54 protein-coding genes are annotated in these 54,560 nt (G+C 65.7%); 24 read left to right on the top strand and 30 right to left on the bottom strand.

Going from position 1 to position 54,560, the window contains the following annotated elements; translation table 11 throughout:
- Positions 1–224 (bottom strand): 30S ribosomal protein S21 (gene rpsU, locus ABJO18_RS15275; RefSeq protein ID WP_348515995.1); only part of this gene is annotated, 224 nt, incomplete at its 3' end.
- A 124-nt stretch (positions 225–348) separates the two neighbouring features.
- Here rpsU and ABJO18_RS15270 point away from each other — a divergent pair.
- On the top strand, positions 349–1,026 hold the full coding sequence (locus ABJO18_RS15270) for a COQ9 family protein (RefSeq protein WP_348515994.1): 678 nt from the start codon (positions 349–351) through the stop codon (positions 1,024–1,026).
- 224 nt (positions 1,027–1,250) lie between these two features.
- Here ABJO18_RS15270 and ABJO18_RS15265 read toward each other — a convergent pair whose 3' ends face one another.
- The 3 genes from ABJO18_RS15265 to purE are packed head-to-tail and all read right to left on the bottom strand — an operon-like array spanning position 1,251 to position 3,701.
- Entirely contained in the window at positions 1,251–2,042 is a 792-nt protein-coding gene (locus tag ABJO18_RS15265) for a metallophosphoesterase (RefSeq protein WP_348515993.1), read from the bottom strand.
- A gap of 45 nt (positions 2,043–2,087) precedes the next feature.
- Positions 2,088–3,167 (bottom strand): 5-(carboxyamino)imidazole ribonucleotide synthase, encoded by a 1,080-nt coding sequence (locus tag ABJO18_RS15260; RefSeq protein ID WP_348508833.1) that lies wholly within the window; start codon positions 3,165–3,167, stop codon positions 2,088–2,090.
- Positions 3,168–3,173: 6 nt separating this feature from the next.
- Positions 3,174–3,701, bottom strand: coding sequence for a 5-(carboxyamino)imidazole ribonucleotide mutase (gene purE, locus ABJO18_RS15255; protein ID WP_348515992.1), 528 nt, complete (start codon positions 3,699–3,701; stop codon positions 3,174–3,176).
- 276 nt (positions 3,702–3,977) lie between these two features.
- Between purE and ABJO18_RS15250 the strand changes: the two genes are divergently transcribed.
- On the top strand, positions 3,978–4,598 hold the full coding sequence (locus ABJO18_RS15250) for a GGDEF domain-containing protein (RefSeq protein WP_348508831.1): 621 nt from the start codon (positions 3,978–3,980) through the stop codon (positions 4,596–4,598).
- A 20-nt stretch (positions 4,599–4,618) separates the two neighbouring features.
- Here the strand turns inward: ABJO18_RS15250 and ABJO18_RS15245 are convergent, their stop codons facing one another.
- Together ABJO18_RS15245 and ABJO18_RS15240 are read right to left on the bottom strand one after the other, a co-directional pair.
- Positions 4,619–4,831, bottom strand: a complete 213-nt coding sequence (locus tag ABJO18_RS15245; protein ID WP_348508830.1) for a YdcH family protein — start codon at positions 4,829–4,831, stop codon at positions 4,619–4,621.
- A gap of 157 nt (positions 4,832–4,988) precedes the next feature.
- Positions 4,989–5,576: a UbiX family flavin prenyltransferase gene (locus ABJO18_RS15240; RefSeq protein ID WP_348508829.1), complete on the bottom strand. Its 588-nt coding sequence runs from the start codon at positions 5,574–5,576 to the stop codon at positions 4,989–4,991.
- A gap of 88 nt (positions 5,577–5,664) precedes the next feature.
- Between ABJO18_RS15240 and ABJO18_RS15235 the strand changes: the two genes are divergently transcribed.
- The 3 genes from ABJO18_RS15235 to ABJO18_RS15225 all read left to right on the top strand — a co-directional run bounded on the left by ABJO18_RS15235 (position 5,665) and on the right by ABJO18_RS15225 (position 7,717).
- Positions 5,665–5,853 (top strand): DUF465 domain-containing protein, encoded by a 189-nt coding sequence (locus tag ABJO18_RS15235; RefSeq protein WP_348508828.1) that lies wholly within the window; start codon positions 5,665–5,667, stop codon positions 5,851–5,853.
- A 103-nt stretch (positions 5,854–5,956) separates the two neighbouring features.
- Positions 5,957–6,808 (top strand): tetratricopeptide repeat protein, encoded by an 852-nt coding sequence (locus tag ABJO18_RS15230; protein WP_348508827.1) that lies wholly within the window; start codon positions 5,957–5,959, stop codon positions 6,806–6,808.
- 114 nt (positions 6,809–6,922) lie between these two features.
- A complete protein-coding gene (locus ABJO18_RS15225) occupies positions 6,923–7,717 on the top strand; it encodes an SDR family NAD(P)-dependent oxidoreductase (protein WP_348508826.1) in 795 nt (264 codons plus the stop codon).
- Between the two features lie 58 nt (positions 7,718–7,775).
- On the opposite strand, the gene ABJO18_RS15220 is transcribed toward ABJO18_RS15225, so the two are convergent.
- Together ABJO18_RS15220 and ABJO18_RS15215 are read right to left on the bottom strand one after the other, a co-directional pair.
- A complete protein-coding gene (locus tag ABJO18_RS15220) occupies positions 7,776–8,441 on the bottom strand; it encodes a cell cycle transcriptional regulator TrcR (RefSeq protein WP_348508825.1) in 666 nt (221 codons plus the stop codon).
- A gap of 154 nt (positions 8,442–8,595) precedes the next feature.
- Positions 8,596–9,594: an NAD(P)H-quinone oxidoreductase gene (locus ABJO18_RS15215; protein WP_348508824.1), complete on the bottom strand. Its 999-nt coding sequence runs from the start codon at positions 9,592–9,594 to the stop codon at positions 8,596–8,598.
- Positions 9,595–9,647: 53 nt separating this feature from the next.
- On the opposite strand from ABJO18_RS15215, the gene ABJO18_RS15210 reads away from it, so the two are divergent.
- Positions 9,648–9,845 (top strand): DUF1192 domain-containing protein, encoded by a 198-nt coding sequence (locus ABJO18_RS15210; protein WP_348508823.1) that lies wholly within the window; start codon positions 9,648–9,650, stop codon positions 9,843–9,845.
- A 77-nt stretch (positions 9,846–9,922) separates the two neighbouring features.
- Entirely contained in the window at positions 9,923–10,447 is a 525-nt protein-coding gene (locus ABJO18_RS15205; RefSeq protein WP_348508822.1) for a DUF1465 family protein, read from the top strand.
- 87 nt (positions 10,448–10,534) lie between these two features.
- On the opposite strand, the gene rpmE is transcribed toward ABJO18_RS15205, so the two are convergent.
- A complete protein-coding gene (gene rpmE, locus ABJO18_RS15200; protein WP_348508821.1) occupies positions 10,535–10,753 on the bottom strand; it encodes a 50S ribosomal protein L31 in 219 nt (72 codons plus the stop codon).
- Between the two features lie 204 nt (positions 10,754–10,957).
- On the opposite strand from rpmE, the gene ABJO18_RS15195 reads away from it, so the two are divergent.
- The 3 genes from ABJO18_RS15195 to ABJO18_RS15185 all read left to right on the top strand — a co-directional run bounded on the left by ABJO18_RS15195 (position 10,958) and on the right by ABJO18_RS15185 (position 12,501).
- The gene (locus ABJO18_RS15195) at positions 10,958–11,863 is read left to right on the top strand and encodes an alpha/beta hydrolase-fold protein (protein WP_348508820.1); all 906 of its coding nucleotides are present in this window, start codon (positions 10,958–10,960) and stop codon (positions 11,861–11,863) included.
- Positions 11,864–11,937: 74 nt separating this feature from the next.
- Positions 11,938–12,192 (top strand): type II toxin-antitoxin system CcdA family antitoxin, encoded by a 255-nt coding sequence (locus tag ABJO18_RS15190; protein ID WP_348508819.1) that lies wholly within the window; start codon positions 11,938–11,940, stop codon positions 12,190–12,192.
- Positions 12,193–12,501, top strand: a complete 309-nt coding sequence (locus tag ABJO18_RS15185; protein ID WP_348508818.1) for a CcdB family protein — start codon at positions 12,193–12,195, stop codon at positions 12,499–12,501.
- Between the two features lie 9 nt (positions 12,502–12,510).
- Here ABJO18_RS15185 and ABJO18_RS15180 read toward each other — a convergent pair whose 3' ends face one another.
- Genes ABJO18_RS15180 through ABJO18_RS15170 form a run of 3 tightly spaced genes read right to left on the bottom strand, consistent with a single transcriptional unit; the run spans position 12,511 to position 14,912 of the window.
- Positions 12,511–12,918, bottom strand: coding sequence for a hypothetical protein (locus tag ABJO18_RS15180; protein WP_348508817.1), 408 nt, complete (start codon positions 12,916–12,918; stop codon positions 12,511–12,513).
- 8 nt (positions 12,919–12,926) lie between these two features.
- Positions 12,927–13,916 (bottom strand): peptidoglycan-binding protein, encoded by a 990-nt coding sequence (locus tag ABJO18_RS15175; protein WP_348508816.1) that lies wholly within the window; start codon positions 13,914–13,916, stop codon positions 12,927–12,929.
- Between the two features lie 3 nt (positions 13,917–13,919).
- Complete coding sequence (locus ABJO18_RS15170; protein WP_348508815.1) at positions 13,920–14,912, bottom strand: hypothetical protein; 993 nt, start codon at positions 14,910–14,912, stop codon at positions 13,920–13,922.
- A 231-nt stretch (positions 14,913–15,143) separates the two neighbouring features.
- Here ABJO18_RS15170 and ABJO18_RS15165 point away from each other — a divergent pair, with 231 nt between their 5' ends.
- Positions 15,144–15,752, top strand: coding sequence for an NAD(P)H-dependent oxidoreductase (locus tag ABJO18_RS15165; RefSeq protein WP_348508814.1), 609 nt, complete (start codon positions 15,144–15,146; stop codon positions 15,750–15,752).
- A 51-nt stretch (positions 15,753–15,803) separates the two neighbouring features.
- Here ABJO18_RS15165 and ABJO18_RS15160 read toward each other — a convergent pair whose 3' ends face one another.
- The 4 genes from ABJO18_RS15160 to thiE form a co-directional block, all read right to left on the bottom strand.
- Entirely contained in the window at positions 15,804–16,601 is a 798-nt protein-coding gene (locus tag ABJO18_RS15160; RefSeq protein WP_348508813.1) for an inositol monophosphatase family protein, read from the bottom strand.
- A 6-nt stretch (positions 16,602–16,607) separates the two neighbouring features.
- Positions 16,608–17,174: an elongation factor P gene (efp, locus tag ABJO18_RS15155; RefSeq protein ID WP_271186942.1), complete on the bottom strand. Its 567-nt coding sequence runs from the start codon at positions 17,172–17,174 to the stop codon at positions 16,608–16,610.
- 104 nt (positions 17,175–17,278) lie between these two features.
- A complete protein-coding gene (locus tag ABJO18_RS15150; protein ID WP_348508812.1) occupies positions 17,279–18,412 on the bottom strand; it encodes a hypothetical protein in 1,134 nt (377 codons plus the stop codon).
- 76 nt (positions 18,413–18,488) lie between these two features.
- Positions 18,489–19,103, bottom strand: coding sequence for a thiamine phosphate synthase (thiE, locus tag ABJO18_RS15145; RefSeq protein WP_348508811.1), 615 nt, complete (start codon positions 19,101–19,103; stop codon positions 18,489–18,491).
- 175 nt (positions 19,104–19,278) lie between these two features.
- Between thiE and ABJO18_RS15140 the strand changes: the two genes are divergently transcribed.
- Positions 19,279–19,746, top strand: a complete 468-nt coding sequence (locus ABJO18_RS15140) for a peptidase S1 (RefSeq protein WP_271186939.1) — start codon at positions 19,279–19,281, stop codon at positions 19,744–19,746.
- Between the two features lie 254 nt (positions 19,747–20,000).
- Here ABJO18_RS15140 and ABJO18_RS15135 read toward each other — a convergent pair whose 3' ends face one another.
- The 3 genes from ABJO18_RS15135 to gap form a co-directional block, all read right to left on the bottom strand.
- Positions 20,001–21,038, bottom strand: coding sequence for a class I fructose-bisphosphate aldolase (locus ABJO18_RS15135; RefSeq protein ID WP_348508810.1), 1,038 nt, complete (start codon positions 21,036–21,038; stop codon positions 20,001–20,003).
- A 107-nt stretch (positions 21,039–21,145) separates the two neighbouring features.
- Positions 21,146–22,357 carry a phosphoglycerate kinase gene (locus tag ABJO18_RS15130; protein WP_348515991.1) on the bottom strand — a complete coding sequence of 404 codons (1,212 nt, stop codon included), beginning with the start codon at positions 22,355–22,357 and terminating at the stop codon, positions 21,146–21,148.
- A 22-nt stretch (positions 22,358–22,379) separates the two neighbouring features.
- Positions 22,380–23,393: a type I glyceraldehyde-3-phosphate dehydrogenase gene (gap, locus tag ABJO18_RS15125; RefSeq protein ID WP_348508808.1), complete on the bottom strand. Its 1,014-nt coding sequence runs from the start codon at positions 23,391–23,393 to the stop codon at positions 22,380–22,382.
- A gap of 382 nt (positions 23,394–23,775) precedes the next feature.
- On the opposite strand from gap, the gene ABJO18_RS15120 reads away from it, so the two are divergent.
- Positions 23,776–24,990: an NAD-dependent epimerase/dehydratase family protein gene (locus ABJO18_RS15120; protein ID WP_348508807.1), complete on the top strand. Its 1,215-nt coding sequence runs from the start codon at positions 23,776–23,778 to the stop codon at positions 24,988–24,990.
- Between the two features lie 575 nt (positions 24,991–25,565).
- Here ABJO18_RS15120 and argE read toward each other — a convergent pair.
- A complete protein-coding gene (argE, locus tag ABJO18_RS15115) occupies positions 25,566–26,735 on the bottom strand; it encodes an acetylornithine deacetylase (RefSeq protein ID WP_348508806.1) in 1,170 nt (389 codons plus the stop codon).
- Positions 26,736–26,820: 85 nt separating this feature from the next.
- Here argE and ABJO18_RS15110 point away from each other — a divergent pair, with 85 nt between their 5' ends.
- A complete protein-coding gene (locus ABJO18_RS15110) occupies positions 26,821–28,347 on the top strand; it encodes a TadE/TadG family type IV pilus assembly protein (RefSeq protein WP_348508805.1) in 1,527 nt (508 codons plus the stop codon).
- Positions 28,348–28,434: 87 nt separating this feature from the next.
- Positions 28,435–29,994: a pilus assembly protein gene (locus tag ABJO18_RS15105; RefSeq protein WP_348508804.1), complete on the top strand. Its 1,560-nt coding sequence runs from the start codon at positions 28,435–28,437 to the stop codon at positions 29,992–29,994.
- A 107-nt stretch (positions 29,995–30,101) separates the two neighbouring features.
- On the opposite strand, the gene ABJO18_RS15100 is transcribed toward ABJO18_RS15105, so the two are convergent.
- The 3 genes from ABJO18_RS15100 to ABJO18_RS15090 form a co-directional block, all read right to left on the bottom strand.
- A complete protein-coding gene (locus ABJO18_RS15100; protein WP_348508803.1) occupies positions 30,102–30,713 on the bottom strand; it encodes an FKBP-type peptidyl-prolyl cis-trans isomerase in 612 nt (203 codons plus the stop codon).
- A gap of 20 nt (positions 30,714–30,733) precedes the next feature.
- A complete protein-coding gene (locus ABJO18_RS15095; protein WP_348515990.1) occupies positions 30,734–33,589 on the bottom strand; it encodes an insulinase family protein in 2,856 nt (951 codons plus the stop codon).
- A 92-nt stretch (positions 33,590–33,681) separates the two neighbouring features.
- The gene (locus tag ABJO18_RS15090; protein ID WP_348508801.1) at positions 33,682–35,532 is read right to left on the bottom strand and encodes a dipeptide ABC transporter ATP-binding protein; all 1,851 of its coding nucleotides are present in this window, start codon (positions 35,530–35,532) and stop codon (positions 33,682–33,684) included.
- A 223-nt stretch (positions 35,533–35,755) separates the two neighbouring features.
- Here ABJO18_RS15090 and ABJO18_RS15085 point away from each other — a divergent pair, with 223 nt between their 5' ends.
- Positions 35,756–39,226: a PAS domain S-box protein gene (locus ABJO18_RS15085; RefSeq protein ID WP_348508800.1), complete on the top strand. Its 3,471-nt coding sequence runs from the start codon at positions 35,756–35,758 to the stop codon at positions 39,224–39,226.
- 6 nt (positions 39,227–39,232) lie between these two features.
- On the opposite strand, the gene ABJO18_RS15080 is transcribed toward ABJO18_RS15085, so the two are convergent.
- The 3 genes from ABJO18_RS15080 to ABJO18_RS15070 are packed head-to-tail and all read right to left on the bottom strand — an operon-like array spanning position 39,233 to position 42,626.
- Positions 39,233–40,468 carry an ABC transporter permease gene (locus ABJO18_RS15080; protein ID WP_271186927.1) on the bottom strand — a complete coding sequence of 412 codons (1,236 nt, stop codon included), beginning with the start codon at positions 40,466–40,468 and terminating at the stop codon, positions 39,233–39,235.
- Entirely contained in the window at positions 40,465–41,145 is a 681-nt protein-coding gene (locus tag ABJO18_RS15075) for an ABC transporter ATP-binding protein (protein WP_348508799.1), read from the bottom strand. The genes ABJO18_RS15080 and ABJO18_RS15075 overlap by 4 nt, the downstream gene beginning before the upstream one ends.
- Complete coding sequence (locus ABJO18_RS15070) at positions 41,142–42,626, bottom strand: efflux RND transporter periplasmic adaptor subunit (RefSeq protein WP_348508798.1); 1,485 nt, start codon at positions 42,624–42,626, stop codon at positions 41,142–41,144. The genes ABJO18_RS15075 and ABJO18_RS15070 overlap by 4 nt, the downstream gene beginning before the upstream one ends.
- 167 nt (positions 42,627–42,793) lie before the next feature.
- Here ABJO18_RS15070 and ABJO18_RS15065 point away from each other — a divergent pair, with 167 nt between their 5' ends.
- On the top strand, positions 42,794–43,105 hold the full coding sequence (locus ABJO18_RS15065) for a hypothetical protein (RefSeq protein ID WP_348508797.1): 312 nt from the start codon (positions 42,794–42,796) through the stop codon (positions 43,103–43,105).
- Here ABJO18_RS15065 and ABJO18_RS15060 read toward each other — a convergent pair.
- Positions 43,080–44,003 (bottom strand): LysR substrate-binding domain-containing protein, encoded by a 924-nt coding sequence (locus tag ABJO18_RS15060; protein ID WP_348515989.1) that lies wholly within the window; start codon positions 44,001–44,003, stop codon positions 43,080–43,082. The genes ABJO18_RS15065 and ABJO18_RS15060 overlap by 26 nt on opposite strands.
- Before the next feature lie 165 nt (positions 44,004–44,168).
- On the opposite strand from ABJO18_RS15060, the gene ABJO18_RS15055 reads away from it, so the two are divergent.
- Together ABJO18_RS15055 and ABJO18_RS15050 are read left to right on the top strand one after the other, a co-directional pair.
- Complete coding sequence (locus ABJO18_RS15055) at positions 44,169–45,398, top strand: MFS transporter (RefSeq protein ID WP_348508947.1); 1,230 nt, start codon at positions 44,169–44,171, stop codon at positions 45,396–45,398.
- A 66-nt stretch (positions 45,399–45,464) separates the two neighbouring features.
- Positions 45,465–45,797 carry a zinc ribbon domain-containing protein YjdM gene (locus ABJO18_RS15050; protein ID WP_348508948.1) on the top strand — a complete coding sequence of 111 codons (333 nt, stop codon included), beginning with the start codon at positions 45,465–45,467 and terminating at the stop codon, positions 45,795–45,797.
- Here ABJO18_RS15050 and ABJO18_RS15045 read toward each other — a convergent pair.
- Positions 45,794–47,200 (bottom strand): alginate export family protein, encoded by a 1,407-nt coding sequence (locus ABJO18_RS15045; RefSeq protein WP_348508949.1) that lies wholly within the window; start codon positions 47,198–47,200, stop codon positions 45,794–45,796. The genes ABJO18_RS15050 and ABJO18_RS15045 overlap by 4 nt on opposite strands.
- Positions 47,201–47,267: 67 nt before the next feature.
- On the opposite strand from ABJO18_RS15045, the gene ABJO18_RS15040 reads away from it, so the two are divergent.
- Both ABJO18_RS15040 and ABJO18_RS15035 read left to right on the top strand, forming a co-directional pair.
- Positions 47,268–47,612, top strand: coding sequence for a helix-turn-helix transcriptional regulator (locus ABJO18_RS15040; RefSeq protein WP_348508950.1), 345 nt, complete (start codon positions 47,268–47,270; stop codon positions 47,610–47,612).
- Positions 47,613–47,687: 75 nt separating this feature from the next.
- A complete protein-coding gene (locus tag ABJO18_RS15035) occupies positions 47,688–48,062 on the top strand; it encodes a hypothetical protein (RefSeq protein WP_348515988.1) in 375 nt (124 codons plus the stop codon).
- On the opposite strand, the gene ABJO18_RS15030 is transcribed toward ABJO18_RS15035, so the two are convergent.
- Positions 48,063–48,716 carry a glutathione S-transferase family protein gene (locus ABJO18_RS15030; RefSeq protein WP_348506763.1) on the bottom strand — a complete coding sequence of 218 codons (654 nt, stop codon included), beginning with the start codon at positions 48,714–48,716 and terminating at the stop codon, positions 48,063–48,065.
- Positions 48,717–48,850: 134 nt separating this feature from the next.
- Here ABJO18_RS15030 and ABJO18_RS15025 point away from each other — a divergent pair, with 134 nt between their 5' ends.
- The 3 genes from ABJO18_RS15025 (at position 48,851) to ABJO18_RS15015 (ending at position 53,189) form a co-directional block, all read left to right on the top strand.
- A complete protein-coding gene (locus tag ABJO18_RS15025; protein WP_348506765.1) occupies positions 48,851–49,459 on the top strand; it encodes a CGNR zinc finger domain-containing protein in 609 nt (202 codons plus the stop codon).
- Positions 49,460–49,578: 119 nt separating this feature from the next.
- A complete protein-coding gene (locus tag ABJO18_RS15020; protein WP_348506766.1) occupies positions 49,579–52,311 on the top strand; it encodes a pitrilysin family protein in 2,733 nt (910 codons plus the stop codon).
- 191 nt (positions 52,312–52,502) lie between these two features.
- Positions 52,503–53,189 carry a DUF4336 domain-containing protein gene (locus tag ABJO18_RS15015; protein WP_348506768.1) on the top strand — a complete coding sequence of 229 codons (687 nt, stop codon included), beginning with the start codon at positions 52,503–52,505 and terminating at the stop codon, positions 53,187–53,189.
- 14 nt (positions 53,190–53,203) lie between these two features.
- On the opposite strand, the gene ABJO18_RS15010 is transcribed toward ABJO18_RS15015, so the two are convergent.
- Positions 53,204–53,983 (bottom strand): SDR family oxidoreductase, encoded by a 780-nt coding sequence (locus ABJO18_RS15010; RefSeq protein WP_348506770.1) that lies wholly within the window; start codon positions 53,981–53,983, stop codon positions 53,204–53,206.
- Between the last annotated feature and the right edge of the window lie 577 nt (positions 53,984–54,560).

Here is a 54,560-nt window from a genome sequence, read left to right as displayed (position 1 = left end):
TCGCGCTGCGCCCGCTTGCGGGCCAGCTTGCGCGCACGGCGAATGGCTTCAGCCTTTTGGCGAGCCTTCTTCTCCGACGGCTTTTCATAATGATTGCGGCGCTTCATCTCGCGGAAAGTACCTTCCCGCTGCATCTTCTTTTTCAGCGCGCGGAGCGCTTGCTCCACATTATTGTCGCGCACAACGATCTGTACGATGGCTCTCTCTCCATTATCTGGACGCAAGGACCATCCTCACGCCGCTAGTTCGCCAGAGGCGGGGCTACTACCAGAGCTGCGACGCCGTGTCCACTGTGTCAGCGCACACGGGCGTAGTGACGCGCAGGCGCGTCTGGTCTAGGAATGACGCATGACCGATGCCGCTTCTGACACCCGATTCCGCAAGTCTACCACACGCGAGGCCCTGCTGCAGCCCATGCTCGCGCATGCGGCCTTCGACGGCTGGACGGCTGACAGTTTCCGCGCCGCCTGTGCCGATGCCGGGATCGATGAGGGCCAGGCCCGCCTGGCCTGCCCGCGCGGCGAGCTGGACATGCTGGCGCACTGGTCAAGGCGCCTGGACGAGGCCGTGCTGGACGCGGTGAAGGCGGCAAACCTGGCCGAAATGAAGATCCGCGAGCGTGTGCGCTTTGGCGTCACGGCGCGCCTGGAAGCGCTCTCGGGACATGAGGAAGCCGCCCGCCGCGCCCGCGCCCGCCTGATGCTGCCGGACGCCGCTGCAGACGGCCCGCAATTGCTGTGGGCGACGGCAGACACGATCTGGCGCGCTATCGGCGACACCTCGACCGACGTCAATTTCTACTCCAAGCGGACGATTCTCTCCGGCGTGTTCGGCACGACCCTGGTCGCCTGGCTCAATGAGAGCGATGCCGCAAAGCCCGAGGCCCGCGCCTTTCTCGACCGCCGCATCCAGAATGTGATGGATTTCGAAAAGACCAAGGCCCAGCTGACCAAGATGACCGCCGACCTGCCCGACCTCGCCGGCCTGCTCGGCAAGCTGCGCTACGGCCCGGGACCGCGGGTGTAGGGCACCTTCATCGCGATTGCCGTCAATGAGAATACTGTGACTTCTTGAGTGGTCGCATTTTCGAACCGCAAAACCGGTCCCCACTTTTGCTGAAAACGCTGGTCTTTGGTGGTCGCATTTTCGAACCGCAAAACCGGTTCCCACTTTTGCTGAAAACGCTGGTCTTTGGTGGTCGCATTTTCGAACCGCAAAACCGGTTCCCACTTTTGCTGAAAATGCTCCGGCTAGCCCTCCCACCGCGGAGAAGCGTACCAGGCCTGCTCGGCGGGCACCTGGACCAGGTCGCGTTCCGGCCAGCGCAGGGCGGTGAGATGGCCGCCGAAGACGCAGCCAGTGTCCACACAGACGACATTATTGTGCTCGCGCACCTCTGGCTCCGCGACATGGCCGTGCACGACAGTCGCCGTGCCGGAATACTTGCGCGCCCAGTTCCGGCGGATCGGCAGACCGTGCAGGTCCCGCTCGCCCGTCACCTCGCCGAACATGGCAAAGGCCCGCACGCGGGTCGTGTCCTCGCCATGCATGTCGGCATGAACGCCGGCATGGGCGACCACCAGCTCACCGCCATCCAGCAGAAGGTGGTGCGGCAGGCTGTCGATGAAGGCCGCGACCTGACGGCGGAAATCGTCGCTCTCGCGGCGGAATTGGGCGATCGTGGCGTCGAGCCCGTGGCTCACCTTCACATCGCGCCCGGCCAGCCAGCGGCGGAACTTGTCGTCATGATTGCCGACCACGCAATAGCCCGCCCCGGTCTCCACCAGATGCATGGCCAGGCGCATCACGTCCGGCGTGCGCGGTCCGCGGTCGACCAGATCGCCCAGCAGGACCGCCTTGCGGCCTTCGGGATGCCGGATGCGATAGTCGCGTGAGCCGGCCACGCCCTCATAGCGCACCTCATAGCCCAGACGGTGCAGCAGCCGTTCCAGCTCGCCGGCGCAGCCATGCACATCCCCGATCAGGTCGAACGGACCGCCGTCATCGATAAAGCGGTCGGGTGCGGTGGGATTTGTCATCATGTCCATGCCCCCAATATGAGGCGCGGGACAGCCGTGTGCGAACCCCTAAAGCGGGGAGAGGCGGTTCACATGGCCCATCTTGCGGCCGGCGCGCACGGCGCGCTTGCCGTAAAGGTGCAGGCGGGCCTGGGGATCGGCCGCCAGCGCCGCCCAGTCATTGGCATCCTCGCCGATCAGATTCGTCATCACACAGGCTGAGTGCGGCGACGGATCCCCTAGCGGCCAGCCGGCCACGGCGCGCATATGCTGTTCGAACTGGCCGCAGCCGCAGGCATCCATCGTCCAGTGACCGGTATTGTGGACACGCGGCGCAATCTCGTTGACCACCAGCCCGTCGGGGCCGAGGTCGAACAGCTCGACCGCGAAGACCCCGACATGCTGCAGCCCGCCGCCGATGGCGCGGGCAATCTCCAGCGCGCGGGCCTGGGTCGCGGCATCGACGCCGGTCGCGGGCGCCAGGGTCTGTTTGAGAATGCCGTCGCCGTGGATGTTCTCGCCGAGCGGCCAGGCTTTCACCGTGCCGTCGACCGAGCGGGCGGCCACAACGGACAGCTCGCGCGTGAAGGCGGCGGCGCCTTCCAGGATGGCCGGCTTTTCGCCGATCGCCTGCCAGGCTTTTGCGGCATCGCCGGGCTCGCGGATCCAGGCCTGGCCTTTGCCGTCATAACCGAAACGCCGGGTCTTCAGAACGGCCGGCAGGCCGATCTGCGCAATGGCCGCCTCGAGGCTCTCAAGATCGTCAACGGCGGCGAAGGGCACGGTGGCCACGCCGGCCTCGTTGATGAAGGTTTTCTCGACCAGCCGGTCCTGCGTCAGCTCCAGCGAACGGGCACCCGGGCGCAGATGCGAGACGCGCGCGGCGATCTCGACCGTCGCGACGGGCACGTTCTCGAATTCATAGGTCACCGCATCGCAGCGTTCGGCAAAAGCCTGGACGGCGCCCTCGTCATCCCAGGGTGCGCAGAAGGACCGGGCGGCGACCCGCGAGGCCGGGCAGTCCGGCTCGGGCTCGTAGACATGGACGTCAAAACCCAGCGCAGCGCCGGCCGTGGCCAGCATGCGGCCGAGCTGTCCGCCGCCAAGAATGCCGATCACCGAGCCGGGCGAGAGCGGAGCTGTCGTCATGGAAGATCAGTCCTCGACCGTCACCGGGACGCTGTCGGTCTGGGCCTGGCGCCAATGCGCCAGCCGGCCGGCGACCCCGTCATCCGACAGGGAGAGAATGGACGCGGCAAGAAGTCCGGCATTAGTGGCCCCGGCCTCGCCGATCGCCAGCGTGCCCACCGGCACGCCGGCCGGCATCTGGACGATGGACAGGAGGCTGTCCTGGCCGTTCAGCGCCTTGGATTTCACCGGAACGCCCAGCACCGGAAGGGTTGTCATCGAGGCAATCATGCCCGGCAGGTGGGCCGCGCCGCCGGCACCGGCGATGATCACCTTGATACCGCGATCGCGCGCAGTCTTGGCGAACTCGACCAGCCGCTCCGGCGTGCGGTGCGCCGAGACGACCTGCGCCTCGTAATTCACGCCGAGATCGCGCAAAAGGCCGGCCGCCTTCTTCATGGTCGGCCAGTCGGAACGCGAGCCCATGACGATGGCAACATCGGCAAGGCTGGCGGTGGCAGCCATATCGGGTGAGGACGGCGAAAGATCGCTCATGACGCTTCCTGAACGAAGAAAAGGAAGCGCGGGACCTTAACCTCAGCGCGAGGAAGGTCAAGGCGCCTTTCGGTACAGGGCAATTCTTTCGGCGCTTGAGGGTTTCTTAACCACACTTGTTCACGTTTTGGGGTGATTGGAATCGGAGTGGATCGGCGCATGCGCATCGGCCCCTTGAACACGACCGGCAATGTCTCCCGCAGCGGGCGGACGGACCCGGCCCGGAAAAGTGACGCGGCAGGCTCTGCTGCGGCGCCGCGGGATTCCGCCTCTATCATGGGCGTGCCCGAGAGCGAACTGACACCGAACGTCCAGCGCGCCCTGCTGTCGCTGATGGGCGAGGTCGATCAGCTGCGCAAGGAAACCGAGCGCCTTCGCGGCCGGGTGCGCGAACTGGAATCGCTGGCCGATCACGACGTCCTGCTGCCGGTGCTGAACCGCCGCGCCTTCCTGCGCGAGGTCTCGAAAGCCCTGGCCCTGGCCGAACGTCACGAAGCGCCGTCCTCGCTGGTCTATATGGATCTGAACGGCTTCAAGGAAATCAACGACACACACGGCCACGCTGCCGGCGACGCCGCGCTGCATCACGTCGCGGGCCTGCTGGCCGCCCATGTGCGCGAGACCGATGCGGTCGGTCGTCTGGGTGGGGATGAATTCGGCCTCGTGCTGACCCTGACCGGTCACGAAGGCGCCCAGGCGAAAGCCCAGGAACTCGTCGACATCATCGAAACGACGCCCTTCGTGCACAAGGGCCACGCGCTGAGTGTGGGTGCCGCCTGGGGCTGCCATCCGCTGCAGGCCGGTCACAAGGCCGAAGAGGCGATGGCCCAGGCCGACGCTGCCATGTATGCGCGCAAGCAGGCTCAGAAGTCCCAGGCGGACCGCCGTCAGGCCTGACGCAAGCAGCCCGGTCCGGCTCAGGCGATGATATCGGGTGTGATCTGATCCTCAAGCCGGGCGATCTCGTCCTTCAGCCTGAGTTTTTCCTTCTTCAGACGGGCGACCTTGAGCTGGTCGACGACACCATTGTCGGACAGCATGTCGACCTCCCTGTTCAGCGCATCATGCTGCTCGCGCAGCGCGGTGAGCTGCTCAAGAAGGGCCTGTTGCTCCTGGGAATCTCCGTCCATTCCTGAGCCGTCTCTTTCCGGTTGTCGAACAGGATCCGTCGGCTTGCCGGCGCCACCCTGCGGGTGTCGGGCCAGCGTGACGCGACGAAGCGGGGATACTAGCGGCTTTCGACCGGCAGATAAATCCGCAAAGGGCGCTGCGGACGCGAAGACGCACTCAGCGCCGCCCGCCCTCCAGATCCTCGCCCCAGCGGCGGGTTGAGTCCCAGTCCAGCCCGAACAGGTCGAGGGCCCGGCCGACCGACTGGTCGACCAGGTCGTCTATGGTTTCCGGCTTGGCATAGAAGGCCGGCAGCGGCGGACAGATCACCGCACCCATCTCGGTGAGGGTCTCCATCGTGCGGATATGGCCCAGGTGGAAGGGCGTCTCACGCACCATCAGCACCAGCCGCCGCCGCTCTTTGAGAACGACATCGGCAGCCCGTGTGAGCAGGCTGGATGTCACACCGGTGGCAATCTCGGACATGGTGCGCACCGAGCATGGCGCGATCAGCATGCCGCGCGTGTGGAAGGAGCCGGACGCGATCGGCGCCCCGACATCGGGCATCTTGTAGACATGGTCCGCCCGGGCCCGGAAGTCGCGGATCGACAGATCCGTCTCGTAGCCGAGGGTCATCTCGGCGGCCTTCGAGGCCACCAGATGGCTCTCGATTCCCAGCGTGCGGAGCGCATCCAACGCCCTGATTCCATAGATAATTCCGGACGCGCCCGACACGCCCACGATCATCCGGTCCGGCTTCACCATCCCCTAACCTCGAAACGTTTCGTGAATAGACATAATGCGTGAACGTGTTTCAATCGAGTGTTCCACTTCACAAAGAGGAGACGTCTCCATGCCCATCGAAGCCCGCATTCGTGAGCTCGACGCCCGTCACACGCGTCTGGATTCTCAAATCGACGAATTGAAAAAGCATTCGTCGGCGGACTCGCTGGAAGTCGCCCGGCTGAAGAAGGAGAAACTTCTGCTCAAGGAGCAGATCCAGTCCCTCCGAACGACCACGCATCAGTCTCTGGCCGGATGATCCGGACGAACTGATGCGAACCCGACTGACACGTAAAGCAGGGGGCGGCTTTCGAGCCGCCCTTTTTGCAGGTTAGACTGCGTGTCCCGAAACGGAGACTATCATGCGTGCCCTTGCAGCCATCCTGCCCCTCGCCCTGATTGCGGCCCCGCCCGTACTGGCACAAAAGGACGTTTCGCCCTGCCAGGCCGGACGGCTGGCGCTGGATGCCGGCGAAAGCGCGCAGGCGATCGAGGATCTGGAGGCCTGCCTGTCCAGCGAGGACCTGGATCCGGATCGCGAGGTCAGTGTCTATGCCGGCCTGGGCGCCGCGTTTCTTGCGGAGCAACGTTACGAGGACGCGCTGAACGCCTATAATTTTGCCTTCGCGATTGCCGAAACCCAGCGCGCCGAAGTGATCGAACCCACGCTGTGGCGCAATCGCGGCATCGCCCGGACCGAACTCGGCCAGCTCGAGGAAGCGCTGTCCGATCTGCGGCGTGCCGCCGCCGAGATGCCAAACGATGTGATGACCCAGCTGACGCTGGGCATCATCTATCAGGACATGGACCGCGCCGCAGACGCCGTGGTCGCCTATGACCACGTCGTCCGGCTGGAACCCTCCTGGACCGGCGCATGGATCAACCGGTCGAGCGCCCTGCTGGATGCCGGCATGACCGGCGCTGCCGTCGACGATGCGCGCCGGGCCGTCGAGCTGGAGCCGGACAGCGGCACCACGCTGAACATGCTGTGCTGGACCCTGATCCAGGACGGCCGCGCCCGCACGGCGCTGCCGCTGTGCGAACAGGCCGTGGCGCTGGAACCCGAATCCGGCGCGATCGTGCATTCCCACGCCTCGGCGCTGGAGGCCCTCGGGCGGATGGACGAGGCCCTGCCGCTCTACCGCCGGGCCTGGCAGCTGGCGCCGGACGATCCGGAAATCGCCCAGGACTATCAGCGCACGCACAATCCCTGACCGTCCCGCCACCCCGGTATCCGGCCAGGCGCCATTGCAACGCGCCGCCGCTCGTGCAAGGTCAGCGATCCCGTCTGGGCAGAACACGCCCGTTTGGAACAAGAGGATCACATCATGGGTGACCGCGTCGCCATCGTAACCGGTGGAGCCAACGGCATCGGCAAGGCCTGTGCGCGCCGGCTGAGCGAGGATGGCTGCCAGGTCGTCATCGCCGACATCGACCAGCAGGCCGGCGAAGCCCTGGCCGACGAGCTGGGTGCCGAGAAGGGCAAGGCCCTGTTCGTCTCCTGCGATGTGTCGGACCGGCTCTCGGTCAACAATCTCCTGTCCGAGACGCGGGCGACCTTCGACCGGCTCGACGTGCTGGTGAACAATGCCGGCATCGTCGCCAAGGGTGATATTCTCGACCTGTCGGATGGCGATTTCGACCGGGTTCTGGGCGTCAACCTGAGAGGCGCCTTCCTGGTCGCGCGCGAAGCGGCCCGCCAGATGGTCGACCAGATCGAGGAGGGCGGCGAACGCGTCGAGGATGCCCGCCGCCGCTATGCCATCATCAACATGTCATCGGTCAACGGCGTCGTGGCCATTCCCGACCAGCTGGCCTATTGCGTCACCAAGGGCGCGATCGATCAGCTGACCAAATCCATGGCGCTGGCGCTCGCGAAACACGGTATCCGCGTCAACGCGATCGGCCCGGGCAGCATCAATACCGATGTGCTCAAATCCGTGAACGACAATCCCGAAGCCATGGCGAAGATCATGTCGCGCACGCCGCTGCAGCGGATCGGCGATCCCGACGAAGTCGCCTCGGTCGCGTCCTTCCTGGCCTCGCGCGATGCCAGCTATGTCACCGGCACCACGCTCTATGTCGATGGCGGCCGCCTGGCCCTGAACTACACGGTGAGCTGATACAGCAAGGCCGGCCCCGACGGGACCGGCCTTTTTCCTGTCGTCCTGACGATAATGATCAGTCCTGCTTGGAACCGCCGAACAGGGTTTCCAGATCGACATCGTCCGGATTGAACTCGTCGCTCGGCTTTTCCAGCTCTTCCTGAGCCTTGAGCGTATCGCTGAGCATTTCCGGATTTTCTTCTTCCAGCTTGCGGCGGCGGGCCGAGGCCTTCTTCACCTGATCGTCGAGATCGATCTGGGTGCACAGGCCCAGCGAGACCGGATCGGTCGGCTTGATATTGGCCGAATTCCAGTGCGTGCGCTCGCGCACCGCCTGGATCGTCGTCTTGGTCGTACCGATCAGCTTGGAAATCTGGGCGTCGGACAGTTCCGGGTGGTTGCGTACCAGCCAGGCGATCGCGTCCGGACGGTTCTGGCGGCGCGACAGCGGCGTATAGCGCGGACCGCGGCGCTTGGCCGGCGTGTGCAGGTCGGCGTATTTCGGCTTCACCACCGTCATGCGGTAATCGCTGTTGTTTTCGGCCTTCTCGATTTCTTCCCGGGTCAGCTGCCCGTTGGAGATCGGGTCGGCGCCGCGCACGCCCACGGCCACGTCGCCATCGGCAATGCCTTTGACTTCCAGCGGGTGCAGGCCGCAGAAGCCGGCAATCTGCTCGAAGGTGAGCGAGGTATTGTCGACGAGCCAGACCGCCGTGGCTTTCGGCATCAGGATCTCGGTCATGGATTCAATCTCCCTGGGAGAAACAAAAAAAGCCCGACACGGCGGCCGGGCTTGGGCTCCGACGCTCCGGTTCAGGATAGCCCGTACACGAAGCGATTTAGGGGATTTATACCGCAATCGGACGCCGCTGCAAAGCGGTGGCCCCGGCCATTTATCAGCAGATCAGCAGGATCTTCCCCGAATGTTCGCCGCCATCCAGACGCGCATGGGCCGACCGCACATCGTCCAGCGCGAAGCGGCTGTCGATCACCGGCGCCAGGCGGCCGGCCGCAATCCACGGCCACACAGTCTCGCGCACCGCACGCGCCAGCCGCGCCTTCTCGGCGTCGGGCCGGGCCCGCAGGGTCGAGCCCGTCAGCACGATCCGCTTCAGCATGACCCGCATCAGATCGACCTCGACCCGGCTGCCTTTCAGGAAGGCGATCGAGACAATGCGGGCACCGGCATTGGCGCAATTGATGTTCTTCTGGACATAATCGCCGCCCACCATGTCGAGAATGACGTCGGCCCCGCCGGCATCCTTCACAACGGTCTCGAAGTCGGCCTCGCGATAGTTGATCGCGGTATCGGCGCCCAGGCGCTCACACAGCGCCACCTTCTCTGCCGTGCCGGCTGTTGCGATCACGCGCGCGCCATGGGCCTTGGCCATCTGGATGGCCGTCGTGCCGATCCCGCTCGTCCCGCCATGAACCAACAGTGTCTCGTCCGGCGACAATGCCCCGATCTCGAACACATTCGTCCACACGGTCAGCACGGTCTCGGGCAGTCCCGCAGCGTCGGCGAGATCGATCCCCGCCGGTGCCGGCAGGACCGAGCCGGCCGGCGCGGTGACATAGTCGGAATAGCCGCCCCCCGCGACCAGCGCACAGACCGGATCGCCCACGGCAAGCCCGTCAACGCCGGGACCGAGCGCTGCGACATGACCGGAGACTTCCAGGCCCAGCCCTTCAGGCGCGCCGGCCGGTGCGGGATAGAAGCCGAGGCGCTCGATCTGGTCCGGCCGGTTGACGCCACAGGCGGTATTCCGGATCAGCACCTGACCGGGTCCTGGCGGCGTCACAGGGCGCGTCACCACGTCCAGCACATCCGGCCCGCCGGGCTCGCGGGCGATCACGATACGGGTGGTTTCAGCGGACGGCGTGGGCTGGGTCATGGGACTTTTTCCGGCTTCGCGCTATGTTGTGTCATCGCAGTGTGGAGGCCCCCATGTTTCACGATGACGATATGCCTGCAAGCGCCCGGGCGAAGAATGCCATCATCCCCGGCGAGGATCTCAGCGCTCTCTCGCTGGAAGATCTTGCCGAGCGCCGCGACCTGCTCGAGGCCGAATTGCGCCGCATCGACACCATGACCGACAAGAAACAGGCCGGTCGCAGCGCTGCGGACGCCGTGTTTAAGTTTTGATCAAGAGTTTCGGGCAGATTGGCCCGAGCCTTGCTACGAATCGGACCAGATGTTTGCGGACCGAAACTGGACACGTGATGACTGACAATACGCCGAACCTCTTTCCCGCCGGCGGCGCGCCGGCAGCCCGGGCCCAGGACTTCGCCAATTCGGAGATGTTCCAGAAACTCTTCCGGGAGGGCATGGACCTGGTCGAGGAGACGGCAGCCTATCTGGACGGGCCGGGGCGCGACGACTCCAAGTCGCTCGACCGCGCCGGCGCCCTGTCCTACGCCACCGAGAGCATGAAGCTGACCACGCGCCTGATGCAGGCCGCCTCCTGGCTGCTGGCCCAGCGCGCCGTGTCCGAGGGCGAGATGTCGGCCCACGACGCCACGGACGGCAAATACCGCCTGTCCCGCGACCGTCCGACCGACGGGCTCTGGCCGGAGGGCGAAACGCCTCCGACGGTGCTGATGGATCTCGTGCGCCGCTCGCGCTCGCTCTATGACCGCCTCAAGCGCATCGACGACAATCTCTATGTCGACGGGCCGCTGGAAATGGACACCAATCCGGTTGCCGACCAGATCGCCATGCTGCGCGGGGCCTTCGGCGAGCGCTGACGCCCGTCCACCCACGCCATCAGGCAAAGAAAAAGGCGCGCTCCTTTGCGGAGCGCGCCTTTTCTCTTGGCGTCTTGGAAGGACGGCTTACACGAAGCCCTTGAACTTGTCCTTGAAGCGCGAAACACGGCCGCCACGGTCCATCAGCTGCTGATTGCCGCCGGTCCAGGCCGGGTGGGACGTCGGATCGATGTCCAGGGTGAGCACGTCGCCTTCCTTGCCCCAGGTCGACTTCGTCTGGAACTCGGTACCGTCCGTCATCTTCACGGTGATGACGTGGTACTCGGGATGGATATCCTTTTTCATCGGTCCGGCTTTCTCTTGATCCGCCGCGCCACCCGATTACGTTGCCGGGCACGCAGCTCATATAAACTCAGGAGCGCGGGTCTATACAGGAAGGCCAGCGCCAGAGCAACCACCGCCATGTGTTGCAGGGACAAGGTCTCCGGGCTTGCCTGACCAGCCGATAGACGTGATCCTCCCGCCACATCGTCAAGAGGGGAGAAGAGCTTGAAAAATCTGATCTGCGGCCTCGCCCTGCTGGTTGCCGCAACGGCACCCAGCCTGGCTCAGGACACCACCGCCGGCAGCGACAGCAACAGCGCAACGCCCATCCATTTCGGCACATCCCACGAGATACGCTCTTCCGTCCTCGGCGAGACACGGACGGTGAATGTCTGGCTGCCGCCGCAGCACGACACCGCGGAAACGCCCTACACCGTGCTCTATCTGATCGATGGCGGGGTGGAGCAGGACTTCCCCCATATCGCCGGCCTCGCCCAGCTCGGCGTGATCTCCTGGCAGTATGAGCCGCTGATCGTGGTCGGCATCGAGACCACCGAGCGCATCCACGAGCTGACACCCGCGCCCGCGGACGCGCGCTACCGCGACCAGTTCGACACGTCCGGCGGAGCCGAAGCCTTCCGGGCCTATATCGCGCAGGACGTCATCCCCTTCATCGAGGCGACCTATCGCGTCGGCGAGCGCCGGGCCGTGATCGGGGAAAGCCTGGCAGGGCTGTTCATCGTCGACACCCTGCTCGAACAGCCGGATCTGTTCGACGACTATATCTCGGTCTCTCCCAGCCTGTGGTGGGACGATCAGGCCGTCGCCGGACGGGCCGCCGAACGTCTGGCCGCCGCCGACCATTCGGATACGCGCGTCTACCTGACGATGGGCGATGAGGGCGGCACGATGCAGGCCGGACTCGATACGCTGCTTGCGGCCCTCGACGCTGTCGAAGGCGCGCCGGAATACCGCTATGTCGACCGCCGCGAAACCGAGACCCACTCGACCATCTATCACGGCGCCGCGCTCGATGCCCTGCGCTGGCTCTATCCTTACCCGCCCTACGATTATGGCGCTACGCCCTGGTATCTGATCGAGGGCGGCCAGCCCGATGACGGGAACGAGTAGCGACCGGGCCGCATCCGCATTGATATACACATTCATCGTGCGTATGTTCTTCGGATCAACGAGAGCAATGCGCGATGAAGTATGAGCAGCCTGCCCCCCGCAAACGCGTCAATCTGACCGTGCGCGAAGACATCATGGCGGAAGCACGCGCGCTGGGTCTGAACACCTCTCGCGCGGCGGAGGCCGGCATCGAGGCGGCGGTTCGCGAGGAGAAGGGCCGCCGCTGGCGCGAGGAAAACCGCGAGGCGATCGAGGCGCACAATCGCCGTATCGAGCGGGAAGGCCCCTTGCTGGGCACACCATGGTGGGCCGAGCCCAGGGACGACTAGGTGGCGCGCTTCGATGTCTACCGCCCGACCGGTCTGCCGGCCCGGCTGGCCGTGGATGTGCAATCGGATGTCCTGAGCGATCTCGACAGTCGTGTCGTCATCCCGCTTCGCGCGTTCGACCCGTCAACGGGAGAAGCCGTGTACAAGCTGATGCCCGTGCTCGGTATCGAAGGTCAGGACTACCTGCTCGTGACGACCGATATCGCCATGGTGCCGAACCGTCTTCTGGGACGCCCGATCACGAATATCGAAACCGAACACCGCGACACGATCACCGCTGCGATGGACTTCCTGTTTCAGGGCTATTGAGCGGAGAGTTCATTCCATCGGCTCGACGGCAAGCAAGTCGCCCCATTCAGCGATACGCTGACACAGAAAGGGCTGGGAGGCCGGAGCCGTTCTTTCAGCCTGATCGAAAAATTCGTCGGTCAGACTCACAGAGTGGAAAATGTAGGCAACCGACGCCCCAGAATACCGGGTTTCGACAACGTAGTTCTCTATCCAAACTCGCTCGAAGCGTTCCGAGAAGATCTCAATGCAACGTTGGGGGTCGTTCGCAAAGGCACCATGAGCAATCGAACCCGTATGATTCTCATTCGCCGCTATCAGCGCACGTGCTCGAAACGCCTCGCGAACGTCCTCAACACGTTCCTCGCTGATCGCCGCAGGTTCAGCCGGTTCGACGAGTTGACCGAACGCCAGCGCCAAAACCATCCCAGAGATCATATCTGCTCCTAACGCGAGGTCAGCTTCAGCTCGATGCGGCGGTTGCGGGCATTGGCCTCGGCCGACCGGCCTTCCGCGATCGGATGGTTCTCGCCGAAGCCGGCGGCGACCAGGCGCTCGGACGGCACGCCGAGATCCTCGAACCATTGTACGACCGAGATCGCACGCGCGGCCGAGAGATGCCAGTTCGACGGATAAGTCGTGCGGATCGGCACCGGATCGGTATGCCCGTCAATGCGGATCACCCAGTCGATATCGCCCGGGATCTCGTCGGTCAGCTGGATAATGGCATCGGCGATGGGCCGCAGGCTTTCGCGCCCCTCACTCGACAGCGCCGCCGAGCCGGACGGGAAGAGGACATCGGTCTCGAAGACGAAACGGTCGCCGACGATGCGAACGCCGGTGCGGTTGCCGAGAATCTCGCGCAGCCGGCCGAAGAAGTCGGAGCGGTAGACCGCCAGTTCGGCCGCGCGTTCGGCAAGGGCGGCGTTGAGACGCTCACCCAGATTGATCACCTGGGCCTCGGCCTCCTCGGCACGTTGTTCCGAGGCCTCCAGGGCAGCATTGAGCGAGGCGATCTGGTCGCGCAGAACCTGCATCTGCTGGTTCAGCAAGGCGAGCGCACGGCGGCTCTCCTCCGACATTTCCTCTTCCGCCGCGAGATCGGACTGCAGGCTTTCCACCCGGCCCGTCGCAAGGGTCAGCGCGTCTTCCAGCGCATCGCGCTCTTCGCGCAGCCCGCTGATGCGCACTTCCAGCGCCGCATTCTCGTCGCGGGCCAGATTGAGCTCGTCGGCGAGTTGGGACAGGCGGGCATTGAGATCGGCCAGCTGGTCGTCACGGCTGGTCAGCGCGCGCGACAGCGCGAACTGGCCGGCGACGAAGATCGACAACAGGAAGACGATGACCAGCAGCAATGTCGCCAGCGCATCGACGAAGCCGGGCCAGTGGTCGCCGTTGTCGGCTTCCTGGAAACGCGCAAACCGGGGCGAAGCCATGGCTTATTCCCCTCCCCGCTCCCGCGATTGCAGGGCACGGATGAACACCCGCAGCTCGTCGCGCAGGGCCCGCACGCCCTCCTCGTTCGACGCCCGGCTGTCTTCGGCAAAGCGCTGCAGCGTGGTGTCGAGCTGGCGGGTATGGCGCTCCAGCGTGTGCGCGAGCCGGTCGAGGGTTTCCGCCGTCTGCTCCAGAAGGGCGCCAACATAGGCCGAGGAAACCTCGCCATCGCCCGCCGATGCCGGACCGGCAGCCGCCAGGCGCGAGATCGAGGACAGCCATTCCTCGATCTCGTTGTAGAAACGGTTCTGGGCGCGGCTGGCCTGAAGATCGAGAAAACCGATGACCAGCGAGCCGGCCAGGCCGAACAGGGATGAGGCGAACGCCGTGCCCATGCCCTGGATCGGGTCCTCGATGGCCGACATCAGGCGCAGCACGTCGGCTTCCGCACCTGTCGCGCTTTCCGTCACCGCCCGCACGGCCTCGCCGACATCGGAAACGACCTGCAACAGGCCCCAGAATGTGCCCAACAAGCCGAGAAAGATCAGCAGGCGGCCGAAATAGCGGGTGAAGGCGCCGGCTTCCGACATGCGGGCCCCGACCGAGTCGAGCACGGTCCGCACCGAGCCGGCAGACAGCGAGACCCGGCCGTCGGCCTGACCGATCATCGAGGCCATCGGCGCGATGAGTGCGGGCGGGCGCGGCAGGCTGGACGGGTCTTCCGAGGAGCGGAAACGCACGAGCCAGCGAGCCGCCGGTCCGATCCCCAGTGCCTGGGCATAGGTGTAGAGAACGCCGATGACGAGGACGGCCAGGATCAGCCCATTGATCGCCGGATTGGCCCGGAACGCCGCTCCCAGCGGCTCGATCAGGAACAGCGCGATGGCCGCCACCGCCGCCGTGAACAGCGCCATCCAGACGATATACCGCCAAGGTCCGGTAAAGCGCACCGCCGGTGCGGAATGCGTGCGATCGTTCCGGTCGAGAACAGGCATGCCTTCCCCTCGTGTCAGCTCCAGCCCTTCCTTACCCCGGATTGGGACATTTTGGAGGCGAGGTCAAAGCCTGCCTGCCGCCGGGTGCGCGGGCGTCCTGCAGCACCTTATTCCAGATCGGAATTAATGGAATTCCAAAAGGCGAATTAAATCCGCAAGGGAGAGAACATAACTGTCTGCCATCGCGCGGCAGACCCGCCGCCGGACCTGACAAGCCGATGGAGTCTTCCGATGACCGATACCTCGCCCCGCCACATCCTCCGCGTCGATGCCAGCATGCGCCGGGAGGGCTCGCACAGCCGCGTCCTCGCCGATCGTGTGATCGATCGCCTCACCACACGGCGCCCGGACACCCGTGTCACGGTGCGCGATCTTGCAGACGGGTCGATGCGCCTCGTCGATGAGGCCTGGATCGGCGCGAACTTCACCGATCCCGCCCAGCGCAGCGACGACCAGAAGGCCGCCCTGGCCTTCTCCGACCGGCTGGTCTCGGAATTGCGCGCCGCCGACACGATCGTGATCACGGTGCCGATCTATAATTTCACCATTCCGGCCTCACTGAAGGCCTGGATCGATCTGGTCGCCCGGGCCCGGGAAACCTTCCGCTATACCGAAGCCGGCCCGGAAGGCTTGCTGACCGGCAAGCGCGCCATCCTGGTCTATGTCTCCGGCGGCGTTGCAGCCGGCAGCGAGACCGACTTCGCCACGGACTACATGAAGCATGTGCTGAATTTCATCGGCATCACCGATGTCGAGATCATCGATGCCGGACAGCTGATGTTTGCGGAAGCCGAAAAGCTCGAAGCCGCGCACGCCCGGATCGAGACGCTGGCGGCCTGAAGCGTGATCAGGTGAAGGAGCAGAACCGGTTCCGCAGGAAGCGATCCTGCCCTAGACCGACGCTTTCTTCAGGCGTGCGGTGAGTTCGGCGAGCATGTCCTCGTTTCCGGCCGCGATATTGCCGGTGCGCAGGATGTCCTCGCCGCCATCGGCTTCGGCCACGAAGCCGCCGGCCTCTTTCACCAGTACGATACCGGCCGCGATATCCCAGGATTTCAGATTGCGCTCCCAGAAACCGTCATAGCGGCCGGCCGCGACCCAGGCGAGGTCGAGAGCCGCAGATCCCATGCGGCGGATACCCGCCGTGTGGGGCATGATCTGGTGCAGTTCCTTGAGGAAGCGGGCATGGCCGGTCTTGCCCATGAAGGGCATGCCGGTGGCGATCACGGCCTCGTCGAAATGCTTGCGACTGGCCACGCGCAGACGGCGGTCCGACAGCCAGGCGCCGCGGCCCTTCTCGGCGTGGAACATCTCGTCCGTGGCCGGATTGTAGATCACGCCGGCGACCAGCTCGCCCTCGCGCTCCAGCGCGATGGAGACGGCAAAGTGCGGCATGCCGTGCAGGAAGTTCAGCGTCCCGTCCAGCGGATCGACGATCCAGCGGTGGGAGCGGTCGGTGCCCTCGACCACGCCGCGCTCTTCCATCAGGAAGCCGTAACCCGGGCGGGCCTGGGTCAGGCGGTCATAGATGATGTCCTCGGCCTTCTTGTCCGCGATCGAGACGAAGTCGGCCGGACCCTTGCGGGACACCTGCAGGTGCTCGACATCACGGAAATCGCGATTCAGCGAACGCCCGGCGCGGGCGGCAACTTCGGTCATCACGGTCAGGAGAGGAGAGAGGGCACCCATGCCGGATCAGTCCGCGCGGCGGACGTAGGAACCGTCCTCGGTGGCCACGATGATCTTCTCGCCGATACCGACGAAGGGCGGCACGGAAGACCGCACACCGTTGGACAGGATGGCGGGCTTGTAGGAGTTGGCGGCCGTCTGGCCCTTCACGACCGGCTCGGTTTCGGCCACTTCCAGCGTCACGTGCTGGGGCAGGGAAATGCCGATCGGACGATCTTCGTGGAATTCCACAACGACGGTCATGCCTTCCTGCAGGTAGGCCGCGCGGTCCTCGCCGACGAAATCCTTCTGCAGCTCGATCTGCTCATAGCTCTCGGAGTCCATGAAGGTCAGCATGTCGCCGGTATCGAACAGGAAGGTGTGATCCTTCTGCTCCAGACGCACGCGCTCGACCTTGTCGGCGGCGCGGAAGCGTTCGTTCAGCTTGCGGCCATCGAGCAGGTTCTTCAGCTCGACCTGGGCGAAAGCGCCGCCCTTGCCCGGTTTCACGTGGTCGGTCTTCACCGCAACCCACAGCGTGTCCTGGTGCATCAGGACGTTGCCGGGCCGGATTTCATTGCCGTTGATCTTCATGCCGTCACCTTGGGGCAATAAGCGGAACAGCGGCCGGATGGCCGCGAGGTGGCGCTCTCCTATCAGCGAGGACAGGGAACGGCAAGCGCGGTGCCGCAATCGGCTCAGTCGCCCGCGCCAGCCTCGCGGACACGCGCCTGGACTTCCAGCGGCAGCGCACGTTCGAGTGCAGCCTGCAAACGGTCACGGTCGCGATTGTGGACCGGTGCGCCCAGCGCATCGGCGCCGGCCGCGACGACCCAGCGATAGGCCGCCTCGAGATCCTGCTCGACACCATCGCCCTGGGCCAGCACGAAGGCGTAGAGGAACTGGCTTTCCGCATCGCCGCCGCGCGCGCCCTGGCCGAACCAGTGCGCCGCGAGCTCGGCATCGGCCTCGCCGCCGCGGCCCTGATAGAGCATGAGGCCGTACTGGCCCTGGGCCGGCGGATAATTGCTTTCCGCGGCAATGCGCAACCAGCGCCTGGCTTCGGCATCGTCCTGCTCGCCGCCCTCGCCATCGGCCCACATCATGCCGGCCTGGAAAGCGCCTTCGGCGAGATTGGCGTCGGCTGCCCGCTCGTACCAGATACGCGCGCCTTCGGCGTCACGCTCGCCGCCCTCGCCGGCATCGAGCATCTGGGCGAGCTGGTACATGCCCTCGGCCGATCCCTGCTGCGCCGCCCGTTCCGCCCAGCGCCGGGCCGACTGGCCGTCCTGCGGGACCGACGAGGCTTTCAGCGCCAGCGCATAGGCAACCATGGCGTCGATATGACCGGCCCGGGCAGCACGCTCGAACCAGCGGCGCGGTTCGCCCAGGTCGAGACTGTCATCGCCCAGCCGGGCCAGCAGGCCGAGCTGGTAGAGCGCAACGGGGTGATCCTGCTCGGCCGCCCGGCGGAACCAGCCCACGGCCGCTGTGATGTCGGCCTCACCGCCGCGTCCGTCGCGGGCCATCAGGCCTGCCAGCGCTGCAGCGTCGGTAATACCGAAAACGGCGGCCGTCTCGGCATAGCGGCGGGCGAGGTACCAGTCCTCGCCGACAAAGGCCATCTGGGCGCGATACCAGGCTTCCTGGGCGGGGGTCATGCCGGTGGGGACCTCGGCGGTCTCGGCATCGAAATCGCCGGCCTGCGCTTCGCGCTGCACGTCTTCGGGCAGCAGGATCAGCTCGTCGGGAAATGCCGCAGCCGGGTCCTCCTGCGCGTGAGCGGCGGAGAGGACGGCAAGGCAGGCGGCGGTCAGGACGGATCGGATCATGGCGTCTCTTTCAGCGCGACGCAGGGGTGCCGGTCAAGTGACATAGCGGTCACATGGCGCACTCACAGGTGCCCGCTCAGCGGCACACTTCGTTGAACGCCTGCACTGCAGCGGCGGGTCCGTCGGGATGGTTCCAGACACCGCCGGAAACGGCGAGGAAGTCGGCCCCCGCCTCGACCAGCGGCGCGGCATTGCCGACTGTGATCCCGCCGATCGCGACACATGGCAGTTCGAACAATTCGGTCCACCAGGTCAGGAGGCCCGGCTCGGCCTGCGTCGGGGCATCCTTGGTCGAGGTCGGGTAGAAGGCGCCGAAGGCGACATAGTCCGCCCCCGCCTCGCCGGCGACCATCGCCAGATGCCGGCTGTCATGACAGGTCACGCCGACCGTGCGGTCCTTGCCCATGATCGCGCGGGCAGCCTTCACGGTCCCGTCCTGCTGGCCGATATGGACACCGTCGCAGCCCAGTTCGGCGGCCAGTTCCGGATCGTCATTGAGGATTACGGCAACGTCGCGGGCATGGGCGGCCTCGATCAGGGCCGGCGCCAGGGCGCGGACCTCGTCGCGGGAATGATCCTTCAGGCGGATCTGCAGTGCCGCCACCTCGCCGCCATCCAGCGCTTCGGCCAGGCGGGCAGCGAATGTCTCGTCGATACGGGACGGGGTGATCAGGTAGAGCGCGGTCGTCATGCCGGCTCTTCTGGCAGCTCGCCCTGCAGCCGACAACCGTTTTCAGCGCCCGCCATTGCGCGCGGGCCAAATCGTCGCCGCGCCTACGTTCAGCTTCCCTTCATCTGCATTATGTGAGAAGCACGCGTACGGGATGGTCGTGGACCGCCCGATTGTTTTCTCGCAGGGGGATTTCATGTCCATCAAAACCATTTTCGCTGCCACGATTGCCGCTGCCGCGGTCGCCGGCGTTGCCGCCGCCCAGGACTGGTCGCAAAGCCCGACTTTCGGCCAGACCACGCTGACGGCCGGCTTCGCGCCGGACCCGTACACGGTCTCCATCACCGCGGGCGGCAATATCGACGCCAGCTCCTCGCTCGGCGGCTCTTGCCGCGGCATGATCGCCAACGCACCGGACTACCGCCTGCACTACAATGCCGGCAGCCTGCCGCTGTATATCGGTGCCCGTTCGAACGCCGACACGACCATCGTCGTCAACGCGCCGGACGGCTCCTGGTACTGCAATGACGACAGCAACGGCCTGAACCCGATGGTGTCCTGGTCGAACCCGCCGTCCGGCCAGTACGACATCTGGATCGGCACCTATGGTTCCGGCAGCGGCATGGCCTCGGCCACGCTGACCATCTCCGAGCTGGGCAACTAGTCCACCGGCGATATCCGAAACGAGAACGGGGCCCCGCGGGGCCCCGTTTTTTTGTCTGAAGAGGGACGTGTACCTCAGGTACGCGTCCCTGGAAGAACCTCTTTCTTCCGCCTCGGCAGGCCCTGTTTCGGGCAAGAGCGGGCGGGTGCCGCCGGCGAACGGCTTGCCAAGAACATAGACCCGCCGTGACCCTCAATGCACGCCGCCAGCCAGGTCCTTGCGGGGCACGTACCGCAGGTACATGTCCCTCGAGCTTACGCCGTTTCCTTCTCCATCGCCGCGTCCCATTCGCCGAGCGAGGCGAGGCCGTTCATGCGGGCGCGGTGGTTGAAGGCGGCCTGGCCTGCAGCGACATTCTCGGCCTTGCCGGCCCAGGCCTTCAGCGGTGCGGCCTGCAGGGCGCGGCCATAGGAGAAGGTGAGCGGCCAGGGCAGGTCATAGCTGGCATTCATGGCGTTGAGATGGGCCGTAGCCTCCTCGTCGCTTTGCCCGCCCGAGAGGAAAGCAATGCCCGGCACGGCGGCCGGCACGCAATTGGCCAGGCACTGGACGGTCATGTCGGCGACTTCCTCGATGCCCGCACGGTCGTCGGCAGTGGTGCCGGAGATCACCATGTTCGGCTTCAGGATCGTGCCTTCCAGCACGACGCCCTGGTCGAACAGTTCGCGATAGAGGGTTTTCAGCGCGAATTCGGTGACTTCATAGCAGCGCTCGATCGAGTGGTTGCCATCCATGATGACTTCCGGCTCGACGATCGGAACGATATTGGCTTCCTGGCACAGCGCCGCATAACGGGCCAGGGCGTGCATGTTCACATTGATGCAGTACTGGCTGGGCACGCTGTCATCGCCGTTCTGGCCGATATTGATCACGGCGCGCCATTTCGCGAAGCGGGCGCCGAGCTCGTAATAGTCGGCCAGGCGGTCGCGCAGGCCGTCCAGGCCCTCGGTCACGGTTTCGCCCTCGGCGCCGGCCAGCGCCTTGGCGCCGGTATCGACCTTGATGCCCGGGATCGCGCCGGCATTGCGGATCAGCTGGACCAGCGTGGTGCCGTCCTTGGCGCTCTGACGGATGGTCTCGTCGTACAGGATGACGCCGGAGACATGCTCCTTCATCGCCATTTCGGTGCGGAACAGCATTTCGCGCCAGTCGCGGCGATTGTCAGGCGTGTTGTCCAGGCCGATCGAGACAAAGCGCTTGCCGATCGTGCCCGTCGACTCGTCCGCCGCGAGAATGCCCTTGCCCGGCGCCACCATGGCACAGGCTGTTTCGTTGAGTTGATCGAGATCCATCGCGTCTACCCCAGCTTCAAATACCGATTGGCGGACCGCCGCGGTCCGCCCGTTTACCCTCGGGCCCTTTTAGTACGCCGGGCCCGGCTTGCCCACCATCGACCGGCTCAGGCCGCGACGCCAGTCTCATCCTTGAGGACACCCACGCCCGGCAGGGCCTTGCCTTCCATCCACTCCAGGAAGGCGCCGCCTGCCGTGGAGATGAAGGAGAAATCATTCGACACACCGGCCTGGTTCAGCGCCGCCACCGTGTCCCCGCCACCGGCAACCGCCACGAGGCCGCGTTCCTTGACGGCCGTTGCTGCCTGCTGCGCAGCCGCCACGGTCGCGGTCTCGAAGGGCGGCGTCTCGAACGCGCCCAGCGGACCGTTCCAGATCAGCGTCTTTGCCTCTTCCATCGCCATGGCGAGCGCCACGACAGTGGCCGGACCGCAATCGAGGATCATCTCGTCATCGGCGACATCATTGACCGCGGCCAGACGGGTTTCCGGGTTCGGCTTGAATTCCTTCGCCACCACCACGTCGGAGGGCAGCATGATGCGGCAGCCGGATTCCTCCGCCGTTGCGAGAATGGCGCGGGCCGTATCGACCAGATCCTTCTCGCACAGGCTGGCGCCGACACGGATACCCTGGGCGTGCAGCAGCGTGTTGGCCATGCCGCCGCCGACAAACAGGATGTCGACCTTCTTCACCAGGTTCTTCAGGAGATCCAGCTTGGTCGAGACCTTGGCCCCGCCCACCAGGGCGATGACCGGGCGTTCCGGCGCTTCCAGCGCGGCGACCAGATGGTCGATCTCGCGCTGCATGGCGAGACCCGCATAGGCCGGCAGCAGGCGCGCGACACCTTCGGTCGAGGCGTGCGCACGGTGGGCGGCGGAAAAGGCGTCGTTGACATAGATGTCGCCGAGATCGGCGAGATCCTTGGCAAACGCCGGATCATTGGCTTCCTCGCCGGCATGGAAGCGCGTGTTCTCCAAGAGGAGGACATCGCCCGGCTGCATGTCGGCCACGGCCGACAGGGCCTCGTCGCCGGTGGTCTCGGTGCAGAAATCCACCGCCACGCCCAGAAGATCGGCCAGCGGCTGGGCCACCGGCTCCAGCGACATCTCGGCCACGCGCTGCCCCTTGGGACGGCCGAAATGCGCCAGCAGGATCACTTTCGCGCCGGCACCGGTGAGATGCTCGATGGTCGGGATGGCCGAGACCAGACGCGTGGCGTCGGTCACCTGCCCGTCCTTCATCGGCACGTTGAAGTCGACACGCACGAGGACGCGCTTGCCGGCGACCTCCGCGTCCTGGATCCGGCGGATCTGCGTCATGATCAAAGGCCCCGAGCGCGATCTAGAGGTATTTGCCCATGGCGACAGCAGTGTCGATCATGCGGCAGGCGAAACCCCACTCATTGTCGTACCAGGTCATGACGCGCGCGAGGCGTTCGTCGACCACATTGATCTTGTCGATCGCGACGATGGAGGAGCGGCTGTCGTGATTATAGTCGATGGAGACGAGCGGGATGCTGTCATAGCCCAGCACGCCCTTCATCGGGCCATCGGCTGCGGCCTTGACGGCCTCGGCCAGCTCTTCCGCGGTCGTGGCGCGGCCCGGCGTGAAGACCAGGTCGATCAGCGACACATTCGGGGTCGGCACGCGGACCGAGGCGCCGTCGAGCTTGCCGGCGAGTTCCGGCAGCACCAGACCGACGGCCTTGGCGGCACCGGTCGTGGTCGGGATCATCGACATGGCCGCCGCACGGGCGCGGTGCAGGTCCTTGTGATTGCGGTCCAGCGTCGGCTGGTCGCCGGTATAGGCGTGGATCGTCGTCATGTGGCCGCGCTCGATGCCGACGGCATCGTTGAGCACCTTGGCGACCGGTGCGAGACCGTTCGTGGTGCAGGACGCGTTGGAGACGACGAGATCGTCGGCCGACAGCTGGTCGTGGTTCACGCCGTAGACGATCGTCTTGTCGGCATTCTTGGCCGGCGCCGAGCACAGCACTTTCTTGGCGCCGGAGCTCTCGATGTGCGCCATCGAGGCTTCCTTGGAATTGAACTTGCCGGTGCATTCCAGGACGATATCGATGCCCAGATCCTTCCAGGGCAGTTGCCCCGGATCGCGGTTCGAGACTTTCTGGATCTTGCCGAAACCGGCATCGATCCAGTCGTCGCCGACCTTGATCTCGCCGGGATAGCGGCCATGCACGCTGTCATACTTCAGGAGGTGCGCATTGGTTTCCGGCGTCGAGCTGTCATTGATCGCCACAACCTCGATCTCGCCCCAGCGCTTCTCTTCCAGGACGGCACGCAGTGCCAGGCGGCCGATACGGCCAAAGCCGGTAATCGCAACGCGAAGAGCCATGCTCACAATTCTCCATGCAGCACGCCGGAAGGGAGATTCCCGGCCAGATTTTGGCGCGGATTTAGCGGCCTTTCGGTCCTGCGTCCACCGATGCGGTGCGGCAAATGGGTCCGGAAGGGATATTTTTCATTCCGCCCGCGGAGCAATCACAATTGCCGGATGCAGCGTGAGCAACAAAAGCCCCTTCGGCAAACCCCCGGAAAGCCGGAATAATTTTTCGTGGTAACGTTACCGTTTGCAGGGTTGGGTCCCGGCCGGGCGCTCGCATCGCCGGTCCGCGGTGCGCAGCAGCTCCCGCAGGCGAGGACTTGAAATGCTGCCGCCCCCCTGCGAGAACCCTTTTCAACAGTTGATCAACACGTCAAGGGCAGGCGCGCAACACATGAAAGTAATCGTTCTGGGCGGAGACGGCTTCTGCGGATGGCCGACGGCGCTTCACCTCTCCAATCTCGGTCACGATGTCGTCATCGTCGACAATCTGTCCCGGCGCATGATCGACGTCGAGCTGGAGGTCGACAGCCTGACGCCGATCCGTCCGATGTCGGAACGTCTGGCGGCCTGGAAGGAAGTCTCCGGCCGCGACATCAAGTTCGTGAACATGAATGTCGGCAAGGACTACCAGGAGCTGGTGGACCTGATCGAGGCGGAAGCGCCGGATACGATCATCCATTTCGCCGAACAGCGCGCCGCGCCGTATTCCATGAAGTCGGCGCGCCACAAGCGCTACACCGTCGACAATAATCTCAACGCCACCAATGACGTGCTGGCTGCGATCGTCGATAGCGGCCGCGACATCCACCTCGTCCACCTCGGCACGATGGGCGTCTATGGCTATGGCACGGCCGGGATGAAGATCCCCGAAGGCTATCTCAAGGTGAAGGTGGAAACGGAGCACGGCCTGCAGGACCAGGAAATCCTGTATCCGGCCAATCCGGGTTCGATCTATCACATGACGAAGACCCAGGATCAGCTCTTCTTCCATTTCTACAACAAGAACGACAAGGTGAAGATCACCGATCTTCACCAGGGCATCGTCTGGGGCACCCAGACCGAAGAGACCAAGCGCGACGAACGCCTGATCAACCGGTTCGATTATGACGGCGATTACGGCACCGTGCTGAACCGCTTCCTGATGCAGGCCGCCGTGGGCTATCCGATGACCGTGCACGGCACGGGCGGCCAGACCCGCGCCTTCATCCACATCCAGGACACGGTGCGCTGTGTGCAGCTGGCGGTCGAAAACCCGCCGCAGCACGGCGAAAAAGTGCGCATCATGAACCAGATGACCGAGACGCACCGCGTGCGCGATCTGGCGAAGATGATCGCCGATCTCGCCGGCGCCGAGATGCAGCTGGTGCCGAACCCGCGCAATGAGGCCGACGAGAACGAGCTGCACGTCGAGAACGACACCTTCCTGCAGATGGGCCTGAAGCCCACCACGCTGGCCGACGGCCTGATGGAAGAAGTCACCGACATCGCCCGCAAATATGCCGAGCGCTGCGACAAGACGAAAATCCCCTGCATCTCCTACTGGGGCAAGGGCCGCGAGGAAGCCGCCGAAAGCGTCAAGACGGCCGCGGAGACGGCGGCGGAGTAGCGCTTCCGCTTACCGGAATGCAAAAGGGCGCCCGATGCGGCGCCCTTTTTTCGTGTGCCGGCCATCACACTCTCAACCCTCCCCATCCCCTAACGTCATTCCGGCGAAAGCCGGAACCCAGTCGACCTTTTTTGTCGTGTCGGTCGTCACACTCTTAACTCCCCCCGTCCTCTATCGTCATTCCGGCGAACGCCGGAACCCAGTCGAACGGTCGTTCTGGGTCCTGACTGAAGCCCGCGCCCGCGAAAGCGGGTGTCAGGATGACGGTATGCGAGTGGGAAACTGCTTGAAAGCAGGCCTTGACCAGAAGTTGGACAGACCAAATTTGAGCGTCATTCCGGCGAAAGCCGGAACCCAGTCGAGCAGCCGGTCTAGGTCCTGACTTTCGTCAGGATGACGGTGTCGGGAGGTATGAAACCGTTTGAGACAAGTGATCGCTCACTTGTCAAACCGAACTTCACCGTCATTCCGGCGAAAGCCGGAACCCAGTCGGTCGGAAGGTCTGGGTCCTGACTTTCGTCAGGATGACGGTCTGTGAGTTTGAAGCCGTTTGAGGCCAGAAATCAACCAGCCCCTTACCCCTCCAGCACCCGCACCAGCTTCTCCATGAACACGCAGCACTGATCGAGCTGGTCAATCGCCACAAACTCATCCGGCTGGTGGGCCTGGGAGATCGAGCCGGGGCCGCAGACGACGACGGAGAGGCCCGCGGCCTGGAACTGGCCGGCCTCGGTGCCGTAGGAGACGACGCGGGTGGAATTGTCGCCGGTGAGCTGGCGGGCCAGGCGTTCCGCGGCGCCGTCGACTTCCGGGGCGAAGGCCGGCACGTCCGAGCGCACCTTGATCTCGATCCTCGCCTCCGGCGCGCCCTCGCGCATCTTCGCCTCGATCGCGGCGGCGCGCTCGCGCAGGCCTTTCTCGATGGCCTTCACATCATCCCAGGGCGCCGGGCGCATCAGCGAGGCGAATTCGGCTTCCAGCGCCAGGATGTTCAGCGCGGTCCCGCCCTGCATCTGGCCGATGGTCAGCGTGCCATAGGGCGGGTTGAACGGGCTATCGGCCGGCGCCGCAGCCTCCATCTTCTCAGCCGCGTCGACCAGATACTGCATCAACGGCACGGCGTGGGTGACAGCGCAGGCGCCATCCTTGACCAGCGAGGAATGCGCTTCGCGGCCGCGCAGTTTCACGGTCAGCGAGAACAGGCCCTTGTGCGCCGTGACGACCTTCATGTCGGTCGGCTCGCCGACCACCACGATGGCGGGTTTTACCGGGCCCTCCATGATCCGGTCGATCAGGGCCGGCGCACCCAGACAGCCCACCTCCTCGTCATAGGAGAGCGCGATATGCACCGGCTTTTTCAGCTCCGCCGCGGCAAAGGCCGGGGCCAGGGCGAGGATGCAGGCCGAGAACCCCTTCATGTCGCAGGTGCCGCGGCCATAGAGCAGCCCGTCCTTCTCGGTCAGCGACCAGGGATCGGTCGACCAGGGCTGGCCGTCCACCGGCACGACATCGGTATGGCCGGACAGGATCACGCCGCCATCCACCGCCGGACCGAAGCGCGCATGCAGATTGGCCTTCGTGCCGTCGGCATTGGGAATGCGCTCGCACACCGCCCCCAGCGCGGCCAGCTTGGCCTCGACATGGTCGATCAGCGGCAGGTTGGAATTGCGCGAAGTGGTGTCGAAGGCGACCAGATCGCGCAATTCGGCGATGGCAGTGTCGAGACGGGAGGAGGCAGCGGCCATGAGAGCAATCCGATTTATATTGTCGCCAACGTGTTAGCCGGGTTTTTACGGCAAAGACAAATGCGAGTCCGCCCCGGACGCGATCTTGGGCACAGTCGCCCGGTTCGACTGGGACATGTGGGCGATGATCGCGAAGCTGGCAAACCGGATGATGATGTTCGCGCGGGCAACGCGCGGCAATGTCGCGATGATCTTCGCGCTGGTGCTGACGCCCCTGACCGTGCTGTCGGGCGGTGCCGTCGATCTCAACCAGGCGCTCAATGCACGCACCCGCCTGTCCCAGGCGCTGGATGCGGCCGCGCTGGCCGTCGGCGTGCAGACCTCGATCAGCGAGACCGACGCCGCCGCGCTCGCCCACGACTTCCTGCAGGCGAACTATCAAAACCGCGAGATCGGCAGCGTGCAGAACCTCGTGGTGACGCTGGACACGGTGAATGACCGGGTGCGGGTCAGCGCGGAGTCGAAGGTCGAGACCATCGTACTCGGCCTGATCGGCATCCCCTATCTCACGGTCGGCTGGGAGACCGAGGTCCAGCGGGCGCGCAGCGAGCTGGAACTGGTCATGGTGCTCGACAATACCGGCTCCATGGGCGGCTCGAAGATTTCCAGCCTGCGCTCGGCCGGCCTGCTGCTGACCGATATCCTGTTCGACGGCGCCGATGCCGGCATGCTGCGGATCGGCCTGGTGCCCTTCTCCTCGACGGTGAATGTCGGCACCCGGTTCGAGCGCGCCTGGTGGATGGATCCGGACGGGCTGTCGCCGGTGCATTCGGAGAATTTCAGCCCGGCCGCCAATCGCTGGGACATCTATGACACGATCCGCAATCGCGACTGGACGGGCTGTGTGGAAGCGCGGCCGATCCCGCACGATATCGAGGACACCCCGCCCTCGGCCGGCGATCCGGAAACCCTGTTCGTGCCCTATTTCGCACCGGATGAATCCGACCGCGGCTCCTATTCCAACGATTATCTCGACGACGATATGGGCGGGTATGACGAGCGGGCGCGCATGCGCAACACGTCGAAATACACCAATGCCTGGATCTCCGGCGCCGGTCCGGGCTGGGGCTGCACTGCCCGCCCGATCACGCCGCTCACGAGCCATCGCGGCACGATCGACGATGCGATCGGCGACATGATCGCCAATGGTACGACCAACATCCCCAACGGGATCGGCTGGGGTGTGCGCGTGCTCTCGCCCGGCGAGCCCTTCACCGGTGGCTCGGCCTTCGACGAAGAGGACACGATCAAGGCCATGGTCGTGCTGACCGATGGCGAGAACGTCATCAATGGCCGGTACAACCAGAATTATTCCGACTATTCCGGCTATGGCTATGCGCGCGACGGCCGGGTCGGGGTCGTGTCGTCGAGCTCGGGCACGCTGTCCAACGCGCTCGACGCGCGCACGCTGGCCGCCTGCGAATACGCCAAGTCGCTGGGCATCCGGGTCTACACGATCACCTTCCAGGTCAACTCGACCTCGACCCGGAACATGATGCGCGACTGTGCCAGCACCCCCTATCTCTACTTTGACTCGCCCTCGGAAGCGGCCTTGCGCAGCGCCTTCGAGATGATTGCCGGCGACCTGACCAATCTGCGCCTCTCCCGGTAGGCGCTTAACCCTCCGGAAACCCTGCGGGATAACGTGCCCTTAATTCAGAACCGCTAGCATTTTAGCGAGTTCGAACGGGATTCCGTCATGCTGCTTGCCAGGCTGTTGAAAAATCTGGGCGCATTCCTCGCCGACCGGCGCGGCAATGTGGCCATGATCTTCGCGCTGTCGCTGATGCCGATCACGCTGCTGGCGGGCGGTGCCGTCGACCTGAACCAGGCCATGACTGCTCGGACCCGCCTGTCGCAGGCGCTCGACGCCGCCGCGCTCGCCGTGGGCGTGAATACCAGCCTGTCCAACGCCGATGCCCTGCGCATCGCGAACGATTTCATCGCCGCCAACTATCCCAACAATCGCGTCGGCACGGTGACCAGCGTCACGGTGGTGATCGACGACGACACAGACACGGTGACCGTGACCGGCGAGGCCACGGTGAACACGATCATGCTCGGCCTGGCCGGGATCGACCATCTCACGGTCGGCTGGGAGAGCGAGGTCCAGCGGGCCCGTCAGCGGCTGGAACTGGTCATGGTGCTCGACAATACCGGCTCGATGGGCGGCTCGAAGATCCGCTCGCTGCGCGACAGTGCCGAGCTGCTTACCGAAATCCTGTTCGAGGCCGCCGACGAACCCTCCGACGTGAAGATCGGCCTCGTGCCCTTCGCGGCGACGGTGAATGTCGGCACCCAGTATGAGCGCGCCTGGTGGCTCGATCCGGACGCCCTGTCCCCGCAGCACGCCGAATGGGCCGGCCCCAATGGCGAGATCGAGACCGAGACCTGTTCGGGCTGGGGTTGGCGGCGGCGCTGCGAGACCGAGACGATCGAGGTCAATCACTGGGACCTCTTCGACGAGCTGCGCAATGCCGACTGGGCCGGATGTGTCGAGGCGCGGGCGCTGCCGTACGACATCGACGACACAGCGCCGAGCAATGGCAATCCGGCTACACTTTTCGTCCCCTATTTCGCACCGGACGAGCCGGACAGTGGCTGGTATTCGAACAGCTATCTGAATGATGGCGTCGGCGGCAGTGCCGAAGACCGGATGACGAATATCGACAAGTATGACAACGCGTCGGTCTGGTCGAGCTATCCCAACCGGTCCTGCACGACGACGCCGATCACGCCGCTGACCTCGAACCAGCGCACGGTCGAGAACGCCATCGGCGACATGGAAGCCAGCGGCAACACCAATATTCCCAACGGTATCGGCTGGGGCATCCGCGTCATCTCGCCGGGCGAACCCTTCACCGAGGGCACGGGCTACGACAATGACGAGGTCATCAAGGCCATGGTGATCCTGACCGATGGCGACAATGTCATGTCGGGCCGCAACACAAATCTGATGTCGGACTACGAGGCGTATGGCTATGCCCGCGACGGCCGTCTGGGCATCCGCACATCCAGCGGCGGCGTGCTGTCGAACGAGCTCGACGAGCGAACCGAAGCCGCCTGCGATTATGCCAAGGCCCAGGGCATCCGCGTCTACACGATCACCTTCCAGGTCAATTCAAGCTCGACCCGCAACATGATGCGCGACTGCGCCTCGCATCCCAGCCTGTATTTCGACTCGCCGTCGAACCAGGCCCTGCGTGACACGTTCGAGATGATCGCCGGCGACCTGACGAATCTGCGCCTGTCGCGCTAAAGCGCGATCAGGTGACGTGGGAACCGGTTCACCGGTTCGACCACGCGATCGCACGGGGGGTCAGGAGCAGAACCGGTTCCACAGGAAACGATCCTGCTCCAGTCGGTCTAGCCGGCGTCGTCGGCGGGACCGGCCTCGCTGTTTTCCGCTTCAGGTAGACCCACCAGCTCGAGCTGGAAGACCAGCGCCTGGTTGGGGCCGATCGGGCCGCCCGGCGTACCGCGCACGCCATAGCCCAGATCCGGCGGGATATAGAGTTCCCAGGTCTCGCCGACCCGCATCAGCGGCAGCGCCTCGACCCAGCCGCGGATCAGGCGGTCGGACGGGAAGGTCGCCGGCTGGCCACGCGAATAGGAGGAGTCGAACTCCTCGCCATGCGGGAACAGGCCGCGATAATGGACCGTCACCAGATCGCCGCGTTCGGGCGAGAGGGCATCCTCACCGGCCGACTGACGGATGCGGAAGACAAGGCCATTGTCGAGCTCGAACACGCAGCGTTCCTCGCGGACACTGTCGAGATAGGCCGTCGCTGCGTCGATATTCTCCTGTGCGCTCGGACGGCTTTCCGGCGCGTCTATCGTCAGGATGGCGGTATCGTCCGGCGTGTTGCAGCTGCGGGCCCGGGCGATGGCTTCCTCGTCCGTCGCCGGCGGCGGCGTCGAACAGGCAGCGACCAGTCCCAGAACACAGACACTCGTCAACCAGCTGAATTTTTTCATCTCTCAAACCCTCCGAGCACTCACTCGCCGTCACGCGGCAGGATAGTAACGCGCCAGCTGTCCTGCGGTTGCAGATAGGTCTCGGCGAGCGCCACGAGATCCTCACGCGTGATGCTCTCATAGTCGGCGGTCAGGGCACGGATCCGCTCCAGCCGGTCGGGATGCGACCAAGACTGTGCCAGCCAGCTCATCCAGGCGCCATTGTTCTCGAACGCATTCTCGATCTGCTCAAGCAGCGGCCGGCGGGCCCGCAACACTTCGTCCTCGGTGATCTCGCCCGCGGCAAGATCGGCCGCCAGCTCCTCGATCGCGGCATAGGTCGCATCGACATTCTCGACGCGGACATCGGCACCGACATAGAGATAGCCGTAATCGGGATAGACGTCGGACGTGTTGGTGTTGTTGAAGGCCGAATAGGTGAAGCCCTCCTGCTCGCGCAGACGCTCGGTCAGCTTGAGATCGAACACGGCCCGCAGCAGCGACAGGGCCCGCGTGCGGCGCGGATCGCTGTCGTCGAAGGTCGGCCAGTAGACATTCGCCATCGCCTGGTAGTCCGGACCGTTGTGATACAGCACGACAGGCTCTTCTACCGGGTCCGGGAAGCGGATGGTGCGGGCCTCGTCATAGTCCGGCCAGCTCGCCGCCCGTTGCGGCAGCGCACCGAGCGTCGGGGCCAGCGCCGCGACGAGATCCGCCTCGGACACATCGCCGACCACGGTCACCTCGATCGGCGCCTCGTCCAGGGCCGGCTCCAGGAAGGCCTGGACGGCGGCCATGTCGATGGCAGCAACCTGCTCGGGGTCGGGCAGGCCATAGCGCGGATCGCCGCCCCGGATCATCCGCGTGACATCCGCCTGCAGCACGCCGGACGGCGAGGAATAGAGATTACGGCGGATTTCCGGGATGACGGCGCGGAACTGGTCCAGACCTTCCTGGCGCCAGCCCGGATCTGTCAGGAAGGCGGTGAGAAGATCGAACTGCACCCGCAGGTCCGACGGCGTCGTCGTGGCCTGGAAGGAGAAGCTGTCATCGCCCACGCCGAAGCCGTAGCCGATATTGCGGCCGGCCAGGACACGGCCAAGCTCGTCCTCACTGTGCTCGCCCAGACCGGCCGAGGTGAAGACCGAACCGGAAATGATGTCGACACCGTCCAGCGCCCGCGGCTCAAGCTCGCCGCGGCCGAAGTCCAGACGCACCCGGATCGAGCCGTCCTCGAAATCGGTCTGCTTGAAGGTCACGGCGACGCCATTCTCGAACCGGAAGCGCACCAGGCCGAGATCCTCGATCTCCTCGCGCGAGACCACCTCGCCGGCCGGACCGAAATCGCCATAGGCAAACTCGGTTGCGCCGCTGTCTTCGGGAGCCTCGACGGGCTGCTCGCGGCTTTCCGTCCAGACCTGCCGGATTTCATCTTCCGGATTTTCCAGCTCCATCGGCGAAGCCAGATAGAGGAGCGGCTCCACACCCTCCCACTGCTCGCGGAAGGCCGCATTGACAGCCTCGACGGTGACATCGTCCAGCGACGCCTCGAACCGCTCCAGCATGGAGGCCGGCGTGGTGAGCACCTGGTCCTGGCGCCACATCGACCAGGTCTGGTCGGCGAGATTGGCGCTGGTGCGCGTGCCGGCCTGGTCAGCCGCATCGCGCAGGGCGGTGCTCATATTGGCGATCTGCTCGGCGAGCTCGGCCTCGGTGAAACCATGCTCGACGGCACGCCGCAGCTCCTGCTCGACCACCGCAATACCGTCCTGCCACTGGTCCGGACGCATGATGGCCAGCACCGTGGCCCGGTCGGCAATCTCGAAATCGGAACCGTGATTGGCCGAGGCCTGGATCAGCGGCGAGGTACCGGAACTGGTCAGCGTCGCAAAGCGGCGCGACAGGATGGCATCGCCCAGATTGGCCAGATTGTTCTCGAAACGGGCCTGGGTGGTGTCCAGCTCGTCCTCATGAGGGCGTACGGCATCGACCGTGAAGATGGTGTAGATTTCCGGATCGTGGAAATAGCCCACCGACAACGGGCGCTCCTCGGTGACGGATCCGACATCCGGATCGCCGCGCGGGTCCTCGATGGACTGCCAGTCGGCGAACTCATCGCGGATCTTGGCCTCGATCGTGTCCGGATCGACATCGCCGACAACGACCAGCATGCCGCGCTGCGGCACGTAGTAATTCTCGTAATAATCAACAAAGCGCTCGCGCTGAGCAGTCTCGATCACATCGACCGTGCCGATGGCATCGCGGTCGGGCACCAGCGAATCGGGCAGGCGGAAGCGCCACAGCGCCGTGTTCCAGCGGCGGATCGGCGTGTTGCGGAAACGCTCCTCGGACAGGATGACGCCGCGCTCGCGATCGATCGCCTCACTGTCCATCAGGAGTTCACTCGCGGTCTGGCGCATCAGGAAGAGCGCCGTATCCACCGTTTCCTCGTCCACCTCGGGAATGTCGAGCTGATAGCCGACCGTCTCATAGCCGGTGAAGGCATTGGTATCGGGACCGAATTGCAGGCCGTGTCGCTCGAGCAGCGGCACCATCTCGCCCTCGGGCACTTCGGTGGAGCCGTTGAAGGCCATGTGCTCGATGAAGTGGGCCAGACCGCGCTGGTCCTCCGCTTCCGCGAGCGAGCCGACATTGAAGACCAGACGGACGGAAGCAACATTCGGCGGCGTGTCGTTCTGGCGGATGGCATAGCGCAGCCCGTTGTCGAGCTGGCCGTAGCGTACATCCGGATCGGCCGGCAGGTCGGAGACCTCGTGGACCCAGGTATAGTCCTGTTCCTGCGGCGTCTCGGCAGACGGCTGGCAGGCCACAAGAAATGCGGCCATCGCGATCAGCGATACGCGCTTGAATACTCCGGACACTGGACCTTCCGACATGAGGCTCCCCCTGTTTGCAGGGGGCCGAGCCTAGCGATCTGCAGCCGCAAGTCGAGTGAAAGCCCTGTCAGAGTGCAGTCGCGTGATGCAGATCACGCCTCGACGGGATCGTGTTCGGCAACCCAGTGGCCCGGCACGACTTCGACCAGCTCGGGGCGATATTGCTCCGCATCCGGATCGTCGACCAGCTTCGACTTCATGAAGCGCAACTGGGCCCGGGTATCCATCGGCGAAGGCAGTTCGCCATCCAGCTTGATGCGGACCTTGTTCTTCTCGACCTTCGGATCGGGCACCGGCACGGCGGAAATCAGCGCCTGGGTATAGGGGTGGCGCGCATCCTCGTAGATCTGGTCGCGATCGGCCATTTCCACCACGCGGCCCAGATACAGCACCATCACGCGGTGCGAGATCTCGCGGACGACGGACAGGTCGTGCGAGATGAAGATCATCGACAGGTCCATTTCCTGCTGCAGCTTGATCAGCAGTTCGACGATCTGGGCCTGGATCGACACGTCGAGCGCGGACACCGCCTCGTCGCAGATCACCAGTTTGGGCTTCAGGATCATCGCCCGCGCGATACCGACGCGCTGGTTCTGGCCGCCGGACAATTCGTGCGGATAGCGGTTGATCATGTTCGGATCGAGCCCGACGCGCTTCATCATCTCGCGCACGGCTTCGGTCCGGGCCTTCTTCTTCATCGACTTGCGGAAGATGAGCATGGGTTCCTCGATCGAGGCACCGATGGTCATGCGCGGATCGAGCGAGGCGAGCGGGTCCTGGAAGACGATCTGCAGGTCTTCGCGCGCCTTGCGCATATCGTTCTTCTTGAGGCCGAGCAGGTCGCGGCCGATCCAGGACACCGTACCGTCCGCCGACGGGACGAGGCGCAGGACAGCGCGCGCGAGGGTGGACTTGCCGCAACCGGATTCGCCCACCACACCCAGCGTCTCGCCGGGTTTCAGATCGAAGCTGATACCGTCGACGGCACGCAGCGTCTTGTATTGCGGCTGCAGCCCGCCGGAGACGCGGATCGGGAACTGTACCTTGACGTCGGCGACCGACAGCAGCGGTTCCGCATCGGCCCCGGCGGCGACCGGCGCCAACGGTGTGTGACCGGGCCGGTCCGGCTGGTCGAGGCGCGGCATCGCATCGAGCAGCATGCGCGTATAGGCATTCTGCGGCGCGTCGAAAATCTCTTCCGCCGTGCCTTCCTCGACATAGACGCCGTCCTTCATCACCTGGACGCGGTCGGCCATGCGCGCCACCACACCCATATCGTGGGTGATCAGGGCCAGCGCCGCACCGGTATCGCGCTTCAGCTCGTCCATGATGTCCAGAACTTCGGCCTGGACCGTCACATCGAGCGCCGTGGTCGGTTCGTCGCAGATCAGCAGGTCCGGCTCGCACAGCATCGACATCGCGATCATGACGCGCTGGCGCATGCCGCCCGAGAGTTCGTGCGGATATTGTTTCAGGCGGCGCGCGGCCTCAGGGATGCGCACCCGGTCGAGCCATTCCAGCGCGCGCCTTTCGGCGTCGGCGCCATTCATCTTCATGTGAATGCCCAGCACTTCCTGCATCTGGGCGCCGATGCGCATGTGCGGCGTGAGCGAGGTCAGCGGATCCTGGAAGATCATCGTCATGTGACGGCCGCGCACACTGTTGAGCTGGTGCGGCCGCAGGCCGAGGATTTCCTTGTCGCGATACTTGATCGAGCCCGCGGCCTGGCCATTCGAGGCCAGCAATCCCATCGCGGCGAGGAAGGTCTGGCTCTTGCCCGACCCCGACTCGCCGACCACCGCCAGGCACTCGCCGGGATCGATCTTCAGCGACACGCCCTTGACCGCATTCACAGTACCATCCGGCGTATCGAAGGCCACCGTCAGGTCGGAAACCTGCAGTATGGGCGCAGTATCCTTGCGGATGCCTCCTGTGTCGGACAAAGCACAACTCCTCAAACACACGCTCGAAACGGGGGAGCATATCGACGGAAATCGCCTTGACCAGTACCCGCATCATTGTCGAACGCAGCGATCCTGCGGCGGAATTGCTGCTTTCCGGCGCCCGCAACGGAAACCCTTCCCATGATACACGCGATTGATGCAAACTGAGACCGATGCATGGCACGATCGGGCATTTGGGACGAAGATCTGACCGGATGACAGGATGACTGCGAACGCTGCGGAAATGCTGCGCGCGCTCTACAGCGCTGCGCCAGTCGCCGTCATCATGCTCGACGCAAGGGGCCGGGTCGACAGCGCCAACCCCGCCGCCACGCGTCTTTTCGGACAGACCGAAGCCAGCCTGACCGGCCAGCGCGGCGACGTTCTGTTCGCCTCACCCCGTGATTTCGATACGCTGGCGGAAACCGGCTTCGGACTGGGCGCAGAACGCAAGACACGGGAATTCACCGCACGCTACCGTGCCCGCGGCGGCCGCGTCCTGGACGGCGAGACCGTTGCCAGCCTTGTCACCGGCCCCGAAGACGGTCCGGCACTGGGCACGTTGCTGATCATCCGCGACATCTCCGCGGAACGTTCGCTCCAGGCGCGGCTGGAGGCCAGCGACATCCAGCTTCGCGCCGCCCTGGCCTCGGCCAATGAGGGCGCCTTCTCCCTCAATCTTGCGACCGGTCTCGGCTCGTCGCGCGGCTTCATCAATGAATTTCTCGGCATCCAGACCTCCGATGCCACGATCCGGCTGGAGCGCCTGCTGGATGTGATCGCCGCCGACATGCGCGACACGGTCGCCGGCGCGATCGGCCGGCTGTCCCGCGCACCGGGCGAGGCCCTGCATGTCGCCTTCCGCGCCGAACGGGCGGATGGCGAGACCCGCTGGCTGGAAATGCGCGGCCGGGTATCCGAGTTTGCGCGCGACGGATCCCCGTTGCGGCTGTCCGGCGTGATCGCCGACGTCACCGAACGCCAGTCGCTGGAGGAACAGCTGGCCGTGCGCGAGCGCCAGCTGGCAAACGCCATCGATGCCGGCTCCTGCGGAGTCTGGGAGCTGGATACCGAGACGCGGCACGTCACGCTGATCGGCCCCATTCGCGACATGCTCGGCCTCGAGCCCGGCCGGACGCAGATCGATACCGCCGACTGGCTCGACCGGATCCATACCGATCAGCGCGACAGTGTAACCGCCCAGATCGATGCGCTGGCGGCCGGCGAATCCGACCGGATGGATGTAGAATACCAGCTGCGCGATGCCCGCACCGACAGCTGGACCTGGCTGCGCTCGCGCGGCCGGCGCCTCAGCGAGGAGGCCGGCGGGCGCCTTGCAGCCGGCATTCTGACCGACATCAATGAACGCAAGGCCCTGCAATCCCGGCTCGCCGACAATGAACGCATGCTGCGCGAAGCGGTCGATTCGGCAAACGAGGGGGCCTGGAGCCTGGATATCGAGGCCGGAACGCTGAGAGCCTCCGGCCTGCTGGCGAGTCTTCTGGGCCTGAGCGGCAGCGACGAGGCGGTGCCGGCGCGGCGCTGGGCCGACGCCATTGCGGAAGACGATCTGGAGGACGGCCGCAAACGCTACCACCGCCTGTTGCAGGTTCGCCGGCAGTCACCGTCCGGACCGCCGGGCTCAAGGACCTGGGAATTCCGGATGCGCGGCCACGACGGCGAGCTGCTCTGGCTGCGGGCTGGCGGACAGATCGTCGACTGGACGGCCGAGGGCAGTCCGGCCCGCATCGCCGGCACAGCGATCAACATCACCGAGGAGCGACGCCTGCGCGACGAGCTCGACCAGAGCGAGGCACGCCTGCGCGAGGCGCTCGCCGGTGCGCGCGAAGGCGCCTGGCATTTCGACCTCCAGACACGGGTCGGCGAGGTCACCGGGATCATCTCCGAAATGATGGGCCTGCCCCCGCGCGACGCCCGCATCAGCTATGACGACTGGGCCGCCCGGATTCACCCCGATGATGTGGACGATGCCCGGCATTTCGTCGACGCGATGGCGGGCGGCAAAACCACCTCCATCGACACGGTCGTGCGCTACCGGTCCGAGGCGGACGGCTGGATCCACATCCACATCCGCGGTCGCGTCTCCCGGCATGACGAAAGCGGCGCACCGCGCGTCGCCGACGGTTTCATCACCGACATTTCCGAACGCGTGCGCACCGAGCGCCGGCTCAGCCAGCGCGAACAGCAACTCGCCGAAGCGGTGGATGCGGCATCGGTGGGGCTATGGCGTATCGAGTCGGAGAGCCAGACCGTCACGCTGCAGGGCACTGTCGTCGCCGAGCTCATCGCCGATGAAACCGAAACCACGATCGCTCTGGAGGACTGGTTCTCCCGGCTGCACCCGGACGATCTTCCGGCGGTCGACATGGCGCGCCAGGCCTTCCGGGATCCGAAGCACGGTCCGGTCGATGCCGAGCACCGCGTGCGCGACCGCAATGGCGACTGGATCTGGTACCGCTCGACCGGCAGTGTCGTCGAACGCGATGCGGACGGCATACCGCGCGCTATCAGCGGCGTGATCTGGAATATCGATGCGGCGCACCGGGCCGAGGCGGAACTCGCAGAACGCCAGACGCGGTTCGAACGCATCTTCCGCGCCACGCCGGCGATGATGCACACGATCGACGGCAACGGCTATATCGTCGAGGTCAGCGATTACTGGCTCGCCCATCTGGGCTATCGCCGGGAAGACGTGATCGGCCGCAAGTCGATCGACTTCCTGGATGCCGAGTCGCGCAAACGGGCCGTGGAGACCAACCTGCCCGACCTTTTCCGCACAGGGTCCAACACCAACATTCCCTACCGCTTCCTGCGGTCCGACGGCAGCGCGATCGACGTGCTGCTCTCGTCCTTCCTGGAACGCGGCGGCGAGGGCCAGCCGCTGCGCAGCTATGCCACGCTGACCGATGTGACGGCGCTGCGCGAGGCCAATCTGCTTCTGGAACGCTCCAACCGCGAGCTCGACCAGTTTGCCACGGTCGCCTCGCACGACCTGCAGGAACCGCTGCGCAAGATCGCCGCCTTTTCCAGCCTGGTCCGCCGCCGCTATGGCGAGCGCCTCGACGAGGACGGGCGCCGCAATCTGGAATTCCTGGTCGATGCCGCGCACCGGATGCAGCGCCTGATCGACGACCTTCTGACCTATTCCCGCCTCGCCAGCCAGCCGTTCGAATACCAGCCCGTCGACCTGGCCGGCCCCGTGGCGCAGGCCCTGGAAAATCTCGACGCCTCGGTGTCGGAGAACCAGGCCCGTATCGAGGTCGGCGACATGCCGACCGTGCGCGCGGATCCCGCGATCCTGACGCAGATATTCCAGAACCTGATCGGCAACGCCCTGAAATACCGCAGCTTTGCCACGCCGGAAGTCGATATCAGCGCGCGCCGGGACGGTGATCGCTGGATCGTCGCCGTCAGCGATAACGGCATCGGTCTCGACATCAAGTTTGCCGAAAAGATCTTCGCACCCTTCCAGCGCCTGCACTCGCACGAAGCCTATCCGGGCACCGGGATCGGGCTGGCCATGGTGCGCCAGGCCGTGGAACGTCATGGCGGCGAGATCTGGGTGAAGAGCGCACCGGGCAGCGGCGCGACCTTCTATTTTACCCTGCCCGCCGACCGGTCCGTGCCGGCACCGGAGCAGGAAACAGCCAGTCTCGATAACGCCGCCAAATAGCGCGCGCTACTCGAACCGCAGCGCCTCGATCGGATCGAGCCGTGAGGCCCGGTGTGCCGGATAGAAGCCGAAGAAAACCCCGACCAGCGCCGAGGCACCGATGGCAATCGCAACGATCAGCGGGTTGATGGCAATCTCCAGCTCGCCGACCTCGGCATAGACGAGTGTGCCGCCGACACCGACCACGAGTCCGGCCAGGCCGCCGATCAGGCACAGAACGATGCTCTCGATCAGGAACTGGTTGCGCACATCGCGCCGTCGCGCTCCGACCGCCAGGCGCAGGCCGATCTCGCGCGTGCGTTCGGTCACCGAGACCAGCATGATGTTCATGATGCCGATACCGCCGACCAGCAGCACGATCCCCGCCCCCACGGCGAGCAGCAGGCCCAGCTGGCTCTCGGTCTCGTTCTGGGCGCGGATGAACTCGGCCAGATTGCCGACGAAGAAATTGTCTTCCGCACCGGGCTGGATATCCCGCCGGATCCGCAGCAGATCCTGGATATCCTCGATGACGCGCGCATTGTTCTCGCCCGGAGCGATATCGACGAACACCGTCTGCACGCCGTCGCGCTGGGTGACACGCACACCCGCGCCGAAGCGCTGGCGGATCGTGTTGAGCGGCGCGAAGATCACATCATCCTGGTCCTGGCCCCAATTATTGTCCCCGCGTTCCATCACGGTGCCGATCACCTCGAAAGGCTGGCCGCCGATGCGCAGCGACTGGCCGATCGGACTGGCCCCGTCGAACAGTTCGGAAATGATGGTCTGGCCGACAATGGCATAGCGCCGGCCGGCCGCTTCCTCGGCGGCCGAGAAGCTGCGGCCCTGATCGATCTCCCAGCCGCGGGCCGAAAGGTAGTCGGGATTGATGCCGACAATGCGGGTCGTCCAGTTGGCGCCGCCGAACACCACAGCCGACGAGGTCGTCACTTCGCCGGAGGCGCCCGCGACACCGGCAATCTGGGTGCGCAGGGCTTCCACATCGCCATCGGTCAGCGGATCGGCCGTACCGGCCCCGCCGCGCCGGCCGCCGAACATGCTGGAGCCGGGGCGGATGATCAGCAGGTTGGCGCCAAAACTGGCGATCTGCTCCTCGACGGCCTGTTTGGTGCCTTCGCTGATCGAGACCAGCACGATGACCGAGGCGACGCCGATCACGACGCCCAGCATGGCGAGCGCACTGCGCAGGGCGTTCACGCGGAGCGCGATCAGGGCGATGCGCAGGGAGGCAGCGAGGTTCATTGACGGTCCTCCACGATCCGGCCGTCCCGGAACACGATCTGGCGCCGCGCATGATCGGCGACTTCCTGTTCGTGGGTCACAACAATAATGGTGATCCCCTCGCGATTGAGCTGGTCGAAGATCGCCATGATGTCGTCCGAGGTCCGCGAGTCGAGGGCGCCCGTGGGCTCGTCGGCCAGCAGGATTTTCGGGTCGTTGACGAGACCGCGCGCAATCGCCACGCGCTGCTGCTGGCCGCCGGACAGCTGGTTGGGCTGGTGGTCCGAGCGATCGCCCAGCCCCACCTGTTCCAGCCGCGCCATCGCCCGCTTGCGCCGTTCCGGGGCCGGCACGCCGGCATAGACCAGCGGCAGGGCGGCATTTTCCAGCGCCGAGGTACGCGAGAGCAGATTGAACTGCTGGAAAACAAAGCCGATCGTGCGGTTGCGGAAGGCCGCGAGCCGGTCGGCGTCCAGCGCGAGAAGATCCTCGCCCGCAATGTGCAGCGAGCCGGAGTCCGGCCGGTCCAGCGCGCCCAGCATGTTCATGAAGGTCGACTTGCCGGACCCCGAAGCCCCGGTGACCGCAACATATTCGCCGGCCTCGATATCGACACTGACCCCGTCCAGCGCCCGCACGGTCTGGTCACCCATCGTGTAGACGCGGACAAGGTCGCGGCAGGCGATCAGTGCGCTCATTCGCGCACCTCGCGGGCGCGGGTCACGACGGCCTCGCCGGCTTCCAGGCGGCCGCCGACCACTTCGCTTTTCTGGCTGTCGGAAATGCCGACACGGATCGGCCGCTCGACCAGCGTGCCGTCCGCCTCCTCGACCCAGACCGTTGCCGAGCGGGTCTCGCGCATCTGGCGCTGGAAGGCGCGGTAGCGTTCCAGCTGGTCTTCGTTGAGCAGCGGGCGGATCTCGCGATCGATCTCGGCCTGCAGGGCTTCGCGATCGAACTCGCCGCCGGCCTGGGCCTGGCTCATCGCCCGTCCCATGGCGGCGCGGAAAATACCGCGGATCTGGTCCTGCTGGGCGGCATCGAGACCGACCGCCTCGCTGAGCCGCGCCATGGGATCATTGCCGCCGCCCGGCCCGCCGGGGCCGCCCCGGCCGCCGCCTTGCGGGCCACCGCCGCCCTCGGCCAGCGGTTGGGTCCGTCCTTCCAGCGCCGGTGAGGGCCGGAAGCGCAGGGCGGCATTGGACACGGTGAGCACACCAGTCCGCTCGCCCGTGATGATATCCATGTTTGCCGTCATGCCCGGCAGCAGCAGCTCGTCCGGGTTCGCGGCCAGCACGACCACCGTGTAGGTGACGACATTGTTCAGGGTTTCCGGTGCCAGGCGGATCTGGTCGACCACGCCCTCCATCTCGGTGTCCGGGTGCGCATCCACCGTGAAGCGCACCGGCTGGCCGGCGCGGATCTGGCCGATATCGGCCTCGTCGATCTGGGCGTCGATCTGCACCTGGCCCAGATCCTGGGCGATGGTGAACAGCACGGGCGCCGTCATGCTTGCCGCGACGGTCTGGCCGACATCGACGGCACGGTCGACGACGATGCCGTTGATCGGCGCACGGATCGTCGTGCGCTCGAGATCGATCCGGGCACTGGCCAGCGAGGCATCGCGCTGGGCCAGCACGGCCTGGGCATTGGCGATCTGGGCGCGCGCCACCTCGACATCGGCCTGGGCCGCGTCGAGCGCGGTCTGGGCGGTGTCGAGCGAGGTCTGGGCCACCGTGCCGCGCTCGCGCAGCGTTGCCATGCGGTCGAATTCCAGCTGGGCCTCGCGCAGCGTCGCCTGGGCGCGGGCCAGCGAGGCGCGCTGCAATTGCAGGCTCGCCGCCGCTGTCGCACGCGCGGCCTCGGCTTCGGTAACACGGGTCTCATAGGTCTGCGGATCGAGCCGGGCGATGACCTGGCCTTCCTCGACCTCATCGTTGAAATCGACATGCAGTTCGGCGATCTGGCCGGACAATTGCGAGCCGACCTCGACCGTCACCAGCGCGCTGACCGCTCCGGACGCCGCCACGATACGGCGCACATCGGCCGGGGCCGCAGCCTCGGTCTCGATGGTCACCTCACCGCTGCCGCCTTCGCCGCGGCCGAACATCCACCAGCCGCCGCCGGCGATGACGACAAGTGCAATCGCCCCGGCAATCCAACGCCTGTTGTCGAGCATTCCGTATCCCCTTCAAGATCCGGCCCTTGCGGCCCCGCCACCCCTGCGGACGGTGCAACGCAGCACGACGGATAATCCGTCGCGGCAGATGCAGGTCATCGCATGTAGCTCACGGCCGGGGGAAAGGCTATGACGGGAGGTATCGAGTTCAGCGGAAGGCGCCGCGCGTGGAGGAAATCGAGTTCCTGCTGTCCGTCCCGGGCATGCCGCTGGCCTTGCGCCTCGCGCCGCTGGTTGCTGTCGTGGTGTGGATTTTCATCACCGTCAATCTCTGGCGCGGCGGTTTCACCGACCTCACCGAACGCCTCAGCCGGCCGCGCTATGCCGGTCCGGAGCGCGCCCGTGCCGTGATGATGATCCCGCTGCGCGCGCTCATGCTGGCCGGCGTCGCAGCCTTTGCCGCCGTGATGACCGTGCTGGGCCTGCTGTTCAACGCTGCCGTGATCCTCAACATCATCCAGGCCGTGCGGGGGCTCTAAGCGCGGGCGGAGGCCCGGCGCACCGGCGCCCTTCCCCGACCAGCCAGTCTGCGAAGGCCTGCGCGGCAGTGTTTGGCTGCCCCGGAGGCCGAACATAGACATAGGCCAGCCCGGTATCGACCAGCCCCAGCGGCGCGACCAGCTGGCCGTCGGCCAGATCGTCCTGCACCAGGCTCCAGCCGCCGATCGCGACGCCCAGCCCGGCCGAGGCCGCCGCAAGCATGTAGAAGGTGTGGTCGAAGACGGTCCCGGCTTTGCCGTCCGATGGCGGCCTGCCGGTGCGTGCCTCCCACTCCGCCCAGCCGTCCGGATAGGTGCGCGTGTGAAGACGGGTCAGCCCGTCCAGCCCCGCGCCTTCCGCGTGCTCTGCCCACACGGACGGTGCGACGACCGGGCCCTGATAGTCCGGCAGGAAAGCGGTGACCTCCGGTCCGGCAACACGGGCCGCGGTCTGCATGCGGATCGCCGCGTCATAGCTGCCGGTGCGGAAGTCCACCGGCGCATAGGACTCGCTGACTTCCACCGCGATCTGCGGGTGATCGCGATAAAAGCGCGGCAGGCGCGGGATCAGCCAGCGCATGGCGAAAGTGCCCAGACAGGAGACACGCAGGACCGACTGGGCCGCTCGCGGAGGGCGCGGCAAGCCGGCCTGGATATCGTCGAACGCCCGGTCCAGCACGTCAGCGAGCTGGCGGCCGGCCGGGGTCAGGCGGAGATCTGTCCTTGGTCCCTCGACCAGCGATGTTCCGAGCCAGTCCTGCAGCGCGCGGACCTGCCGGCTCACCGCGCCATGGGTGACACACAATTCCTCGGCAGCGCGCAACATGCGGCCGTGCCGGGCAAAGGCCTCGAAGGCGCGCAGCGCACTGAATGGCGGTAATTCCCGGCGTTTGTTCATTGGCTTCCAGACTGTCAGCTATGTGAGTCAGGATCGGACAAACGGCGCCCTGCCTCTGCTCACAGGATCAATATGTGATCTAAACTCACATCAAAAGGAAATAGTATCGCTTGTTTCCACCGCCCGGGTGGCGATGCTCCGGCGCCGTGACGCCAAGGAGACGCCATGCCCCGGATCGCCGCTTCCCCGCTGCTTCAGGCCTGCCTGCTGGGCGTGACCCAGATCGTCGGCTTCGGCTCGACCCTCTACCTGCTGACAGTGCTGGCGGCGCCGATCGGCAATGCGATGGGCTGGCCGCTGGCCTGGGTATCCGGCGGCATGTCGGCCGGGATTGTCACCTCCGCCCTGGTCGCACCGCATGTCGGACGCCTGATCGCCCGCGAGGGCGGCCGCCGGGTGCTGATGACGGGATCGCTGCTGCTGGCCGCCGGTCTGGCAACCATCGGACTGGCCTGGCACTACGCCATCTATCTGATCGGCTGGAGCCTCGTCGGCCTGGGCATGGCGTGCAGCCTCTATGACGCGGTCTTCAGCACGCTGGGCCGTGCGCATGGCCACAAGGCCCGGCACCTGATCTCGACCGTCGCCCTGTGGGGCGGGTTTGCCGGCACCGTGTTCTGGACGCTCAGCGGCGTGCTGGTGGAGGCGGCGGGCTGGCGCGTCACCTGCCTGGTCTATGCAGCAGCCCAGATCGCGATCTGCCTGCCGCTGTTCTTTTTCGCAGCACCCGCAGGCCTGGCCGAGGCCGCACCGGCAGACCCGGACCGCAAGGCGCGTCCCCATCCCGTTGCCCGCACCGTGCACACGCTGGAACCGGCCCGCACCCTGTCGGCGATCCTCTTCATCGCGGAAGTCCTGGTGGCGTCGATCATCGCCGTCCATCTCGTCAACCTGCTGGCGCGCATGGATGTCGGACTGACCGCCGCAGTGGCGCTCGGTGCCTTTATCGGCCCGGCCCAGGTCGCCGGCCGCGCGGTCGAAATGACGCTGGGCCAGCGGCTGCACCCGGCCATGACGGTGATCCTGGCGATCGGCGCGATCATCACCGGGCTGGGCCTGCTCACGATCGACGCGCCCGCTGTCCGGATGCTGGCCGTGATCGTCTATGGCGCGGGGATCGGCGTGCTCTCCATCGCCCGCGGCACGCTGCCGCTCGTCCTGTTCGGCCCTGTGCGCCAACCTGTCGTAACCGGCCAGATCGCGCGGCCGATCATGCTGGTCCAGGCGGTCTCGCCGGTTGCCGGCGCCTTCGCGATCACCCGCCTGCCGCCGGAAGCCGTGCTCTGGCTGCTCGCCGCCATTGCCGGTGTCGCCCTTGCGGCCGGCCTTCTTCTGCGCCGGATCTGCCTGGCGCAACCGGACCCGGCGGCGCTGCCGGACAGTCAAAGCACCTGACAGATCGACAAGCTGCGCCGGCGGGCGTATCTGCGGTTCAACCGCCCGGCCTGAAGGAAACCTGTCATGAGCGAGCTCCCGCCCTGTCCCGAATGCGGCTCGGCCTACACCTATGAGGACGGCGCGCTGCTCGTCTGCCCCGAATGCGCCCATGAATGGACGGCCGGTACGGCAGCATCAAGCGGCCCGGTCTGGCGCGATGCCAACGGCACCGAGCTGGCCGACGGCGACACGGTCACCGTGATCAAGGACCTCAAGATCAAGGGCACATCCCAGGTCGTGAAGGTCGGCACCAAGGTGAAGAATATCCGCCTCGTCGAAGGCGATCACGATATCGACTGCCGCATCGACGGCGTCGGCCAGATGGGCCTGAAAAGCGAGTTCGTGAAGAAGGTCTAGAAGCTCAGCGTCACCTGCCCATAGCCGAGCAGCGTGGTGTCCGTGCCCGGCCCGCCGGGGACATTGTCGGGAAACTCCCCGGCCAGGAAAGCCGACGCGCCGATCTCGAACTCCAGGCCTTCAGGGCCGGGCCGGTAGCGGGCGCGCCCGTCGATCGCGTGTCCGAGAAAGCGGCCGGACTGGCCGGACGGGTCGCGCAGTCCGGCAATGACCCAGCTGTCGGTCGCACTGGCCAGCGCTGCCGCCGACCAGGCGATACGCGCATCCCAGCGCGGCCCGGGCACGACTTCCAGACGCAGGCCCGGCGCGCTGAGATTGGCCGGGGTCAGCGGTCCGTGCAGGCTGGTATTGTTCAGATCCGTGCGCCGCGAACCGAACAGCCGCTCATACTGGTCGAACCGCCCGTCTTCGGGATTCTCGTCGCCGCTTGCCCAGTAGTATTCCGCCGCCAGCCGGGGCTGCCAGGGCAGGTCGAATGTGTATCCGACGGCGACAAACAGCATGGTGGCGCTGACATCCAGGTTTTCCGTGTCGGTGGCCGCCCGGCTGGCGCGGCGGCGGCCCAGACGCCAGGCGCCTTCCACATCGGCATCCCAGCGGCCGGCCTGGGGCGCACGATAGGCCCGCACGCCGGAGGTCACATACTGCCGGTTCGGCGTGGGCGTACCGGCAGTATCGCGCTCCGTCAGCCCGTAGACGAAGACCTCGCCGGTCAGACCGTCGGCGAGTGCCGGCGCCACATCCTTGCGCCGGTAGTGGACGGCCCAGATGCGCCGGTTCCATTCCTCCTCATCGCCGGACATGCGGTTGTCCGCGATCTCGGCCCGGTTACCGGGCCGGCGGGAGACCGGGACCACCGCAACCAGGTGCAGTTCGTCGCCGCGAGCATTGTCCGCACGGTAGTGAAAACCGGTATAGCTCTTGATCACATTGGCATAGCTGATGCGCTCGATCTGCCGTTTCGAGCCGACGCTCACCGTCTGGCGGCCCACCGTCAGTGTTGCCGATCCGTCCGCGCCGAGAAGCGAGGGCAGATCGGCGCGGGCGTAGAGCTGCAGCACGTCCCCCGGGTTGACGTAGCTCGTGCTCAGCGGCGTGCCGCTGTCATCCAGCCAGGCGCGGCTGTCCTGCAGTTCCAGACCGAAAGTGACAGGCTGCATCTCGTATTCGGCGAGCAGAAGATTGCGCATGAACAGCGCCTGGTCGCCGCCGGAACCGCCGGCGCGGAACTGGCCGTCCAGCGTTTCGTAGCGCAGGCGCGTTTCCCCCGATACCGACAGGCGCGACGGCGGCGCGTCCTGGGCCGGTGCGCCGGCGCCGACGATCGTGGCCGACACAAGGGCGGCAGCGAAAGAGGCAGAACGCAGAAGGCGCGATTGGCCATGGCAGCGCGGCGCATGCATGATAGGTCTCCGAAACGATGCCCGCCCCGCCTATACGATACGGTTCAATTGTTCAATGACTATTGAAATGAATGACAACCCGGCCGATGACGAAGCCGCCGCCCGCCTCTCCGCACTCGGCCATCCGACCCGGCTGCGCGTCTTCCGCACGCTGATCGCAGCAGGCCCCGACGGCATGCCGGCCGGCGAACTGGCTGCGCGCGTCGGGGTGGCGAAAAACAATCTGTCCTCGCATCTCAACGTGCTGCGGCAGGGCGGGCTGATCGTCATGCGACCGTCAGGCCGGTCCCGCATCTATGCCGTCGACCTCGACACGATCGCCGCCACGATCGGCTATCTGGTTTCCGACTGCTGCCAGGGCCATCCCGAAGTGTGCGAAGCCCTGTCGCCCGGGATGGAGCGCGCCTGTTGATTCAATAGTACATGAACTATTGAATCATTCGACTGACAGGACCATACTCCTCGGACACACAACCGGGAGGTCATCATGGGCATTGCAACACTGAACGGCATTCTGGCGGCAACGCTCGCCGCCGCGGTCCAGACAGGTATCGAACCGTCGGATGTCAGCATCCGCATCATCGGTTCCGGCACGCTGGACTGCACGTTCCAGACCGCGGATGGTGAGATCAGCCGGCAGGAACGGGCGCGCCGGTCCGGCAGTTTCGAGACTGTCCGCGCGAGCGACGCGCTGTCGGGCCAGTGCACCTACAGCGTTCCGGAGAACCGCGACCTGCACATCCGCATCATGGAAGCAGGACAGTTCGCCTGCCCGTTCGAGCCGGGCATCGCCCCCGAGGAATGCTCGGTAACGATCAATGGCGAGACAAACGGCACGTTCGACCTGACCCCGGCGGGATAATCAGCCGGCCATCTCGTCCGGGAAATTGCGGGTCCAGACATCACCGAAGCGGTCATGGGCCCGCACCGCCCGGCCGATCGCGGCGAGGCGCGGGGTTTCGGCGTTGAACCAGTCGCGACCGGGACGCCAGAACGTCATCGCGCCGAGATAGATATCGACCGCGGTCAGCCGCCCGCCCAGGAACCAGGGTCCGGCCGCGCGGCTGCTGGAGGCCTGCTGTTCGAGAATGCGGTAGAGCCGCTTGCCATAGGCATCGACCGTCTCGCGGAAGCCGGCCTGGCCCTCCGGCGCCGGCACGAAACGCGCCGGCACATCGCCATAGGTGTAGGTCGGGTAGACATTGGCGACCAGGAAGACGAGCGCATTGAGAAAGTCCGCCCGTTCGTGTGCGTCCGGGCCGGGCACGAGCGAGGTGTCGGCGGCCAGGTCTGCCAGGTGCAGCGTGATCGCCGCGCTCTCGGTCATCACCGTGCCATCATCGAGCACCAGGATCGGGATCTGGGCCAGCGGGTTGATGCCTTCCAGCGCGTCGCGCGCGCTGTCATCGGCAAACAGGTCGCCGACCGGCTCGAGCGTGTGCGCCAGCCCGTACCAGGCCAGCTGCGCCTCGGCGATCACCGATCCCCAGCCTGCGCGTGCATAGAGTTTCATCATCCGATCCCGTCTCCCTTCACCGGTCGCGCTGTCTCCGGTCTGGCGGCGAAAGCGGCTAACTGGTAAAAACTAGTTTGGAGGTTATCGATGAGTCAACTTGTAAAATGCATTTTACCGGTTAGCCGGGTCCTGCCGTGACGGATTTCGGGCCGGACCACTTCATCGGCGGGCGCCTGTGCATCGACTTCTGCAACACGGCGGACGGCCGCGAGACACGCTTTGTCGACGCGCTGGCCGAACCGGCGGACGCCGTGCGCTGGATGACGGCATCGGGCGCATGGCACGAGGGCGATGCCGCAGCCCTGGACGCGTCTCTGGCCGATACCGGCGCCTGGGAGCGCTTCCACGCAACCGCCCATGATCTGCGCGAAGCGATCTATGCCGCCCTGACCACCCGCATGCACGACGGACAGCCTGCCCCGCAGGCGCTCGACCGCCTCGCCACGCACTATCGCGCGATGGCCGGGCAGGCCGTCCTCACCACAGGCGCCGGCGGCCAGACGCAGCCGGACTGGTCCGGCGCGGATGCGGCGACCCGTTTTCTTGCGCCCATCGTGATGGATGCGGTGGCGCTGCTGGGCGAGGACAATGCGGCGCGGCTGAAGCAGTGCGATGGCGAGCGCTGCGGCTGGCTCTTCCTCGACACCTCCAAGGCCGGGCGCCGCCGCTGGTGCGACATGGCGACCTGCGGCAATGTCTCGAAAGCCCGCCGCCATGCGGCCCGGAAACAGCCTTCGAGCTAGCGCCAGGCGGCCTCCGATGGCGCCCTCACCCCAACATTACGGGAATTTTACTTAACCGGGTGGTGTCCGGCGTTGCACTTTGCGACCATAAATCCTGCATCACAGGTTAGGGGTACACCATGAAACGACTACTCACGGCTGCGCTCGCTGCGGCCGTCTCGCTTGGCGGTCTGGCGAATGCCCAGACGCCCGAGATCGACATTCCTTACGAAAGCTTCGAACTGGAGAACGGCCTGACGGTCGTTGTCCACGAGGACCGCAAGGCGCCGATCGTTGCCGTCTCCATCTGGTATGGCGTCGGCTCGGCCGACGAACCGGCCGGCCGCACGGGCTTCGCCCACCTGTTCGAACACCTGATGTTCAACGGGTCGGAAAATTACAATGACGATTATTTCGGTCCGTTCGAACAGGTCGGCGCGACCGGCATGAACGGCACGACCTGGTTCGACCGCACCAACTATTTCCAGACCGTGCCGACGCCGGCCCTGGAAATGGCGCTGTGGATGGAATCCGACCGGATGACCCACCTCCTGGGCGCCATCGACCAGGAACGCCTCGACGAGCAGCGCGGCGTTGTGCAGAACGAGAAGCGCCAGGGCGACAACCAGCCTTACGGCATGGTGGAATACTCCCAGCTGCGCGCCCTCTTCCCGGAAGGCCACCCGTACGCCCACTCCACGATCGGCTCGATGGAAGACCTCGATGCCGCCTCGCTGGAAGATGTGCAGGACTGGTTCCGCCAGTATTACGGCGCCTCCAACGCGGTTCTGGTGCTCGCCGGCGACATTGACGCCGAAGAGGCCCGCCCGCTGGTGCAGCGCTATTTCGGCGACGCGCCGGTCGGCCCGCCGGTCACCCGCATGGACCAGTGGATCCCGGAGCGCGAGCGCGACACGACCGAGACGATGTATGATGACGTGCCGCAGGCGCGCATCTACCGCACCTGGGTCGTGCCGGGCCGCATCACCGAGGAACGCGCCCAGCTGGAACTGTTCGCCACCGTCCTGGGCGGCGGCCGCACCTCGCGCCTCTATCGCGACTTCGTCTTCGACCGCCAGGTCGCAACCCGCGCCGTGGCCTATGTCGAGGAACACCAGCTCGCCAGCCAGTTCCACATCGAGGTGACCCTCAACCCGGGCGAGGACCCCGAAGCGGCTTCGGCCCGTATCGACGAGATCGTCGCCGAACTTCTGGCCGAAGGCCCGACCGATGACGAGCTGGCCGCTGCGCGCACGCGCATCAACGCCTCCACCATTCGCGGTCTGGAACAGATCGGCGGGTTCGGCGGCAAGGCCGTCACGCTTGCCGAAGGCCAGCTCTATGCCGGCGATCCGGCGTTCTGGCGCACCCTGCTGGACCGTCTGAACACGGCCAGCGCCGATGCCATCACCGCCACGGCAAACGAGTGGCTGTCCACCGGCTATCACGAGATCACCGTCCTGCCCTTCGGCGAATTCCAGAGCGTCGCCACCGACGCCGACCGTTCGGCCCTGCCGTCGGTCACGGAAACGCCGGAACTGGTCTGGCCCGCTGTCGAGACGGCGGAACTGTCCAACGGCATGGATATCGTCTTCGTGCGCCGCGACGCCGTTCCGGTCGTGGAAATGCAGATGGTGTTCGACGCCGGCTATGCCGCCGACAGTGTCGAAGGCGGCCAGACGGGTCTGGCCAGCTTCACCATGAACATGCTGGACGAAGGTGCCGGCCGCATGGACGCGCTGGAGATTGCCGCCGAGGCCGAACGCCTGGGTGCCAACCTGTCCACCGGTGCCGGTCTCGACCAGTCCACGGTGACGCTTTCGGCCCTGCGCTCCAACCTGCGTGACTCGCTCGATCTGATGGCGACCGTGATCACCGATCCGACCTTCGCCGATGACGATATCGAGCGGATCCGCGAGCAGACGCTGAACGGCATCCGCCAGGAAATGGCCAATCCGATCGCCATCGCCCTGCGCATGCTGCCGCCGGAAATGTATGGCGAAGGCCATGCCTATTCGGTGCCGTTCACGGGTTCGGGCACGATGGAGAATGTGACGGGCTTCACCCGTGACGATCTCGTCGCGCACCACAGCACCTGGATGCGTCCGGACAATGCCACGCTGTTCATCGTCGGCGACACGACGCTGGACGAGATCACGCCGATGCTGGAGCGTGCCTTCCGCCGCTGGGATGCGCCGAGCACCCCGCTGCCGCAGAAGAACATGGCCCGCGCGGAGAATGCGGACAGTGCCCGCGTGATCATCGTGGACCGTCCGAACTCGCCGCAATCGCTCATCCTGGCCGGTCTGATCGGTCCGGAAGGCACGGTGGAGAATCCGGAAGTCTATTCCGCGATGAATGACGCCATCGGCGGCTCCTTCTCGGCGCGCGTCAACATGAACCTGCGCGAAGACAAGGGCTGGTCCTACGGTGCCCAGACCCTGCTCTGGGGCGCCCGCGGACAACGTCCGTGGATCGTCTATGCGCCGGTCCAGACCGACCGCACTGCGGACAGCCTTGCCGAACTGCTGCGGGAGTTCAACGAGTTCACCTCCACCAACCCGGCCACGGCCGAGGAGCTGGAGCGCTCGATCAACAACTCCACCCGCTCCCTGCCCGGTCAGTTCGAGACCGCCGCCGCCGTCCGCGGCAGCCTCGTCTCGAGCCAGAATTACGGCCGCGACTGGGATTATCCGGCCGGCCTGACCGAGCGCTACCGCTCGCTCGACCTCGAAGAGGTCCGGGCCGCCGCTCAGGAAGTGGTTCACCCCGAACAGCTGGTCTGGCTGATCGTGGGCGATGCCGCCCAGATCGAGGAAAGCATCCGCGCCCTCGACATGGGTGAAATCGAGATCCGCCAGCTGGGCCAGTAAGGCCCGGCCCGCCGGCCGCAAGGCCGCAGGCGAAACAGGACCGGGCGCCGGAGACCTCTCCGGCGCCCGTTTCTTTTTGCGCCCATTCTTTTTGCGCCCCAACCGGCCCGGCGCCGTTGCCCGCACCGGGACACACGCCTAGGCTCCGGCACGATGCTTCCTGTCTGAGAAGCGGTGCGGAGTGGCGCGTCGTGATCGAGAGTTTTGCGGACGATATCTGGATTGCCAGCGGCCCGACGGTGACGGGTGCGGGCGGCTTTCACTTTCCCACGCGCATGGCGATCATCCGCCTGGAAGCCGGCGGCCTGTTCGTCTGGTCACCCGTCGCACTGACTGAGGATTTGCGTGACGCGGTGGATGCGCTCGGCCCGGTGGAACACATCGTCGGCCCCAATTCGCTGCATCATCTCTTCATTCCGGACTGGGCCGCCGCCTGGCCGCAGGCGCAGCTGCACGCCGCCCCCGGTCTCGACACCGCCCGGCCCGATATCCGCTTCGATGCGATACTCGGCGACGCGCCCGACCCGGCCTGGGCCGGCACGCTCGACCAGGTGGTCATGCGCGGCAATGCGATCACCACGGAGACGGTGTTCTTCCACCGGCCCAGCGGCACGGTGATCGTGACGGATCTGATCCAGCACCTGCCCGATGACTGGTTTTCCGGCTGGCGCAAGCTGATCGCGAAATGGGACCGGATGACCGGGCCAGAGCCCGCCATGCCGCGCAAATTCCGCCTCGCCTTCACAAACCGCAAGGCGGCCCGCGCCGCGCGCGACCGCCTTCTGGCCTGGCCCGCCGAGCGGCTGGTGATGGCCCACGGCGCCCCCGTCACCGAAGACGCCGCCGGCCTCATCCGCCGGGCGTTTGCCTGGCTCTGAGCTGAGTTAGGCCCCTACGAGCCGCCGCGGGTATGGGCGACGCCGCCATCGACGATCAGGGTCGAGCCGACGACATAATCGCCTGCCCGCGAAGCCAGGAAGATCGCCGCGCCCGCCATGTCCTCCGGCGTACCGATCCGGCCGGACGGCACATAGTTGGAGACGAGATCGGCATGATCGCGCGCCGCCTTGTTCATCGAGGAGGCAAAGGCGCCCGGCGCGATCGCCGTCACCACGACGTTCGACTTCACCAGTTCCAGCGCCATGCGCTTGGTCAGATGGATCAGGCCGGACTTGGAGGCGGCGTAGGAATAGGTCTCCATCATGTTGACCGACAGCCCGTCGATCGAGGCGATATTGATCACCTTGGAGGGGCGTTCCGGCGAGGCGTTGGCCTTCAGCGCGCCGAACAGGGCCTGGGTCAGGAAGAAGGGGGATTTCACGTTGAGATCCATCACCTTGTCCCAGCCGCTCTCGGGAAACTCCTCGAAAGGCGCACCCCAGGCGGCACCGGCATTATTGACCAGGATGTCCAGCGCGTCCTCATGCTCGAGATACTGTTTGGCCAGCGCCTGCGCGCCATCGGCGCCCGACACATCGGCCGGCAGGGCGATACACGTGCCCAGTTCCGACAGCCGCTCCGCCGTCGCCAGGCAGTCCGGCGCCTTGCGCGAGGAGATATAGACTTTCGCCCCGGCCCGCACATAGCCCTCGGCAATCATCTCCCCGATCCCGCGCGACCCGCCGGTAATCAGCGCCGTGCGCCCTTCAAGGGAAAACAGAGTATCGAGCATGGGGACCTCCCGCGTTGGATTATTGTGTTGCAGGAAGGGTTAGCCGGGTGCGGGCCCCGTGTCGAGGGGGCGGTATGGAAGACAGCACTTTCCTCCCCACCTGTGGGGAGGTGCGTACGGCGAAGACAGAGAGCTCTGCTTTCCCCGGACTTGTTCCGGGGCCTGCCGGACGCCGCCCTGTGCCCCGCTCTCACCTCAGCCGGACCCCGGCACAAGGCCGGGGGAAACGGCGTGGGTTGGGGAAATGGAGCGGGTTGGCGGAAACGGAGCGTGCCGGGGAAATGGAGCGGGTCGGAGAAACGCACAAGATCACCCCTTCTCCCCCACCGGGGAGAAGGTGCCGCGAAGCGGCGGATGAGGGGCGCGCGCCAGCGCCGCAAAGAGTCTTCAAATGGCCGCTCCGCGGCCGCCCCTCACCCTGCCCTCTCCCCGGTGGGGGCAGGGCTATCGCATATGGGCGATGGCGTTGAGGAGGTAGTCGTTTTCCCAGGCGCAACGTTTCATGCGTCTTCGTATGGATGTTTTGGGGTCGTCGATGCGCTGCAGGAGGCTCATGGCGAGGCGGGTGATGAGGGCG

The sequence above is a fragment of the Maricaulis sp. genome (assembly GCF_039978735.1).
In the GTDB taxonomy this organism is placed as follows: Bacteria; Pseudomonadota; Alphaproteobacteria; order Caulobacterales; family Maricaulaceae; genus Maricaulis.
This window is presented reverse-complemented; position numbering and strand designations above follow the sequence as displayed.

Excerpts from the sequence above, each read along its gene's own strand:
- ABJO18_RS15270 (WP_348515994.1), top strand. The coding sequence starts at position 349 with ATGACCGATGCCGCTTCTGACACCCGATTCCGCAAGTCTACCACACGC.
- ABJO18_RS15265 (WP_348515993.1), bottom strand. The coding sequence starts at position 2,042 with ATGATGACAAATCCCACCGCACCCGACCGCTTTATCGATGACGGCGGT.
- ABJO18_RS15260 (WP_348508833.1), bottom strand. The coding sequence starts at position 3,167 with ATGACGACAGCTCCGCTCTCGCCCGGCTCGGTGATCGGCATTCTTGGC.
- purE (WP_348515992.1), bottom strand. The coding sequence starts at position 3,701 with ATGAGCGATCTTTCGCCGTCCTCACCCGATATGGCTGCCACCGCCAGC.
- ABJO18_RS15250 (WP_348508831.1), top strand. The coding sequence starts at position 3,978 with ATGGGCGTGCCCGAGAGCGAACTGACACCGAACGTCCAGCGCGCCCTG.
- ABJO18_RS15245 (WP_348508830.1), bottom strand. The coding sequence starts at position 4,831 with ATGGACGGAGATTCCCAGGAGCAACAGGCCCTTCTTGAGCAGCTCACC.
- ABJO18_RS15240 (WP_348508829.1), bottom strand. The coding sequence starts at position 5,576 with ATGGTGAAGCCGGACCGGATGATCGTGGGCGTGTCGGGCGCGTCCGGA.
- ABJO18_RS15235 (WP_348508828.1), top strand. The coding sequence starts at position 5,665 with ATGCCCATCGAAGCCCGCATTCGTGAGCTCGACGCCCGTCACACGCGT.
- ABJO18_RS15230 (WP_348508827.1), top strand. The coding sequence starts at position 5,957 with ATGCGTGCCCTTGCAGCCATCCTGCCCCTCGCCCTGATTGCGGCCCCG.
- ABJO18_RS15225 (WP_348508826.1), top strand. The coding sequence starts at position 6,923 with ATGGGTGACCGCGTCGCCATCGTAACCGGTGGAGCCAACGGCATCGGC.
- ABJO18_RS15220 (WP_348508825.1), bottom strand. The coding sequence starts at position 8,441 with ATGACCGAGATCCTGATGCCGAAAGCCACGGCGGTCTGGCTCGTCGAC.
- ABJO18_RS15215 (WP_348508824.1), bottom strand. The coding sequence starts at position 9,594 with ATGACCCAGCCCACGCCGTCCGCTGAAACCACCCGTATCGTGATCGCC.
- ABJO18_RS15210 (WP_348508823.1), top strand. The coding sequence starts at position 9,648 with ATGTTTCACGATGACGATATGCCTGCAAGCGCCCGGGCGAAGAATGCC.
- ABJO18_RS15205 (WP_348508822.1), top strand. The coding sequence starts at position 9,923 with ATGACTGACAATACGCCGAACCTCTTTCCCGCCGGCGGCGCGCCGGCA.
- rpmE (WP_348508821.1), bottom strand. The coding sequence starts at position 10,753 with ATGAAAAAGGATATCCATCCCGAGTACCACGTCATCACCGTGAAGATG.
- ABJO18_RS15190 (WP_348508819.1), top strand. The coding sequence starts at position 11,938 with ATGAAGTATGAGCAGCCTGCCCCCCGCAAACGCGTCAATCTGACCGTG.
- ABJO18_RS15180 (WP_348508817.1), bottom strand. The coding sequence starts at position 12,918 with ATGATCTCTGGGATGGTTTTGGCGCTGGCGTTCGGTCAACTCGTCGAA.
- ABJO18_RS15175 (WP_348508816.1), bottom strand. The coding sequence starts at position 13,916 with ATGGCTTCGCCCCGGTTTGCGCGTTTCCAGGAAGCCGACAACGGCGAC.
- ABJO18_RS15170 (WP_348508815.1), bottom strand. The coding sequence starts at position 14,912 with ATGCCTGTTCTCGACCGGAACGATCGCACGCATTCCGCACCGGCGGTG.
- ABJO18_RS15165 (WP_348508814.1), top strand. The coding sequence starts at position 15,144 with ATGACCGATACCTCGCCCCGCCACATCCTCCGCGTCGATGCCAGCATG.
- ABJO18_RS15160 (WP_348508813.1), bottom strand. The coding sequence starts at position 16,601 with ATGGGTGCCCTCTCTCCTCTCCTGACCGTGATGACCGAAGTTGCCGCC.
- efp (WP_271186942.1), bottom strand. The coding sequence starts at position 17,174 with ATGAAGATCAACGGCAATGAAATCCGGCCCGGCAACGTCCTGATGCAC.
- ABJO18_RS15150 (WP_348508812.1), bottom strand. The coding sequence starts at position 18,412 with ATGATCCGATCCGTCCTGACCGCCGCCTGCCTTGCCGTCCTCTCCGCC.
- thiE (WP_348508811.1), bottom strand. The coding sequence starts at position 19,103 with ATGACGACCGCGCTCTACCTGATCACCCCGTCCCGTATCGACGAGACA.
- ABJO18_RS15140 (WP_271186939.1), top strand. The coding sequence starts at position 19,279 with ATGTCCATCAAAACCATTTTCGCTGCCACGATTGCCGCTGCCGCGGTC.
- ABJO18_RS15135 (WP_348508810.1), bottom strand. The coding sequence starts at position 21,038 with ATGGATCTCGATCAACTCAACGAAACAGCCTGTGCCATGGTGGCGCCG.
- ABJO18_RS15130 (WP_348515991.1), bottom strand. The coding sequence starts at position 22,357 with ATGACGCAGATCCGCCGGATCCAGGACGCGGAGGTCGCCGGCAAGCGC.
- gap (WP_348508808.1), bottom strand. The coding sequence starts at position 23,393 with ATGGCTCTTCGCGTTGCGATTACCGGCTTTGGCCGTATCGGCCGCCTG.
- ABJO18_RS15120 (WP_348508807.1), top strand. The coding sequence starts at position 23,776 with ATGAAAGTAATCGTTCTGGGCGGAGACGGCTTCTGCGGATGGCCGACG.
- argE (WP_348508806.1), bottom strand. The coding sequence starts at position 26,735 with ATGGCCGCTGCCTCCTCCCGTCTCGACACTGCCATCGCCGAATTGCGC.
- ABJO18_RS15105 (WP_348508804.1), top strand. The coding sequence starts at position 28,435 with ATGCTGCTTGCCAGGCTGTTGAAAAATCTGGGCGCATTCCTCGCCGAC.
- ABJO18_RS15100 (WP_348508803.1), bottom strand. The coding sequence starts at position 30,713 with ATGAAAAAATTCAGCTGGTTGACGAGTGTCTGTGTTCTGGGACTGGTC.
- ABJO18_RS15095 (WP_348515990.1), bottom strand. The coding sequence starts at position 33,589 with ATGTCGGAAGGTCCAGTGTCCGGAGTATTCAAGCGCGTATCGCTGATC.
- ABJO18_RS15085 (WP_348508800.1), top strand. The coding sequence starts at position 35,756 with ATGACTGCGAACGCTGCGGAAATGCTGCGCGCGCTCTACAGCGCTGCG.
- ABJO18_RS15080 (WP_271186927.1), bottom strand. The coding sequence starts at position 40,468 with ATGAACCTCGCTGCCTCCCTGCGCATCGCCCTGATCGCGCTCCGCGTG.
- ABJO18_RS15075 (WP_348508799.1), bottom strand. The coding sequence starts at position 41,145 with ATGAGCGCACTGATCGCCTGCCGCGACCTTGTCCGCGTCTACACGATG.
- ABJO18_RS15070 (WP_348508798.1), bottom strand. The coding sequence starts at position 42,626 with ATGCTCGACAACAGGCGTTGGATTGCCGGGGCGATTGCACTTGTCGTC.
- ABJO18_RS15060 (WP_348515989.1), bottom strand. The coding sequence starts at position 44,003 with ATGAACAAACGCCGGGAATTACCGCCATTCAGTGCGCTGCGCGCCTTC.
- ABJO18_RS15055 (WP_348508947.1), top strand. The coding sequence starts at position 44,169 with ATGCCCCGGATCGCCGCTTCCCCGCTGCTTCAGGCCTGCCTGCTGGGC.
- ABJO18_RS15050 (WP_348508948.1), top strand. The coding sequence starts at position 45,465 with ATGAGCGAGCTCCCGCCCTGTCCCGAATGCGGCTCGGCCTACACCTAT.
- ABJO18_RS15045 (WP_348508949.1), bottom strand. The coding sequence starts at position 47,200 with ATGCATGCGCCGCGCTGCCATGGCCAATCGCGCCTTCTGCGTTCTGCC.
- ABJO18_RS15040 (WP_348508950.1), top strand. The coding sequence starts at position 47,268 with ATGAATGACAACCCGGCCGATGACGAAGCCGCCGCCCGCCTCTCCGCA.
- ABJO18_RS15035 (WP_348515988.1), top strand. The coding sequence starts at position 47,688 with ATGGGCATTGCAACACTGAACGGCATTCTGGCGGCAACGCTCGCCGCC.
- ABJO18_RS15030 (WP_348506763.1), bottom strand. The coding sequence starts at position 48,716 with ATGATGAAACTCTATGCACGCGCAGGCTGGGGATCGGTGATCGCCGAG.
- ABJO18_RS15020 (WP_348506766.1), top strand. The coding sequence starts at position 49,579 with ATGAAACGACTACTCACGGCTGCGCTCGCTGCGGCCGTCTCGCTTGGC.
- ABJO18_RS15010 (WP_348506770.1), bottom strand. The coding sequence starts at position 53,983 with ATGCTCGATACTCTGTTTTCCCTTGAAGGGCGCACGGCGCTGATTACC.